This window comes from Sphingomonas sp. J344, assembly GCF_024700005.1.
Taxonomy (GTDB): Bacteria; Pseudomonadota; Alphaproteobacteria; order Sphingomonadales; family Sphingomonadaceae; genus Sphingomonas.
Window position 1 is genome coordinate 2,380,506 of record NZ_JAJONB010000001.1, and the last position, 54,030, is coordinate 2,434,535.

Consider the following 54,030-nt stretch of genomic DNA (forward strand, 5'->3'; position numbering starts at 1 on the left):
AGCGCATCCTCGCCCCGGCTGCGCAGGAACGCGCGATAGCCAAGGCCGGTATAGGACACCGACTCGTCTGCGAACACGATGATCGCGGTGCCGCCGGGCGCTAGCCGCGCCCCGAGATCTGCAAGGCAGGCGTCGAGATCGGCGAAGAAATAGAGGGCATGAATCGCGAGGATCAGGTCGTAGCCGCGATCCAGCGCCGGGTTGTAGAAGCTGTCGTCACTGTCGGGCACGAAGGGCAGGGCATGCGCCGCGCCCAGCGTGATGTTCGGCATCGCCGCGACGCGATCGGCATAGGCGCGGACATAATCCGCGTTCGGATCGACCAGATCAATGGTCGACCCTTCGGGTACCGTGTCGGCGATCAGCGCAAAGGTCTGCCCATCGCCGCATCCGACATCCAGGATGCGGCGCGGCGCGTCCCCGCCCTCGGCGATCAGCCGGCGCAACACCGGCACGAACTGGTCGCGCTGGTCGGTGCCCAGCATCGCCACCCGCTCCAGCGGATCGCGCTTCAGCAGGCGGGCAAAGGCGTTGTAGTACTGGTCATGCGTGTCGAGCCCGCGAAACTCGTTGGCGACGATCAGTCGCGCATCGCGGAACTGGTCGTGCATCGCGGCGCAGTCGTCGGCGGTGATCGGCTGCGGCATGGCGGCTCCGGTGCGAGAGATTGTGCAACCTAGTTGCGTTTCCGTTACGAAATCAACCTCGCCCATGGCTTGTCGCACGCGCGCCGCACCGCCATCTCCGCTCCACCCGATGCAGGAGATGCCGATGACCGCCACGCGCACCGAAACCGACTCGATCGGCGCGATCGAGGTGCCCGCCACTGCCTATTGGGGCGCGCAGACTCAGCGGAGCATCGAGAATTTCCCCTTCGGCCCGACCGAACGGATGCCGATCGGGATCATCCACGCGCTCGCGCTGGTGAAGCAGGCGGCGGCGCGCGTGAACCGCAACCACGGCCTCGACGCGACGCTGGCCGACGCGATCGAGGCGGCAGCGGCGGAGGTCGCGGCGGGGCAGCATGACGACCAGTTCCCGCTCGTCATCTGGCAGACCGGCAGCGGCACCCAGACCAACATGAACGTCAATGAGGTGATTGCGGGCCGCGCCAACGAACTTCTGACCGGCGCGCGCGGCGGCAAGTCGCCGGTGCATCCCAACGACCACGTCAATATGAGCCAGTCGTCCAACGACAGTTTTCCGACCGCGCTGCATGTCGCGACATTGCTCGCGTTGCGGCGAATGTGTTGGTCGTCCGATAAGCTTTACGGCGCGCTGAACGCGGCTGCGGATGAATGGATCAACATCGTGAAGATCGGCCGGACGCATCTTCAAGATGCTACCCCGCTAACGCTGGGCCAAGAGTTTTCTGGATACTGTCAGCAGTTGCGCGACAATCTTCAACGAATTCATTCGGTCTATCCACGGCTGTCCCGCTTGGCGCAGGGTGGGACCGCAGTTGGCACGGGTCTCAATGCTCCGCCCAGCTTCGGCGAGGATTTTGCGACAGAGATTTCGGCGCTTCTGGATTGGCAATTCGATACGGCTCCGAACAAGTTCGAGGCGCTGGCATCGAACGATACACTCGTGGAAGTATCCGGCTCTCTGAACACGCTGGCCGTCTCGCTGACCAAGATCGCCAACGACATCCGCCTGCTCGGCTCCGGCCCGCGCTCCGGCCTTGGCGAACTCGAGCTTCCCGCCAACGAGCCGGGCAGCTCGATCATGCCGGGCAAGGTCAACCCGACGCAGTGCGAGATGCTGACGATGGTCGCGGGGCAGGTGATCGGCAACCACATGGCGGTGACCGTCGGGGGCATGCAGGGCCATCTCGAACTCAACGTGTTCAAGCCGCTGATCGGCGCGGCGGTGCTGCGCTCGATCCATTTGCTCAGTGTCGGAATGGAAAGCTTCGCCGAACGCTGCGTCGAGGGGCTGGTCGCCAACGAAGGCCGCATCGCCGAACTGGTGGAGCGTTCGCTGATGCTCGTCACCGCGCTCGCGCCCGAGATCGGCTATGACAATGCGGCGAAGATCGCGAAGACCGCGCACGAACAGGGGACGACGCTGCGGGAGGCGGGGCTCGCGCTCGGGCTGATCGACGCCGACACCTTCGACCGGCTGGTTCGTCCCGAATCGATGGTCTGATCGGAACCGGATCGCGCTTCGTGCTTTTCCTCCCCCAGCGGAGTTTTTGGTTAATGGACGCATCGATCATCGGCGCCGCGCTCGGCGGAATCGCGGTCGCATTTGGCGGCGCGGCGGCATGGACCGGCCTGCGCGGCATCGGCGAGGTGTTCGACCTTGCCACGGGTAACAAGGAGTTCGGCGCATGATCGGCGATCTGGTCGCGGGCTATATCGGCAAGCGCATCGATGAGAGTGATGGCGAGGGCGGGGCCCTCGGCACGCTCGCGGGTGTTGCCGCCTGGCGCGTCGGCAAGACGGTGGTCCCCGCCGCTGTCGTGCTCGGCGCTGCGGCGCTGGGTGCTCGGTACCTGCGCAGGCGCTGGCAGGCACGCGCGGCATGATCCGCACCATCTTCGCCATGTTGCTCGGTCGCGCGATCGACCGCCGCGACGGACGTGGCGGGATGAAGGGCGCGATCATCGGCGCGATGGGCCAGCGCGCGCTCACCCGTATGGGGCCGTTCGGCTGGGTGATTGGCGGCCTGATCCTGCTCTGGTCGCTGCTGACCGGGCGCAAGCGGCGCTATTAACCCCGTCCCACGCTTGACGAGAGCGCTCCCTCCGCGCCAATGGCGCGCATGGCGCATCGCGAATCCAAATTTGAGTTCGACCGCAGGGGCGTTCTCTTTGTCCTGTCCTCCCCTTCGGGCGCGGGCAAGTCGACGATCGCGCGCAAGCTGCTCGAACGCGAACCCGGCATGGGCGTCTCGGTCTCCGCGACCACCCGCCCGATGCGCGAGGGCGAGGAAGACGGGCGCGAATATCATTTCCTCAGCACCGACGAATTCAAGGCCCGCGCCGCGCGGCACGAATTCCTCGAATGGGCGCATGTCTTCAACTATCGCTACGGCACGCCGCGCGAACCGGTGAAGCGCATGCTCGCCGCCGGACAGGACGTGCTGTTCGACGTCGACTGGCAGGGCGCCCAGCAGCTGTTCCAGCTAGAAGGCGGCGACGTCGTCCGCATCTTCATCGTCCCGCCCTCGCTGACCGAACTCGAAAAGCGCCTCCGCACCCGCGCGACCGACAGCGAGGATGTGATCCAGTATCGTATGAAGCGCGCCGAGCGCGAGCTCTCCCACTGGGACGGCTACGACTATGTCGTGGTCAACGACGATCTCGATGCGTGCTTCGAAAAGGTCCACACGATCCTGAAGGCCGAGCGCGAAAAGCGCTCGCGCAAACCCGGCCTGATCGGCTTCATCCGCGAGCGCGCCGAGGAGGCGATCGAGATGGGTCTCGCCACCCGCTGATTTTCTGCTTCTTCCCGCGTTCCCATGCGTTAGGCTGGGCGAAACATGGGGAGAGCCGAAATGCCGAGAGTGTTGCTGGGCGGCCTGCTGGGCGGGTTTGCGATGTGGATCGTCGGATTCATCTTCTGGGGCACCCCGCTGTCGATGCTGGCGACCAGCAATGCCGGCGATTCGGCGAGCGTCGCGGTGCAGGCCGCGCTCGCCCAGCATCTCGGCCCCAACGGTACCGGTGCCTATCCGATCCCCTGGCCCGGTACCCCGCTCGGTACGCAAGCCTATGGCGAGGGGCCGACCGCGCTGGTGCTGTTCAACACCAACGGCTTCGCGCTGCCCGATACCGCGGCGCTGATCGGCGGACTGGTGCTCGGCATCGTCTGTGCGCTGCTGCTCGCCTTCGCGCTTGCCCGGCTGACCATCGGCATGAGCTTCACCGGACGGGTGACCGCGGTCGGCCTGTTCGCACTCGCCTTCACTACCTACAGCCAGTTGGGGCAGCCGATCTTCAACCACGCGCCCTGGGGCTATTTCATCTATCTGTGGATCAGCGAAATCGCGGGATGGCTCGCCGCAGGGGCGGTGATCGCCTGGGCCTTGCCGCGCCCCTCCGTCGCCCCTGCTGCCGGGTGACACTCGTCTGGGCGCGGGCTATGGTTCGGATATGGCGCGATCGATCCTGATCCTGGGCGGCGGCACGGCCGGTTGGCTGACCGCCGCCTATCTGGCGCGCGCGCTGGGGAGCGAGGCGAGCGGAGGCCCGCGCATCACCCTGCTCAGATCCCCCGATATCGGGATTATCGGCGTGGGCGAGGGGACGTTTCCCACCATCCGCAACACGTTGCGCTATCTCGGCATCGACGAGGGCGATTTCATCCGCGCCACCGGGGCGACGTTCAAACAGGGCATCCGCTTCGACGACTGGGTCGAAACCCCGCGCCCGGGCGAGCGGCGCTCCTTCCTCCACCCGTTCGAAGCGCCGTTCCACGCCGATGACGCCGATCTGGTCGGCTGGTGGCTGCTGCAGGACCCGGCGACCCGCGCCCCGTTCGCACAGGCGGTGACAATCCAGAACCGGGTGGCGGAGGCGAACCGCGCGCCCAAGCGCCCCGACGAGGGCGATTATGCCGGGCCGCTCAACTATGCCTATCATTTCGATGCGGCGAGCTTCGCCGGCGTCCTCGCCGACCGCGCCCGGGCGCTGGGCGTGCGGCATCTTCAGGGAACGCTCACCGCCGCGCCGCTGGACGACCAGGGGCATATCGCGCGGGTCGATACCGCCGAACACGGCACACTGACCGCCGATCTCTATGTCGATTGCAGCGGCTTTCGCGCCGAACTGATCGGCGAGGCGCTCGGATCTCCGCTGCGCTCGGTCCGCGACCAGCTGTTCACCGACCGCGCGCTGGCCTGCAAGCGGCCCTATGCCCGCCCCGACGCCCCGCTCGCCAGCACCACCATCGCGGCGGCGCATGAGGGCGGCTGGATCTGGGACATCGGTCTTGCCCATGCCCATGGAGTCGGCTGCGTCTATTCGAGCGCGCACATGGATGACGACCGCGCCGAGGCGATCCTGCGCGGCTATCTCGGCGTCGGCGACGGCGACCTGTCCGTGCGCCACATCGAATTCGAGGCGGGGTATCGCGAACGGCAATGGGTCGGCAACACCGTCGCGGTCGGGCTGGCGGCCGGATTTCTCGAACCGCTCGAGGCGACAGGGGTGGTGATGATCGAGGCGGCGGTGGCGATGATCGCCGAGCTGTTTCCCCACACCGGCCCGATCGACGCCCCCGCGCGGCGCTTCAACGAACTGATGGCCGCGCGCTACGCCAATATCGTCAATTTCCTGAAGCTGCATTACTGCCTCAGCCGCCGTGACGAACCCTTCTGGCGCGACAATGGCGACGCGGCGAGCATCCCGGACCGGCTGCGCGACCTGCTCGACCAGTGGCGCTACCGCCCGCCCAGCCGCTACGACTTCACCCTCGATGTCGAAAGCTTCGCCTTCTTCAACTATCAGTACATCCTCTACGGGATGGAGTTCCGCACCGACCTGACCGGCGTCTCCCCAGACCGCGCGGCGCTGCGTGAGGCTGAGCGGCTCTCGGCGCGCATCCGCGGCTTTGGCGAGCGCGCCAGCGCCGACCTGCCCTCGCACCGCGCGCTGATCGAACGCATCAACGCCATCGCCCCCGCAACCGCCGCCTGACCGGAGTCAGGCGACGGGGCCGGGGGGGCATCTCAGGCGAGGCGCGCTGCGATCGGCTGGGTCGGCGCTGCGCCATCCTCGCCGCTGATCGCATCCAGCTCGCCGCTCTCGCGAGCCTTTTTGCCATAGACCAGTTCGAACAGCGGCCCGGCCATCATCGTCGTGACGATCGCCATCAGCACCATCATCGAAAACAGCGTCGGCCCGATCACGCCCTTCTGCAGGCCGATATTGATGATGATCAGCTCCATGAGGCCACGCGAGTTCATCAGCGCGCCGATGCCCAATGCGGTGCGATTGTCCTCGCCCGACAGCCGTGCGGCGGCCCAACACGCGCCGAACTTGGCCAGGATCGACACGGCCAGGATGCCGAGCGCAATGGCGAACAAGGGCAGGCTGTTGACCATGTCCATCCGGGTATTGAGGCCCGAATAGGTGAAGAACATCGGCAGCAGCATCACCACCGCCAGCGGCTCGACCTTGCGCTTGAGTTCCGCGACGAACAGCCCGCGGGGCATGAACGCGCCGAGCAGGAAACCGCCGAACACGGCATGGATGCCGATCGCGTCCATCAGGAATGCCGATGCGCAGAACAGGATCAGCGTGATCGCCAGAACGGTGTTGCTCATCTCGCCCCGCGCCTCGACCGCGCGGCCCAGCGGCGCGAGCAGGCGCTTGCCGAAGACGATCATGAACGCCGCATAGGCGACGCCGCCGACGATCGCGACGACCGCAATGCCCGGCCCGCCGCCGAACGTCGCCAGCACGATCGCCAGCACGCACCACGACACCGCATCGTCGAACGCGCCAGCGGTCAGCGACAGCGTGCCGAGTGAGGTCTTGGCCAGCCCGCGCTCGTTGATTATCCGCGCCAGCATCGGGAATGCGGTCAGCGCGATGCACGCGCCCATGAACAATGTCGCGTTCCACTGACTGATCCCCTCGGCGAACAGCCCGGGGACGGTCAGCAGCAACGGCGTGATCAGCACGGCAAAGGCGAACGGCGTGGCGATGCCCGCCACCGATACGGTGACCGCGCTCTTCGCCTTGGTCTTGAAATGGTCGAGGTGCAGCGTGCAGCCGACTAGGAACATGTACAGGCCGACGCCGAACTGCGCGCCGACATACAGGACGTTCTTGGTCTCCTTGGGGAAGATCGCAGCCTGCATTTCCGGGAAGAACAGCCCGAACAGCGACGGGCCGAGCACCACGCCCGCGATCATTTCGCCCACCACCTGCGGCTGGCCCAGGAACTTCTGCCCCAGCCAGCCGACCACGCGCGCGGCAAGAATGATGATCGCGAGCTGCAGGAAGAAATGGATGCTGTAGTCGGTCGGGGTAAAGCTCGCCGCGGCGTTCACCGCCGGGCCATGCGCCCCCATGATGTCGCCCAGCGCACGCAGGCTGTCGTCGATCAAATCCTGAAACAAATGGCCTCTCCCCCCCATTGCCCGATCCGGTGTTGCGGTCGGCGATTGGAGGCAGGGGAACCGGAAATGCCGCCGGGTGCAAGCGCGCGCGACAACGTTGGCAGCATGTTCGCTGTCGATTTCTTGGTGGATTGCCCAAGCTGTTGCAGTGGTGCTACAAGATAGGTACATGCCTACATGGTATCGCTACCATAATAGGTATGTAGGTGCGAAAAATGGGGCGATTATGCGGGTAGTGACGAGCCGCGAATTCAATCAGGACGTCAGCAGGGCGAAGCGATTCGCGCGCGACGCTCCGGTGTTCGTCACCGATCGCGGGCGTCCGACCCACGTCCTGCTCAGCATCGACGCCTATCGCCAGTTGAGCGGCGAGCATCAGTCGATCGTCGACCTGCTCGCGGCCCCGGAGGGGGCGGTTTTCGACGCCGGGCCGACGCCCGATCGCTGGGATCGGCGGGGAGGGCGTTAGGCTGATGTTCCTGCTCGACACCGAAATTGTCGTCGCCCTGCGCGACGCACGCGGCACGCATGGCGATCCGGCGCTGGTCGCCTGGGCGCATGGCGTCCCGCACCAGCGCATGTTCCTCTCCGCCGCCAGCCTGGTCGATCTGGAGCGTGCCGCGTCCGATGCCGCCCGTGCGGGTCGCGATCTTGGCGCGGCATGGCGCGGCTGGATCGACGGGCAGCTGCTCCCCGCCTTTGCCGGGCGGACCCTTCCGATCGACGCGGCGGTCGCGCAGCGGCGCGGGCAGCTGCCCTATGCCGACCTGCATGACGGTCTGCTCGCCGCGACCGCGATCGAACATAATCTGACGCTGGCAACCTCGCGCACCGCCGCGTTCAAACAGGGCAAGGTCAAGCTGCTCGACCCCCGCGCTCACGCCGATGCGCCCGAGCCCGAAGACTGGCGCGAAGCCGCCCGCGCCGGATCGGCATGGCTCAAGACGTTTTTCGTGCGGGCTTAGCCTTCTTGCCCTCTCCCCTTGATAGGGGAGAGGGTTACCGCAGCTTGGCAGCTTGCTGCCTAGCGGAGGTTGGGAGAGGGGTAGATCGGCCCGCAGCGCCGAGCGCCCACGCTAAACCAACCCCAGAAACCGCACCGCAGCCGCATATTCCGCCCGTCGCGCATCGCGCGCCTTGCGGGCCAGCTCGTCCTCGCCCCAATGCTCGACCTGCCAATCCTCGTCGAGATTGGCGGCGGACCAGATATCCTCGGCATCCGCAGCGCGCTCGATCAGCGCCAGCGCCGCGACCAGCGACCCGGTGATCGTCACCACCGGAGACAGCCCCGCCAGCTCGAACGCCGACCGCGCCGCCACCGCCGCGCCCAGCGCCGCCACCGCCTCGGCGGGCTGCGCGACATGGACGATCCCCGTGGTCGGGATCAGCACCGCGCCATGGCGCAGCCGCGCCCAGTCGAGCAGCGGGTCCCAGCTCGCCGCCTGCCGAAGTTGCAGCTCCAGGGGATGCTCGGCGCGGTAGCAGAGCAGGTCGCTCTCGCCATATTTGGCAAGGCCAGCAGCGAAGGCCGCCGGGTCGGGCGCGATCCGGTCGATCGCGGCATTGGACAGACCGGTCAGCGGCATTGCGCGCGGATCGATCGTCTCGCCAACCCCGCGCCACTCCTCCGCCACCGCCTCGGCCAGCGCGGGGGTCGGCAGCGTCAGCGGTGCGCGGCCCGGCGTGCGCACCGGCTTGCCGTCGAGATGGACGTCATGCCCGCCCTGCGCCGCGACCAGCGCGACGTCCTTCCAGAACCGTCGCATGATCCTATTCCGTCGGCGGGGTGCGCCAGCGTCGGGCGAGCGCGCGCGGCACCACGGCGATGCAATACAGGCCGGAGATCAGGATCGCCGCGCCCAGGATGCGCAGCCACATCGCGTCGGCCTTGCCCATGATGACCAGCCCGAACACCGCGCCGGCGACCGCGATCATCTGCGCGAATACCATCGCGAAATAGCGCCCGCGCGCAGGATCCTCGGTCATAATGCCTCCAGCAGCGCCGGCAGTTCGCGCGCGTGCGTCGTCACGTGATGCGCCCCGGCGGCGTGCAATTCATGCGCCTCGTGATAGCCCCACGCAACCCCGACCGCGTGCGTCCCCGCATTGACCGCCATCGCGATGTCATAGCTGGTGTCGCCGATCATCGCGGTGCGCAGCGGGTCGCCGCCCGCCTCGGCAATCGCGGCGTGCAGCATCGCCGGATGTGGCTTGGACGGATGCCGGTCGGCGGTCTGCAGCGTGACGAAGCGGTCGCCCAGTCCATGATGTTCCAGGATCAGCGCCAGCCCGCGATCCGACTTGCCGGTCGCCACGCCCAGCAGCCATCCGGCATCGCTCAGCGCCTCGATTGCTTCGGCGACGCCATCGAACAGTGGTTCCGGGTCGAGTGCCGCGTCGATCCGCATCGCATGGAAGGCGCGCTTGTACGCTTCCGCCATCGCGACGTGCAGCGCCCCGTCGCCATCGGGCAACAGCTGCGCGATCGCCGGGACGAGGCTGAGGCCAACGATCCGCCGGATATCTTCGCGCGTCGGCGGATCGAGCCGGTGCGCGACGAAGCACGCCTCCATCGCGCGGCAGATATTGGCCTGCGAATCGACCAGAGTGCCGTCGCAGTCGAACACGGCGAGCCGGATCATGGTTTCTTCGTCGGCTTCCGCGCGGGCTTCTTGGCCGCCTTCTTGTCGTCCTTCTTGCCCGGCTTGGCCTTTTTCACCGTCGTCTCGCGGCGTCCCTGCCGCTCACCACGACGCTCTTTTCGCACCGTCTTGGCATGCGCCTTGGCCCAGGCTTTTTCCTGCTCCTTGGTCGGCGGTGCCTTTTCGTCGGGCGGCAGATTGTCGCCATCCTCGAGGTTGAAGCCGAGCTGGACGAGTGTCTCCGCGAAATGCGTCGGCAGGTCGGCCGTCACATCCAGCTTGCCGCCATCGGGATGGTCGATGCGGATGCGCCGCGAATGGAGGTGCATTTTCCGCGAAATGCTGCCCGACAGGAACGCCTCGGCCATGCCATATTTGCCGTCGCCGACAATCGGGTGGCCGATCGCCGCCATGTGCACGCGCAGCTGGTGGGTGCGCCCGGTATGCGGCTGCAGCTCGACCCAGGCGGCGCGGTTCCCCGCACGGTCGATCACGCGATAGCGGGTCCGCGCGGGCTGGCCTTCCTTTTCGTCCACCTGCATCTTTTCGCCACCGGTCCCGGGCTGCTTGCCGATCGGGAGTTCGATGAACCCGTCCTCGATGCTCGGCACGCCGACGACGACCGCCCAATAGGTCTTGCGCGCCGTCCGCCCGGAGAAGCTCTTCGAGAAATAGGCCGCCGCGCGCGCCGTCCGCGCCAGCACCAGCGCACCCGACGTATCCTTGTCGAGCCGGTGCACCAGCTTGGGCCGCGTATCGAGGTCGAAATACAGCGCGTCGAGCAATTGATCGACATGATCGTGCGTCTTGGTCCCCCCTGCGTCGCGAGGCCGGGCGGCTTGTTGATCACCATCGCCTGCGCATCGCGATGGATCACCATCGACTCGGCGAACTCCATCTGCTCGGGCGACAGTTGGGGACGCGCCTTTTTGGGCTTGGCCGCCACCGCTGCCGCTTGCGCTGCGTCGGCCGGGGGCACACGGATCACCTGTCCCGCCTGGACGCGATCGCCGGGAGTCGCGCGCGCGCCATCGACGCGCAGCTGCCCCGTCCGCGCCCAGCGCGACACGATGTTGAAGCTGGTGTCGGGCAGATGCCGCTTGAACCAGCGATCCAGCCGGATGCCGTCATCGTCAAGCGCGACGGTGAACTGGCGGACATTCCCCTCGGCGCTCATGCCGCCACCATCCGGCTGACCTGCAGCCCCGCGAACAACGCGCCGATCGACAGCACGACCGAGGCGAGAATGTAGAACAATGCGGTCGCAAACTCGCCGCGCTGGAGCATCGACGCGGTCTCGAGCGAAAAGGCGGAAAAGGTCGTGAAACCGCCGAGCACCCCGACGCCGAGCAGGTAGCGCAACGCCTCACCCCCGCTCGCCCGCGACGCGAGCCACGCGGCGAGCAGCCCCATCGCGAACCCGCCGACGACATTGACCGCCAGCGTACCGACCGGGAACCCCGGCCCCCAAATGCCAAGCGCCGCGCGCCCGACCAGATGCCGTGCGCCAGCGCCGACTGCGCCGCCCAGCATGACAAGAAACAGATGATGCATCGCGCCGCCCTAGCGCGGAAACCGCGCGGGGTCGATTCCCGCGCTATCCGCGCGGCGGCACCGTCCAGTAATAGATCGTCCGGCCGTCGACCTCGGCTTCCTTCTCCGGCTCCCAATCGCCCATGCGAAAGGCGTGGCTGACGATCCGCGTCCCCGGCTTCAGCTCTGCGAGCAGCTTCGGACGGAGCTTCTCGTTCAGCGTGTCGAGCAGGTACAGTGTCACGACGGTCGCGTCGCTGAAGTCGCTGGTGAACAGGTCGGCCTGTTTGAACGTCACCTCGCCAGTGACGCCCGCAGCCTTGGCATTGGCGTTCGCCTCAGTAATCCGCTGCGGGTCGATGTCGATTCCGACGGCACGCACCTGCTTGCGCTTCGCCGCAGCGATCGGGATGCGCCCGTCGCCCGAGCCGAGATCATAGAGTATGTCACCGTCGCGCAAATCGACCATGTCCAGCATTGCCTCGACCACTGCAGGCGGGGTGGGGACATAGATCACGTCGGGGGTCTGGCTCGCGGCGACGGACGGCGGCGTCGCAGGCGGCGCAATCGCACTTCCGGCGACCAGACTGGCGGCGGCGAGGATCAACAGCTTCATGGCTCAATCTCCGCTTCGGGGGTGAAGACCAACAGCAACAACGCGCCGACAACCAGCACGGCGACGCCGGCAAGTGCGCCCCACCCGGTATAGGCGAGGCTCGACCATAGCAGATACGCGGTGGTCGCGCAGAAGATCCCGGGCAGAACGGGATAGAGCGGTACCCGGAACGGACGGGGCGTATCGGGCTCGGTCCGGCGCAGCACGAACAGCGACAATCCGGCGAGCAGCAGGAATAGCCAGAACACCGGCGCAGTATATTCGACCGCGACCCGAAACCCGTCGCGCGCAAATCCGCCCAACGCGACCAGCAACAGCGCCACCGCCCCCTGTGCTACCAGCGCGTTGCCCGGTGTGTCGCGGCGCGCATCCCATTGTCCCAGCCACCCCAGTGGCGCGATACGGCGCCCGAGCGCGCACGCGGTGCGCCCACCGGTGATTGCGGTCGCATTGGCACTGGTCAGCGCCGCCACCGCCACCGCCGCGCTGATCGCCGCCGCGCCAGCGGGGCCGAATGCGCGGCGCATCACCTCCGCCGCGACCGCGTCGTTCCCGGCCATGCCCGCCATTCCTAGCCCGTTGAGCAAGGCCAGATTGACCAGCACATAGAGCGCGGTGACCAAAGCCAGCGCCGCGCACAGGATAGCCGCGATCCGCTTCGGCGGGTCCTTCATCTCGGCCGAGACATAAACCGCCTCGCTCCATCCGCCATAAGACAGCAGCACGAACACCATCACCAGGCCCAGCGCGCCGCCGCCCGGTGCTGCCGGAACTGCGTCGGGCGGCGCGAGCGAGAAGCCCGCGATGATTATCGCGACCAGCCCGACCACCTCGGCCAGCGTCAGCCAGCGCTGCGCCTGCGTTCCCCAGCGCACCCCCAGCCAGTTGATCGCGCTCACCGCGATGACCGCAATGCCTGCCCAAATCGCCGGGCCGAATGCGCCGAGCGGCAGCAATATCTGCAAATAATCACCGACGATGAACGACAGCAGCGCCAGCGACCCGGTTTGGATCACCGCCAGCCGCGCCCAGGCGTAGAGAAAGGCAATCCGCTGCCCGAACGCGCGCCCGATGAAATGATAATCGCCGCCCATATGCGGCCATGCCGCCGCCATCTCGGCATAGCAGAGCGCGCCGACAATGGAGAGCAGCCCTCCCGCGATCCAGGCCAGGATCATCGTGGTCGCGTCGCCCGCAACCCCCGCGACCAATGCCGGCGTGCGGAAGATACCGGCACCGATGACGATTCCCACGGTCAGCGCGAATACATCGACGGCGCGCAGCGTGCGGCGGGGAGATGAGGCGGTCGTCACTTGGCCGGCATCTGGTCAGGTCTCCGCAGGGCACGGGCGCGATTGCGACTGCAACTCGCTGGCCGCAATGCCGTTCCTTATGCGATCAGCTTGACCAATGCTTCAAGATACGCCGCGAACGCCTTGCGCCCGGCCGGCGTCATGCGCGCACGGGTCAGCGGCTTGCGCCCCGAAAAACTCTTGTCGATCGCGATATAGCCCGCCTCCTCCAGCTTGCGCAGATGCACGGAAAGATTGCCCTGCGTCGCCTGAAGCAGTGTCTTCAGTTCGTTGAAATCCGCGACCTCGGCATCGGCCAGATAGGCCATGATCCCCAGCCGCATGCGGCCGTGGATCACGTCGTCGATCTGCCCGATGTCGAAATCCTTCATCGCGGTCAGCTACTGGCCGCGCTGCGCATCAGGATCCAGCCCGGCAGCGCCATCAGCAGCAGTAACGCCACGCCGATCAGCGGCAGGAACAGGTCGATCCGCTCCAGCGCCAGCGCGCCGAGAAAGGCGGTGATGAACCATCCCGCCGAAATCAGCGCCAGCCAGGTGCGGCGACGGATCGCAAAGGCGATGTACCACGCCGCGCCTTGCAGCACCGCGACCATCAGCGGATGGAACAGCCATACCCCCATGTCCTGACGGTGCCAGGCGAGATAGCCGAAGATCGCCGCAGTGGTCAGCGTCGCGAGGCCAGTGCTGCCGAACCCCGCATTGAGCGCACGCATCGCCATGCCCTGCGGTGCGATCGATCCGTTGCGCCGCACGATCCACACGATCAGCGCGATGAAAATCAGTGATGGCAGGAACCCGGCGGTCAGGTGGACGATGGCAGGCGCGGGCCAAGCGCTGATCATCAGCGCCCATTGCGCGATGCATTGCAGGCCATAGCACAGGCCCCCGGCGAGCAGCGCCTCTCCGGCAGAGCTCTGCACCTTGCCGCCCTCGCTCACCAGCGCGCGGACAAAGGCGAGGTCGTCGCGCATGCTCTGGGACGGATCGGTCATGCGGTCTGCACCTCCATCGATTGGGACCGGGCGGCGCGGGGATAGGCGCGACCGTTGAGCCAGCGACCCAGAAAGCTGCGCCGCACCAGAATGTGATAGCTGGCGAACAGGATAAGGGAAGCGCCCGCGATCACCATGGCGAACTTGACCAGTGCCGGAGCGGCGACCGGATAGACCAGCACCTGCAATGCCGCGACCACAGGCAGATGGACCAGATAGATCCAGTAGGAGGAGTCGGCGACATAGCGGACCCAGGGCCGCTCCGCGTCGAGGAAGCGCAGCGCCGCGCCGAGCAGGCCAAGCGTCCAGCACCAGGAGGCGATCATATAGGCGGCGGCGAGCGCTGGGCGGCTGGCAGGGGCGAAGAAGGTGGCCCCGGAAATCTGGATCAGCAGTCCGCCCGTGATCACTACCGCACCGATCATGTGCAGCGGCCAGCGGGCGGCGATGCTGTCGAGCAGGACGGGCTGACGCTGCAGCATCCATCCGGTGAAGAAGGCGGTGGCATAGGCGGCGCGCGCGCCGGCATTGGGGATCAGGCCGAGATCGGGGGTCGGAATGCCCATCACCGGCGCCCAGCCGGGGTGCCCCGCCAGCACCAGAAAGCCCGGCACTGCAAGCAGCACCGACGCTGCGCCATAGCGGATCGCACCCGCCAGCAGCGGATCGGCAATCCGCGCCGCGATCCGCCCTTGCCGGTCGATCATCTGCGCGATGCCGCGCAGCGCCAGAGCGGCGAGGTAGAGCCAGATCAGCAGATAGAGAAACCACAAATGGGTCAGCGGAAAGGTCGCAGCGGTCACCGGCGGGGGCGGCGGCTGATCGGTCGGCAGCGTGCCGCCGTTCATCACCGCTGCACCCCACACGAACGTCGCGATGATCGCTGCCAGCAAGATCGGCCAGAAGGCGAAGAGCGGTGCAACGATCCGCTTGGCGCGGTCACCGATGAACCCGCCCGTGCCGCGCCGTTCAAGCAGCATCCGCCCGAAAAAGCCTGCGATGACGAAGAACAAGGTCATCCGGAACAGGTGCGCCACGATGGCGAAATTGCCGATCAGCGGGTCCGCCGCGTCGCGCACCACCCAGAATTGTTGGCCGGGCAGGAAGCTGAGGCTCGCATGAAACGCCACCCCCAGCAAAAGCGCGCCGCCGCGCACGGCATCCAGCGCGTGCAGCCGGACGGGCGGGGTACCGGAATCATCCATCGCAAGCCTCCTCGGAGAATCAAACTCGCGCATTGGATACACGAAAACAAGTTTATAATACAAACTTATTTGCAGGACGTGATTCCGGGTGCGGCACGCATCGCTTGCAATGTTGGATTTCCTCTGCTTGCCTCCTGAAATGGCTATTTTCCCTCCGGTTCACGCATGCGCTCGCCGCTCCGCGCACGTCCCCGTACACGGGGCCAAAAATGTAAGGTTCGCTGTCCGCGGCCTGTTCGCCGGGGCTGCCTTCGCCGCCGCGCTGGTTGCCGCGCCGGCGATCGCGGGACCGCAGGATGACTTCCGCGCCCTGCTCGCCGAACATTTCGACTGGGTGCTCAGGGAGAATCCCGGCTTTGCCCGCTCGGTCGGTGTCGACATCGATCCGATCGCGGTCGGCGATGTCAGCCTCGCCGCCGAAGACCGTCGCGCTGCGGCGGAAGCGGTGTTCCTCAAGCGCCTCGACGCCATCCCCGATGCCGGCCTCACTCCGATCCAGCGCACCGACAAGGCGATCCTGCGCCGCTTGCTGTCGGAGAGCATCGAAGCGAACAGCTTCGGCCAGCGGACGATCCTGTTCACCAGCTACTCCAACCCCTGGCAGGGCGCGGCGGGACAGGGGGAGCGGACCGCCTTTCGGCGCAAGGCCGACTATGGCCATTATCTCGACCGGCTCGATCAGTTTCCCAAGACCAACGACACGCTGATCGCGATCACTGCAAAGGCGGTGAAGGGCGGCTATGTCCAGCCGTGCGTCAGCCTGGTCGGGTTCGAACAGACGATCACCGGCGTGATCCAGCAGGACCCGACCAAATCGCGTTTCTATGCGCCGTTCAATCGCAAGAAGCCGGTCGATGCGACCGACGCCGAATGGGCCGCGCTGCAGGCTCGGGCGAGGAAGACCGTCACCGAAGTGATCAACCCGGCCTATGCCAAGGCGGCGGCGTTCTATCGCACCAGTTACGAGCCCAAATGCGCCAGGGCGGTCGGCGTGTCGACGCAGCCCGACGGCGCACGTTACTATGCCTTCCGCATCCGTCAGCTGACCACGACCGACTTTAGCGCCGAACAGATCCACAAGATCGGCCTGGACGAGGTCGCGCGCATCCGCGCCGAAATGGTCGAAGTGGCCAAGAAGGCGGGCTTCGCGACGCGCGAGGCGTTTGTCCAGGAGCTGCGCACCAACCCCAAATATTACGCCAAGACGCCCGAGGAGCTGATGGCCGCCGCTGCCGTCCATTCCAAGGAGATTGACGGGAAGATGCCGGGCTTTTTCAACCGCATGGCGCGCCTGCCCTATGGCCTCAAGCGCATCCCGGCGGAGACGGCGGAGGGGACGACCACCGCCTATTACGGCCCGGGCAATCCTGAGCTGGGGCTGGCCGGCCATTACTATGTCAATACCTCGAAGCTCGACCAGCGCCCGCTCTACGAGCTGCCCGCGCTGACCGCGCATGAGGCGGTGCCGGGGCACCACCACCAGATCGCGCTGCAGCAGGAGTTGGAGACGTCGAAATTCCGCCGCTACCTCGCCAATTTCACCGCCTTTACCGAGGGGTGGGGGCTCTATTCCGAGCGGATCGGGATCGAGATGGGCATTTACGACACCCCCGAAAAGGAAATGGGGCGGCTGTCCTACGAGATGTGGCGCGCCTGCCGTCTGGTCGTCGACACCGGCATCCATGCCAAGGGCTGGACCAAGGAACAGGCGGTCCAGTTCATGCTCGACAACACCGCGCTGTCGGCGGCGAATATCGATGCCGAGGTGAACCGCTATATCAGCTGGCCGGGGCAGGCGCTGGGCTACAAGCTGGGCGAGATCAAGATCCGCGAGCTGCGCGCCCGGGCGGAAAAGGCGCTGGGGGTCGAGTTCGACCTGAAGCGCTTCCACGATGCGGTGCTCGAACAGGGCGCCGTCCCGCTCGACGTTCTCGACGCCCAGATCGACGCGTTCATCGCGGCGGAGAAGGCGCGGGTGAAGAAGGCGGGGTGAGGAACCGGCAAACGCTTCCTTAACCCTGGCCTGTCATCACCTTGGCCCAAATCCCGCAGCTTTTTTGCGGGGATGCGGAGCGTGATGATGAGCCGTCGGGCGAACGCGATTGCCACCCTGTTGCTGCCATTGGCGCTCGCCGCCTGTGGTGGCGGAGAGGCGGGCAATGTCGATGCGCTGGACGATTCGATCGGCGGCAATTCGACCGATCCGGCGCTGATGGGCGCGCTACAGGACCAGATCATGGTCGATCCGCAGCTCGCCCAGCAATCGAACAAGGACGCGATCCGCCCGCCGGGCCAGCCCTATTCGGCGCCGATCCCGTCGGACACCGTCGCCGCAGCCAAAGCCGCGATGCCGGCCGAGGGCGAGCTGCTCAAGGCCCCGGCCCCTGTCGAGGGCAAGTGCGATGCCTGCGACGCCCAGGACAAGTCGGTGACCCTCGCCGGTCTCGCCGCCGGGCAAAAGGACCGCCGCACCGCCGACTGCGCGGCGAAACTGAGCTACTCCGCCGGCTGGGCCGCCCGCCTCCCCGCCGACATGCCGCTCCACCCCCAGGCCCGCGTAACCGAAGCGGCCGGGGCAGAAGGCGGTCAGTGCGGCCTGCGCGTCGTCAGTTTCTCGACCCCCCAGCCGCTCCAGACGATGATCGACTGGTACTATACCCGCGCCGTCCGCGGTGGCTATTCGGCCGAGCATCAGTTGAAGGACGGCCAGCATGTGCTGGGCGGCACCCGGGCGCGGGACGATTCGGCCTATGTCGTATTCCTGTCGGCGCGCGGCGATGGCGGGACCGAGATCGACCTGATCGCGAACCGGGGCAATTAGGCCGCCTCCAGCAGCCTTCCGGCCTGCGCCCTTGCCTCGTCCGTAACCTGCGCCCCCGACAGCATCCGCGCAATCTCCTCCCGCCGTTCGTCCTCGCTGAGCTGCCGCACGCCGGTGCGGGTGACGGTGCCGTCATGGCTTTTCGCGATCAGCAGGTGCGCCGCGCCGCGCGCCGCGACCTGCGGGCTGTGGGTGACGACCAGCAATTGTGCACCGGCCGAGAGCCGCGCCAGCCGTTCGCCGATCGCGCTCGCCACCGCACCGCCGACGCCGCGGTCGATTTCGTCGAAGATCAGCGTGCGTGCGCCGCCTTCCTCCGCCAGCGCGACCTTGAGCGCGAGGATGAAGCGCGACAGCTCGCCGCCCGACGCGATCTTGATCAGCGGCGCGAAGGGCGCGCCGGGGTTGGTCGACACCTCGAACTCCACCCGGTCCCGGCCGGCGGCGGACCATTGGTCGCGGGGCAACGGCTCGACGGTGGTGCGGAAACGGGCGGCGTCGAGCTTGAGCGGGCCCAGTTCCGCAGCGACCGCCGCGTCGAGCCGCGCGGCAGCAGCGGTGCGGGTCGCCGAGAGCGCCTCGGCCTCCGCGACATAGGCTGTTTCTGCCGTCGCGAGATCGGCGGTGAGGCGGGCGATCAGCCCTTCGCCGCCCTCGATCCGCTCGAGCCGTTCGGCCAGCGTCCGGGTGAGGTCGGCGAGGTCGTCGGGCTGGACCCGGTGCTTGCGGGCGAGGCCGCGCAGTTCGAACAGCCGCGCCTCGTCGGCTTCCAGCGCGGCCGGGTCGAAGGCGAGCGCTTCGGCGGCGGTGTCGATCCCGTCCTGCGTCGCGCTCCCCTCGTTCAATGCTCGGTCGAGCGCGGCGAGCGCTTCGGTGAGCGCGGGGTGATCCTCGGCGATGCGCTCGAGGATGCGTGCCGCCTGACGCAGCCGGGTGAGCGCGCCGTCGGATCCGTCGATCAGGTCGGCGATGGCCTGAAGCTCGCCCGCGATCTTTTCGCCGCGCTGCATCGTCGCACGGCGTTCGGCGAGCACGGCTTCTTCGCCCGGTTCGGGGTCCAGCTTGGTCAGTTCGGCGACCGCGTGTTCGAGCCATTCGCGGTCGCGCGCAGCGTTTTCCTGTTCAGCATGCGCGGCGGCGAGCGCGTCCTCGGCATCGCGCAGCGCGCGATGTGCTGCCGCGACGGCAGCCGTATCGGCTCGCCCGAAGATGTCGAGCAGCGCGCGGTGGCCGCGCGGGTTGAGCAGACCGCGATCATCATGCTGGCCGTGAATCTCGACAAGCAACGCGCCAAGGTCGCGCAGCAATCCGGCGGAGGCGGGCTGGTCGTTGACATAGGCGCGGCTGCCGCCGTCCGCCTTGACCAGCCGGCGGATCGTCAGCGGTTCGGACGGGTCATGGTCGAGCCCGCTTTCGCCGAGCAGTGCGGCGATCGGCGCGGGGTCGGCGGGTTCGAAGCTGGCGGTGACCACCGCCTGCGCCGCCCCCTGCCGCACCAGCCCGCTATCGGCGCGCGCGCCTAAAGCGAGGCCGAGCGAATCGAGCAGGATCGACTTGCCGGCGCCGGTTTCGCCAGTGAGCACGCCAAGGCCGGCACCGAAATCCAGGTCGAGCGCCTCGATCAGCACCACATCGCGAATTGAAAGCGCGGTCAACATGCGCCTGCATTACCCCTTTTTGTTCCGCCTTGGGAGGGGCGTTTCATCAGGGGCGCTTCGGCTTTCAGTTGGTCTCGTCAGTCGCGGGCTTCGGCGTTGGCGTTTCGTCGCGCGCCGGGGGCGCCGCAGGCGTCACCAGCGCGGGAACCGGGACCGGCTCGCCATGCTTCTGCACCAGCTCATAAGCGCGCTCATACCATTCGGTACCCGGATAGTTGGCACCCAGAACGGCTGCGGCTTTCTTCGCCTCGTCCTTCACGCCGAGTGCCAGATAGCTCTCGGTCAGGCGCATCAGCGCTTCGGGGGTGTGGGTCGTGGTCTGATACTGGTCGATCACCGTGCGAAAGCGGATGACAGATGCGAGCCATTGCCCTTTTGTCTGATAATAGCGCCCGACTTCCATCTCCTTGCCCGCGAGATGGTCGCGGACAAGGTCGATCTTGAGGCGCGCGTCGGCGGCGTAGCGGGTATTGGGATAGCGGCGGTTGAGCTCACCCAGCGCGTCGAGCGCCTGCTGGGTGATCTTCTGGTCGCGGGTCACGTCGCTGACCTGCTCATAATAGCTGAGTGCGATCAGATAATAGGCATAGGGCGCGTCGCGGTTGCCGGGATGGACCGCGAGGAAGCGCTGCGCCGACTGGATCGACTGGGTGTAGTTCTTGTCGAGATAATAAGCGAAGGCACCCATCAGCTGGGCGCGGCGCGCCCAGACCGAATAGGGGTGCTGGCGCTCCACCTCGTCGAACAGCGCGGCGGCGAGCTTGTACTGGCCGCGATCGAGCCGGTCCTTTGCCGTGGTGTACAGCGTGCCCACGTCGCGCGCGACATATGGGAGGTCGGCACGCTTGCCGGCACCGCTGGCGCAGCCAGCGAGGGGAAGGGCCAAGGCGACTGCGGCAAGTGCCAGCGAGCGGGTGGAAAGCATACGCATCGCGCCGGTTCTTAGCCGAGCCTTGCGGCCTCGCGAAATGTTTTTTGGGGGTGCTTGCGGTGAAGCGGATCGACGCGCAGAATCCGGGCGTTGATGCAAGACCCTATCGCGCATCAACGGAGGACCGATGCCCGTCCAATTGCTGGCCATGCACCGTGTCGAAAAGCCCTGGGGGCGGCATCGCCTCTGGCCCGGCTTTGACGACCCCGCGCCGGATGGCGAGCCCGTCGGTGAAATCTGGTTCCAGGAACCGGGCGATGCCACGCCCGATTTGCTGATCAAATATCTGTTCACCAGCGAGAAGCTGTCGGTGCAGGTCCATCCCGACGACGCGGCGGCGCAAGCGCGGGGATTGCCGCGCGGCAAGGACGAATGCTGGCTGATCCTCGATGCCGAGCCCGAATCGACGATCGCGATCGGGCCGCGCGCGCGCGTGGATGCGGATACGTTGCGGTCGGCGGCGCGGGACGGGTCGATCGTCGACCTGCTCGACTGGAAACCGGTGCGTGCCGGGGACTTCATCTATGCAGCCGCCGGGACGGTCCATGCGATTGGCGCGGGAATCACGCTGATCGAGGTGCAGCAGAACAGCGATACAACATATCGCCTCTATGACTATGGCCGCCCGCGCGAACTGCATCTGGAGGACGGGGTCGACGTTGCGGTGCTGGAGCCATGGGTTCCGCACACCGGGCCGGGCGTGGTCGAGCATGGCCGGACGATCCTGGTCGAGGGGCCCAAATTCGTGCTGGAGCGCTGGATCGGCGGGGATCGCATGATTCGACTGCCGCATGACGCGGTCGGCTGGCTGATCCCCGTGCAGGGCAGGGGCGCTGCGGACGGTCTTGCATGGCAGGCGGGCGATTGCCTGAGCATCTCCGGTAGCGTGGTCGTGACCGCGTCGCCCGATGCCGACCTGCTCTTCGCCTATCCCGGCGATACCCGCATCTGAAGCTGGCCGGGACATGAACGCAGGGTAGTTTGTCGTTCACGCAACCTCCCGATGCATCGGGCCGTTTATGCGGCATTCCAAGATGCAGGAGAGTTTCCATGCGTACCCCCCCTTATCGCCGCGATGATGGCATCGGTCGTACTCGCGCCGGTCCCCGCGTTCGCCCAGCAGACACCGCGTGAAGCCAACCGCGAATATCGCGAAGAGGTTCGCGACGCGCAGCGCGACTATCGCCGTGACATGCGTCGCGCCGACACGCCCGCCGAGCGCCGTGCTGCGCAGCGCGAATATCAGCGCGAGTTGCGCGACGCGCGTCAGGACCTCCGTGCCGACCGCCGCGACTGGCGCCAATATCGCAACTATGACTGGAACCGCCCGGCGCGCGGCCAGCGGGCGTATTATGCCGACGACTATTATCGGGACGGTCGCTATTATCAGGAGCGTCGCCTGAGCCGACAAGACCGCATCTATCGCGGGCGCGACGGGCGTTATTATTGCCGCCGTAGCGACGGTACGACCGGCCTGATCGTCGGTGGGATCGCCGGTGGCTTCCTTGGCAACGCGCTGTCCAACGGGCGGTCGACCGTGCTGGGCACGCTACTCGGTGCGGCTGGCGGCGCGGCGCTAGGCGCGTCGATCGACCGCGGCAATGTGCGCTGCCGCTAACGCCGATGATGGAACGCCCCGGCTCTCACAGCCGGGGCGTTTCCGTCGATTCAGATGAGGCCGCCGGTCAGGAACAGGCGCAGCCCGCTGATCACCAGCACCACGATGTTGAGGTTCCGGCCTGCGGTGCCGCTCGACAGCAGACCAAATACCAGCCCGACAACCGCGATCGGAAAAGCGATCCAGTTGACCAGCGGCAGCAGCGGGATGGGCAGGATGCCGATCAGCGCGATGAGGAGCGCGACGGCACCGGTGACGAGGGAAAGAAGGTTCAGCATGACGTCAAGATGACTCCTTGAAGGTGTTTTGGCAAGATAGAACACTTCACCCGTTAACGATTATGAACGGACCTGTCGCAGGTGCGACACGCCGCGACACAATAACGACATTCCCGCCAAATCGCTGAGACACCTGTTCACCATAAAGGGGACAGCCGCCGATGCGGCGACGAATTTGAAGAGGAGAAAGTCGATGAAGAAGATTGCACTGATCGTTGCCGGTCTTGGCATCGCCGCCGCCACCGTTCCCGCCGCTACTGCGCAGGCCGGGTGGCAGAATATCAACCAGCGTCAGGCGCAGCTCGATCGCCGGATCGATCAGGGCGTTCGCAACGGCCAGCTGACCCGTGGCGAGGCGGCTCGTCTGCGCGCCGAGTTCCGCGGCATTGCCGATCTCGAGATTCGCTATCGCCGCTCGGCTCCAGGCCTGACGATGGCCGAACGCGCCGATCTCGACCGCCGCTTCGACGCACTGTCGCGCAAGATTCGCGCTGAGCGACACGATGACCAGGGTGCTGGCAACTGGTGGAACATCAACCAGCGCCAGGCGATCCTCGATCGCCGGATCGACCAGGGCGTGCGCAACGGCCAGCTCACCCGTGCCGAGGCCATGCGCCTGCGCGCCGAGTTCCGGGGCATCGTCGCCCTTGAGGCACGGTATCGCCAGAGCCGTCCGGGCCTGACGGTGGCCGAGCGGGCCGACCTCGACCGGCGCTTCGACGTGCTGGCGCGCAAGATCCGGTGGGAACGTCGCGACTGGCAAAACCGCCGCTAAGCGCCGACGTTACCTGCTGGCAATGACGGCCTCCGCACCCCGGTGCGGGGGCCGTTTTGGTTTAGCGGATCGGCTTGCCGCTGTCCTTCCATCGATCGAGCACCTGCGAGTCGGCAGGCTCGGCATAGCGGGGCAGCGGGTCGCCGCTTTCGGCCTCGTCGCGACGCGGGGCAGGGCGTTCGATCTTCGGCATCGGCACGGCGGGCGTGGGGCGGAGCAAAGGGTTGCCGGGCCGCTGCACCGCGCCGACGGTCGCGACCGGAGTTGCGACCGGGCTGGGCTTGGCCGTCGGAGTAGCGGACATCGCCGCGACCTGCATCTTCGGTCCAGGCATGGGCTCACCGCCGCGATAGCTCCGGGTGAACGCCGCGCCGGTGCCCCAATAGCCCTTCCAGCGATGGAAGAAATGCGCGCCGAACACGCCGGTCATCACCAAGCTCTTGTTCCAGCTGGGGGTGACGGCGTGGGTATGATAATGGGTCGCCATGCCGACCGGCGCGAACACCCCGCCCGCCAGTGCCGCCGATGCAACCCGTGCGGCGCGGTCCCAATGGGCACGCGACGGCTTGCGCGCCATCGAGCCGTCACAGGCGAAGCTGAACTGGCATCCCGGCTTTTCCGAGCCCTGAAAGACGACGCCGCAGATCGTGCCGGGGAAGGTCGGGTGGCGGGCGCGGTTGAGGATCACCTGCGCCACCGCGCGCTGGCCGTCATCGGGTTCGGTCGCGGCCTCGTAATAGATTGCGGTGGTCAGGCATTGCAGCGCGCGCGCCTTGTCCTGCGCCGATCCGCGCAGCTCGAACGGCGGGGCGGGGCGGATGGTCGGATCGACCGCCGCGCCTTCGGGCACCGGCGTGTCGGGCAGCTCGACCGTGCCGGTTGCGCCCTGGGTGGGGGCACCGATCGCGTCGTCATCGGCCAGCTGGTAGAAGGCGGCGCCGGGGAAATGATCGTCCGCCTCGTATCCGGTCGGCTCCGGCCCGGCGCGCTGCGCGCCCTGCTCCGACGCGTGCAGCGCAGTCAGCCCGGCATGTGCGGAAAAGCCGGCTCCGATCAGCGACGCGATCAGCGCCGCCGCAAGGCCCCTCAGCTGTATCCGTGTCATCCGCCGCAGCATATTCGTCCCGCCGGGAGAGAATCCCGAGCCTGCCATATAGAGCTACGAAGGTTTAATTTCTGCTGCCGTTTTGGACGCGTCCCGGGGTGAAACGATTGATAGTTAAGCTAATATTAGGGATTCGAGTGTCGGGTCAGGTGAAGCCGCATTCGTAATAGTCTCCCCAAATCGGGCGACACCAAAGCAAGTCTCCGCCGAACAGCTTGGTCACGCGATCAGCTGCACGGAATTTGCCCGTGACCGGATCAAAGCCATCAGCCTGCATCATCTCGCCGGTAGGGTCGTAGATCAGCGCCGACCAATTATCGAGAAACCCCTCTGGAAAGAAGGCCACCCGGACCGGTGGTCCGGGGTCGATCCAATAGGACACTCCGCGAAATTCGCCCCGACCATCGGCGGTTGGGGTGGCCCCTTCCTTTGCAATAATCTCCTCGAACCGCTGACCGTACATCGTGATCTGTGCGATGAGGCCGATCCGGCCGCCAGCCTGTCCCAACGGAGGAAAGAGGCAAATCGCCGTCAGAAGCAGCGAAGGCGGTATCAGTATCGTCGCGAGTCGCCGTGTCAGGGTCACACCCAGCGGCTTCGCATGCCATGCGGCGATGGACCATCGGACGGTAACTGCGATCGCTGCCAGATAGAGGCCGGCCAAGCCAACCAGTATCGGCAGGATGAGATAAAATTCCAGCCAAGCGCGCAGGAGGCCGAAGCCGAAAGGGACCGCCGCGAGCAAGCTATACCACTTCAGCCAGCGCTTCGCCTGTCCGACGCCTTCACCCGTCATTGCCTTCCCCTCAGCGTGTCCATCGGCGGAGGTGGGCTAGGCGGTCGGTAAGGTCATGAGACAAATCTGAGCATTTGATGGGGCACCCGAAACCATGTGGTAGCCAGCGCCCCGCCAATCGCTACTTCAACGTCGCGCTGTCGAGGTTGAGCGCGCTGGCCGGGATCACCTCCAGATGCGGGTAGCTCTTGCGCAGCTCGTCCACGAACGCGTTTGCGTCGCCGACCACGACGATGCTGGCGTTGCTCGGGTCGAGCACCTTCTTGGCCGCTGCCTGCACCGCTGCCGGATCGACGCCCTGGATCGACGGGATATACTTTTGCAGCGTGTCGAGGGGGACGCCGTCGGCGACATAGTCGGCGAGCGCGCCGGCGATGCCGTCGGTGCGTTCGATCCGGCGGCCGAAGCTGCCGACCAGCACCGCCTTGCGCGATTCGAGCTCGGCGGCGGGGGACCGGGGCCGCGCCCAGCCTGGTCATTTCCTCGGCGATCAGCTTGACCACTTCGGGGGCCGACGGGTTCTTGGTCTGGGTCGAGGCGGTGACGATGCCCGGCGCGCGGCGTGCGTCTACGCTGCTGCCCGCGCCATAGGCCAGACCGCGCTTGATGCGGATTTCACGATTGAGGCGCGAGGTGAAGCCGACGCCGAGTGTGGCGTTGGCGACCTGTGCCGCGTAGAAGTCGCGGTCGCTGCGCGCGATGCCGGCACGCGCGATAACCACGCCGGCCTGACCAGCTTCGGGCAGGTCGACGACAATCACGCGCGGGGCAAGCGCTGGCTGGGCCGCGCTTGCCTGAATTGTCAGTGCGCCGCGTTGCCAGTCGCCGAACAGTTTCTGCGCGAGCGTGGTTGCATCCTTGCTGCCAATGTCGCCGACGATGACCAGCGCCGAATGGTTCGGACGCCAGGAATTGCCATAGGCGGACACGACATCCTGTCGCGTGATCCGCGGCAGCGAGGTCGGGCTGCCCGACAGCATGTTGCCATAGGCGCGGTCGCCGAACACAGCGCGGCTGGCGACGATGCCCGACAGTGCGGCGGGATTCTCTAGCTGGACGGTGACGCCGTCGACTGTCTGCTTGCGCGCGCGGTCGATCTCATCCTGCGCGAAGGCAGGGTTGCGCGCGACATCGGCGAGCACGGTGAGCGCGGGTTCGACCTGATCGGCCTTGACCGTTACGGTCGCAAAGGCGGCATCCCAGTCGGCCCCGGCGCTGATCGATCCGCCGAGCGATCTGATCTGCTGTGCAATCTGTTCGGCTGAGCGCGTTGCTGTTCCCTTGGTCAGCAGCGATGCTGCCAGCGCGGCCGTACCTGCCTTGCCCGCAGGATCCTTGGCGCCGCCCGCCGGGGAAACGACAGTCGCAGTGACGATCGGCAGGTCGCGCTTTTCGACCACGATCACGCGCATCCCGTTGGCGAGTTTCGTTTCGACCGCGTTGGGGATGGTGGGGGCGACGGGCGCGCCGGGGGCGGGGACAGCAACCCGTTCCGCCTCGCTCGCCGCAGTGTGGATGACAATGTCCTTTGGCGCGACCAGGGGTGCGACCTTCACCGTGTCAGCGACTGCAACCGTGTCGCCCTTGGCTCCCTGCGCCATGGCGTCGGGGAGATAGATGAGCGCCGCGGACTGATTGTCGCCCAGATACTTGCGCGCGACGCGCTGGACGTCGGCGGCGGTCACCTTGGCGATGTCGGCGAGCTGGCGGTCGCTGTGGCGCGGGTCGCGGTCGATGATGATCGACGCGGCGAGGGTCGACGCCTTGCCCTCCGCCGTCTCGCGGCTCTTGAGCGCGCTGGTCAGGATCTCGTTCTTCGCCTCGGCAAGTTCGGCGGCGCTGACCGGCGTGTCGCGCAGTTCGGCGATCTCGCGCCGCATCGCCTGTTCGCCATCCTCGGCCGACTTCCCGCCGGCCAGGATCGCGTACATCGCATAGGCGCCGGTCGACTGGCGCGAATCGAGGAAGGTGTCGGCCTGCGCCACCAGCTGATCGCGATAGACGAGGTTGCGATAGAGCCGCGAATTCTCGCCCCCGGACAATATCCCGTCGAGCACGGTCAGCGCGGGCAGATCGGGATCGTTGTCCGGCGGCAGCTGATAGCTGAGCAGCACCGCAGGCAGCGGAGTGTTGGGCTCATAAACCGTCTTGCGCACCGCCGTGGTGCGCGGCGGTTCGGCGACGGTCACGCGCGGGATCGGGCGATCGGGCTTCGCGATCGGCGCGAAATATTTGTCTACCCATTTGGCCAGCTGGGCGGGGTCGAAATTGCCGGCGACGACCAGCACGGCATTGTCAGGCCGGTAATAGGTAGCGTGAAAGGCGCGAATATCGTCGATATTCGCCGCGTCCAGATCCTCGATGCTGCCGATGCCGGGACGGGCATAGGGGTGCACGGTGTAGGAGATGTTGGGGAAATAGACGTAGAACAGCTTGCCATAGGGCTGGGCCAGCACGCGGCTGCGCAGCTCTTCCTTCACGACATCGCGTTCGGAGGCGAAGACCTTCTCGTCAACGACCAACGTGGCCATCCGGTCGGCCTCGGCAAACAGCAGCCGCTCGAGATGGTTGGCAGGGACGACCTCGAAATAATTGGTGTAGTCCGACGCGGTCGATGCGTTGTTATAGCCGCCGACATCCTCGGTCAGCCGGTCCATCTGTTCGTCGACTAGGTTTCTGGTACCCTTGAACATGAGGTGCTCGAACATGTGCGCGAAGCCCGACTTGCCCGCGGGATCGTCCTTGCTGCCGACATCGTACCAGACCTGCACCGACACGTTGGCGGTGCTGGTATCGCGGATCGCATAGACTTTGAGGCCGTTGGGCAGCGTCCGTTCGGTGAAGTCGAGCGGGGCGACGGCGATCTGCTGTTGCTGCTGCTGTGCGGCGGGTGCGGCCTGCTGGGCCTGTGCGGCGAAGGGGAGCAGGGCGGCGCTCAGGTACAGCGCGGTGCGGGTCAGGCGCATCTTGTCGGTCTCCGGTCGGGAGGGAGGGTCAGTCTTTCTTGCGGCTGCGCGCGGCGTAAATCACGGCGGCGGCGAGTGCGGCGGAACCGATGCCGATGCCGATCTGCGCCAGCGGCCATTTCTTCGCATCGCCGGGCTTGGGCGTGCCTTCCGCCCGCTCGGCGATCTCGCGCGCCTGACGTGCGGCGGCGGTGATTTCGTTTGCAATCTCTTCAGCGGCGTCGGTCTTGTCGGTCACTGGATACTCCTCTGTGTCACAGGAGTAGGACAGGGACGGGGCGGGTGCAATCAGTCGCGCCTGCCATAATATTGCGCGCGAAACGCATTGGCGAAGGCGGTGAGTCGCCCCTTGGCGATCGCGGCGCGCAGATCGGCCATCAGCGACTGATAGAAATGGAGGTTGTGCTCGGTCATCAGCATCGCCCCCAATATCTCCCCCGCGCGGACGAGGTGGTGGAGATAGGCGCGGCTCCAGGTCGCGCAGACCGGGCAGGCGCAGTGCGGGTCGACCGGCCCCTGATCTTCGGCGAATTTGGCGTTGCGAATGTTGATCGGACCGTTTGCGGTGAATGCCTGGCCGGTGCGGCCCGAGCGGGTGGGGAGAACGCAATCGAACATGTCGATCCCGCGCTCGACCGCGCCGACAATGTCGTCCGGCTTGCCGACGCCCATCAGATAGCGTGGCTTGGTCGCGTCGAGCTGGCCGGGGGCATAGTCGAGGCAGCCGAACATCGCCTCCTGCCCCTCACCCACCGCGAGGCCGCCGACCGCATAGCCATCGAAGCCGATGTCGAGCAGCGCGTCGGCGCTGGCCTTGCGCATCCCTTCATCGAGTGCACCCTGCTGGATGCCGAAAATCGCGTTGTTTGCGGCATGGTCGCCGCCCGCGTCGAACGCGTCGCGCGAGCGCTTTGCCCAGCGCATCGAGCGTTCCATTGCCGCCGCCTGAACCTCACGCGTCGAGGTGGTCGGGACCAGTTCGTCGAATGCCATCACGATGTTCGACCCGAGCAGCCGCTGGATCTCGATCGAGCGTTCGGGGCTGAGCATGTGGCGCGTGCCGTCGAGGTGCGACTTGAAGACGATCCCCTCTTCGCTGCGCTTGGTGAGGTCGGACAGGCTCATCACCTGATAGCCGCCGCTGTCGGTCAGGATCGGGCGATCCCAGCCCATGAATTTGTGCAGCCCGCCGAGGCGGTCGACCCGCTCGGCAGTGGGACGCAGCATGAGGTGATAGGTATTGCCTAGGATGATATCCGCGCCGGACGCGCGCACATCCTGGGGCTTCATCGCCTTGACTGTGGCGGCGGTGCCGACCGGCATGAAGGCGGGGGTGCGGATTTCGCCGCGCTGCATCGCGATCGTGCCGGTACGCGCCTTGCCGTCGGTGGCGTGGATGGTGAAGGTGAAACGGGACATGACTGTCCGATGCGATGTCGAGGGGTGAATGGCAATGGCTGATCACGGCGGAAACCTGTTCGCGCCGTTGCCCGACGCGCGGGCGGGGGAGGTGTTCACCCCGCTGCTGGAGCGCGGTGAGGTGCGGATCGAGCGAATCGTGTCGCATGGGCAGGCGACGCCGCCCGACGCGCCGTTCGTGCAGGATGCCGACGAATGGGTGGTGGTGCTTCGCGGCGCTGCGGGCTTGCGGATCGAGGGACAAACCGAGGTGGCGCTGGCACCCGGCGATCATGTCTTCATCCCGGGCGGCGCGCGGCACTGGGTGACGCGGACAGATCCCGACGCCCCGACCCTATGGCTGGCGGTCCATCTCGGCTGAGGCAGCGACATAGGTCACGACATCGCCCGGCGTCGCGAAGGCGAGGTCGGGGTTGAGGTGGGCGAACGCCTCGGGCTCGGCATAACCCCACAGCACAGCGGCGGCGCGGATGCCGACCTCTCGCGCCGCGTCGATGTCGCGCGTTTCGTCGCCGAGCGACATGATCTGCGCCGCAGGAACGCCGCTCTGGCGCAGAATCTTGCGGAACTTGGGCGCCTTGCCGAACAGCGACGCGCCGCACGCCCACCAGCTGAATCGCGCCGCGTTTTCGGGGCCGAGGACGGCGCGGGCATTCGCCTCGCTGTTGGAGGTGACGAGCGCGAGGGGGATGCCCATCGCCTCGATCGCGACGAGCATCTCGGTCACGCCGGCGAACAGATGTACCTTGTCGGTGTTGCGCCCGAACAGCTTGCGGACGTAGCGCGAGATGAAGGGCAGTTTCCAGCGCGGAATGCGCAGATGGCTGATGACGTCGCGCGACGTCATCTTGCGCAGCGGCTCGATCTCGTCGGGGTGCACGCGCCGGAAATTGTAGCGATCCGACAGATGGTCGATGATCGACAGGAACCAGCCGCCGCTGTCGGACAGCGTGCCGTCGAAGTCGAAGATGACCAGCCGCAGCGGCTGTGCCGGGTCAGCCATGCCCGGCTCCGTGGCCGCCATGTAGGCGGCACGGGTCGCCATCGCCGATCTCGATCTGGAGCGTCGCGTGGTTGATTCCGAAATCATGCGCCAGTCGGTGCTGGGCATCGTGGAGAAACGCGTCGCCTGGATGGCCGCCGGGCATCTGGAGATGCGCGGTCAGAGCCACCTGGGTCGTGCTCATCGGCCAGATATGAAGATCGTGGACCCGCGCCACGCCGGGCAGTGTGGCGAGACTTTCCTCGACCTTTTCGGCGTCGATCCCCGGGGGGACGGCGTGCAGCGCCATCACCACCGAATCGCGCAGCAACCCCCAAGTGCTCCACAGGATTACGACGACGATCAGCAGGCTGAGCGCGGGGTCGATCCAGTTCGCGCCGGTGAACAGGATCAACGCGCCGCCGACCACCACGGCGGCGGAGACTGCGGCATCGGCGGCCATGTGGAGATAGGCACCGCGGATGTTGAGGTCGTCCTTGCTGCCGCGCATGAACAGCAGGGCGGTCGCGGTATTGATGACGATGCCGATCCCGGCGACGATCATCACCGTCGCGCCTGGCACGGGCGAAGGATCGCCGAAGCGCCGCACCGCCTCCAGCGCAATCGCGCCGACCGCGAACAGCAGCAACACCGCATTGGCGAGCGCGCCGAGAATGGTCGAACTGCTCAACCCATAAGTGAAGCGGCGCGACGCGGGGCGCTTGGCGAGCGATGCTCCACCCCAGGCGATCAGCAGCCCAACGACGTCGGACAGATTGTGCCCGGCATCGGCGAGCAGCGCCATCGATCCGGTCGCGATCCCCGCCAGCCCCTCGACCAGCACGAAGCCGAGATTGAGAACGGTGCCGATCGCGAAGGCGCGACCGAAGTCCTTCGGCGCGTGGCTATGGCCGTGGCCTGAATGATTATGCCCGGCGGGGCCGTGGTGATGGTGAGAGCCGTGCATCGCGCTGACCTTAGCCGCAGTGCGGCAGGAGATGCTAGGACATCAGTTCAGCGATTGCGCTGCCGGCGATTGGGCTGCTCGGCAGGGCGCTGGCCCGGCTGGGGCAGGGCGCGCACCGTGAGCAATTCGCTGCGGCGCAGCGACCCGTCCTTGTCGGCATCGAAGCGGGTGAAGAAAAGATCGAACCGCGTCTGGAGCTCGGTCAGGGTGATGCGGTTGTCGCCATCGGCATCGACTTCGAACGGGCTGGGCAGGGCGTTGCGATTGCCCAGCCACCGCTCCGACCAGTCGCCAAAGGCGATATAGCCGAGTGCGGGCTGGTCCTTGGCGCTGAGCTCGAAGCTACGGCGCACCCCGGTGTCGAACTCCGCGCGGGTGACGATGCCGTCCTGGTCGGCGTCGAACGCGGCGATGGCCATCGCGACCGGCTCGGCGATCATCAGCGGGATCGGCGTCGCCATTCCCGGCTGGGGCGGTGGTGCGGCGGGCGTCGTCTGGGTCGCGGCGAGGATCAGGGCGAGGGCAGGGATCATGCGCGGTCCTCCGGCAACAACAGGCTGGCGTCGCCATAGCTGTAGAAACGATAGCCTGATGCAATGGCATGCGCATAGGCGGCCTGCATCCGGTCCAGCCCCATCAGTGCCGATACCAGCATGAACAGGGTCGATCGCGGCAGGTGGAAATTGGTGACAAGGCCGTCGATGCCCCGGAAGCGGTAGCCCGGGGTGATGAAGATCGCGGTGTCGTCTTCGAACGGGCGAATGGTGCCGCTGTCGTCGGTCGCGCTTTCGATCAGGCGCAGGCTGGTGGTGCCGACGGCGATCACCCGGCCGCCAGCGGCGCGGACGGCGTTGAGCCGGTCGGCCGTGGCGGCGTCGATGCGGCCCCATTCGGCGTGCATCCTGTGGTCGGCGGTGTCGTCGGTCTTGACCGGCAGGAAGGTCCCCGCGCCGACATGGAGGGTCAGCGTGGTATGGCCGATCCCGGCGGTGTCGAGTGCGGCCATCAGGCCAGGCGTGAAGTGCAGCGCCGCGGTCGGTGCGGCGACGGCGCCGGGTTCACTGGCGAACATCGTCTGGTAATCGTCGGCGTCGCGGGCGTCGGTCGGGCGCTTCGCGGCAATATAGGGCGGGAGCGGCATGCGACCGGCGCGCTCCAGCAGCAGCTCGACCGGCTCGTTCCCGGGGAAGAACAGGGTGAAGCTGCCATCGTCGTGCCGCGCTTCGGCGGTCGCGGTGACGGCGTTGCCGAAGTCGATGCTGTCGCCGACCTTCAGGCGCTTGGCATTGCGGATGAACGCGATCCAGTGGCGCGGCCCTTCGCGCTTGTGCAGCGTCGCGCCGATTTTCGCCGCGCCCCGCGTCCCTTCGAGCTGGGCGGGGATGACGCGGGTGTCGTTGAACACCAGCATGTCGCCGGCGCGGAGCAGGTCGGGGAGGTCGGTGACGACCCGGTCTTCGGTGCGATCTCCGTCGAGCAGCAGCAGTTGCGCCGAATCGCGGGGGCTCGCCGGACGGAGTGCGATCCGTTCGGCGGGCAGGTCGAAATCGAACAGGTCGACGTTCATCGCGATACTGAATTCCTCCCCGTCGCCGGGGAGGAATGGACATCACTGGCCCGGACCTGCGGGGAGTGCCGCCGGGGCCTCGACCGGGGCAGGGGCAGCGGGGGTGAAGGGCGGGGGATTGTCGGCGGCGATGTAGGCGCGGACGACGCGGGCGGGGTTCGCCGGCGGCTCGCCGCGCGGGATCGCGTCGACCCACTGCATGCCGTCGAGCACGCGACCGAACACGGTGTATTTCTGGTCGAGCTGAAGGCGCGGGACCAGCATGATGAAGAACTGGCTGTTCGCGCTATTCTCATCCTCCGCGCGCGCCGCGGCGACCGCGCCGCGCACATGGGGGAGGTAGTTGAACTCCTTGGGCAGGTCGGGCAGGTCGCTGCCGCCGGTGCCGTCGCCCTTGGGATCGCCGCCCTGCGCCATGAAGCCGTCGATCACGCGGTGGAAGATCAGGCCGTCATAGAATTTGCGGCGGGTCAGCTCCTTGATCCGCTCGACCGCCTTGGGCGCGACATCGGGACGCAGCCAGATGGTGACGCGGCCACCGGTCGACAGGTCGAGAATCCACAGATTCTCCTTGTCGGTCGTGGCGGGTGGGACAGCACGGCCGGGCGGGGGCGGGACATGCTGGGCGGTAGCTGGCATCGCGAACAGCGAGCCAAGCAGGGCAACACACAAGGCAACAAGACGCATCGATATCCCCACCGGATTTCAGAAAACTGGAGCGGCTTAGAGCAAATCGCCGCTTGCGGCAAAGTGAATGCGGTGCACCCCGCCGCCAAGGATTGAACCGCCCCGAAAGCTGACAAAGTTACGCGAAACGCGCTTCATTCTGTCAGCTTTGGCCCATGGATGCCCGGCGTCCGACCATCGTGATTCGAGGCTATGCCGGTTGGGGGTTTGTAGGAAAGCGGTTTTTGCGGGTCGTCCTGATCCTCCCCTCGGCGCTGGGGCGAAGCGTGACGGAGAGGGTGGATGCATAACGGTCGAGAGGACGCAGCCGTCCTCCCCTCCGTCGCCTTCGGCGCCACCTCCCCCTGGCGGGGGAGGATTTAGAAGTGTCAGCTGCCCTTGCGGCCGATCCTCTCGACGCGCGCGACCACTTCGTCGCGAACCGTCGGCGGCACGAACTTGCGGATCTCGCCACCGAACAGGGCGATTTCCTTGACCAGCCGCGACGCGATCGGCTGGAGCGAGACATCGGCCATCAGGAAGACGGTTTCGATCCCCGCGTTGAGCTGCTGGTTCATGCCCGCCATCTGATATTCGTACTCGAAATCGGCGACGGCGCGCAGGCCGCGCACGATCATGCTCGCGCCCTCACGCTCGGCAAAGTCCATCAGCAGCGAATCGAAGCTGACCACATGGATTTCGCCGTCGAGATCCGCGACCTCGCGCCGGACCATTTCCATCCGCTCCTCGACCGTGAACATCGGGTTTTTCGACGGGTTGGTGGTGACGCCGATGACGAGCCGGTCGACCAGCTTCGCGCCGCGCCGGATGATGTCCATATGGCCGAGCGTGATCGGATCGAAGGTGCCGGGATAGACGCCGGTGCGGGTGGTCATAACGCTACCTCGTCATGCCAGCGAAAGCTGGCATCTTGTGCCGCAGGCGCGGCGCTTGTGGCGGAAGACCCCAGCTTTCGCTGGGGTGACGGTTAGGGAGTTACTCACCGATCCCGCTCGAGCACGAAACGGGCGATGGCGCGGAGGAGGTCGGCTTCGGGGCCGTAGCTGTGGAGGTGTTCGATCGCCTGGTCGACCAGCATGCGCGCCTGTTCGCGGGCGCGGTCGATGCCGAGCAGCGAGAGGAAGGTTTCCTTGCCCGCCGCTTCGTCCTTGCGCAGCTGCTTGCCGACCGCGTCCTGATCGCCCTCGACGTCGAGGATGTCGTCGGCGATCTGGAAGGCGAGGCCGATGTCGCGGGCATAGCCGCGCAGGCCGGTGCGGCCTTCGGGTGGCAAGCGACCGAGGATCGCCCCCGCCTCGACCGAACAGGCGATCAGCGCGCCGGTCTTGAGCGCCTGGCAGCGGGTGACGGTGGCGAGGTCGAAGCTGGTGGTTTCGGCGACCAGATCCATCATCTGTCCGCCCGCCATGCCCGATGGGCCGGACGCCTGCGCCAGATCGGCGATCAGCTCGGCGCGGACGAACGGATCGGGATGGGTGGCGGGATCGGCGAGGATTTCGAACGCGAGTGCGTGGAGGCAATCGCCGGCGAGGATCGCGGTCGCCTCATCAAACGCACGATGCACCGTCGGCTTGCCGCGGCGCAGATCGTCATCGTCCATCGCGGGCAGATCGTCATGGATCAGCGAATAGACATGGATCGCCTCGATCGCGGTGGCAACGCGCGCGGTACAGCGGCGGTCGACCGCGAACAGCTGCGCCGTCGCGAAGGTGAGCAGCGGTCGCAGCCGCTTGCCGCCGCCGATCGCGGCGTGGCGCATCGCTTCATAGAGCTTGGCGCGCGGGTCGGCGGGAACGGCGAGGAGATGGTCGAACTGACGGTCGATCTCTGCCGCGACGTCACGCAGTGCTGCGTCGAGGGTCTGGCTGGCGTCCGCCACCATCGCGCTCAACCCGCCGCGAACGGGGTGGTGCCGGTGACGTTGCCGTTGGCGTCGGCCCGCACCTGTTCGATCCGCGCCTGGGCCGCGTCGAGCCGGGCCTGACACTGGCGGCGCAGCGCGTCGCCGCGTTCGTACAGGGTGATCGCCTGATCGAGCGGCACGTCGCCGGTTTCGAGCTGGCCGACGATCCGCTCGAGCTCGCGAAGGGCGTCCTCGAAGGACAGGGCGGCGATGTCGGGCTGGTCGGTCATGCTGACGCTATGCGATGGCGGCGGAACCAATTCAACCTCCCGCGATTGGCGTTGCGACTGTAGAATGGGTCGAGCCTCCTGATCCTCCCCCGCAAGGGGGGAGGTGGCACGCGTAGCGTGACGGAGGGGAGGAAGCGGAGCGGCATGAGGTTGGGGACATTGCCATCCTCCCCCTCCGTCGCCTTCGGCGCCACCTCCCCCTGGCGGGGGAGGATTAATGATCTCGAGGAGCGCGCATGTTTACCAGCATCAATCCGGCGACGGGCGAGAAGGGCGAGAGCTTCGAAGAACTGGACGGCGATGGCGTCGAGGCGGCGCTGGTGCGGGCGGATGCGGCGTTTGCGTCGTGGCGGGTGAGTCCGGTGGAGCAGCGGACCGCATTGCTGAGTGCGATTGCGGACCGGTTCGAGGCGGGGAAGGACCATCTCGCCGAAACCGCGACGCGGGAGATGGGCAAAACGCTGGCGTCGGCGGTTGCCGAGGTGGAAAAGTGCGTCGCGGGGTTCCGCTACTATGCCGAGCATGGGGCGGATTTTCTGAAGGGCGAGGAAGTCGCACTGCCGACCGGGCGGGCGGTGACGCACTGGCTGCCGCTCGGGCCGATCCTCGCGATCATGCCGTGGAATTTTCCATACTGGCAGGTGGTGCGCTGGCTGGCGCCGACGATCCTGGCGGGGAATGTCGGGTTGTTGAAGCATGCGTCGCTGACCCAGGGGTGCGCGGCGCTGATCCAGCAGATGGTCCAGGCGGCTGGCGCGCCGGACGGGCTGTTCCAGAATTTGGCCGTGAAGTCGGACAAGGTGTCGCGGATCATCGCCGACAAGCGCGTGGTCGCGGTGACGCTGACCGGGAGCGAGGGGGCGGGGGCCAAGGTCGCCGAAGCCGCCGGGCGCGCGCTCAAGAAGGTGGTGCTGGAGCTGGGCGGGTCGGACCCGTTCGTCGTCATGCCCTCGGCTGATCTGGACGCGGCGGTGAAGACCGCGGTGAAGGCGCGGATCCAGAATGCCGGGCAAAGCTGTATCTGTGCCAAGCGGATGATCGTGCATGCTGACGTTTATGATGCGTTCGCCGAGAAGTTCGTCGCGGCGATGGATGCGGTGAAGATCGGCGATCCGATGGAGGACGGGGTCGAGATGGGGCCGCTGTCGAGCGTGGAGCAGCGCGACACGGTGCTGGAGCAGCTGGAGCGGGCGGTCGCGGCGGGCGCGGTGCGGCATGGCGGCGAGAAGATCGAGCGGGACGGCGCGTGGATGCGGGCGGGCGTGCTGACCGAGGTCGATCAGGAGGCGGAGTTTGCGAAGGAGGAGATTTTCGGGCCGGTCGCGATGTTGTTCCGCGCGGAGTCGCTGGACGACGCGATCCGGCTGGCGAACGATGTGCCCTATGGGCTGGGGTCGAGCGTGTGGAGCAACGATGCCGACGAGCAGGCGCGGCTGGTGCGCGATATCGCGGCGGGAATGACCGCGGTGAACCAGATGCTGGCGTCGGTGCCGGGTGCGCCGTTCGGCGGGGTCAAGCTGTCCGGCCATGGCCGCGAGCTGGGGCCGTGGGGGCTGCATGAGTTTATGAATTTGAAGGCTGAGATGCGGGCTTCTTAGCCCCTCCCCTGAAGGGGAGGGGCTAAGAAGAGCGCTCAGGACATCTGCATGGTTCATGCTATCAGGGCCGCATGAACGACAACCGAGAACCGCGCAGAAACTGGCGGATGCAATGGCTCGGCAGCATCCAAGAATTTGCTGACGGCGAGGCGCAGCACCGACGGTGGCTCGACCGAACGAACACTAACCCGCATTATTCATTCGTCGAGTATATGTGCTGCTATTTTGACAACCTCTGTTTGTCAGACAGGGGCTACGACTGGGCCGTCAAAGAGAATCTGATCAGCCTTATGGAGGCTGCGGCAGTGGCTGAGTTCCACCAGATCGTCGACGCCTATCACAGTCCGACTAACGATTATGACCATGACGCTATTCTGGCAGACCCCGCTTGGGCTGAAGTGGTCGAGGCTGCCAAGCGTGCGCAGGCCGCACTCCTCTGCCTAATCGGCGACGTGGACGAACAAAGGTCGCTCACGGAAGCTTAGTTAGCAGCTCATTGACCTACTCAAGAAGAAGACCCTCCCCAACCCCTCCCGCGAAGGCGGGAGGGGCTTAAGAAGAAGGGGGAGAGCCTAAGAAGCCGCCGCCTCCGCTGCAATCTCCAGCAGCAGATCCTTGCGGCTCAACTTCCCGATCATCGTCTTGGGCAGCTTCTCGCGCACCACCACCGCATCCACGCGCTCGTGCTTGCCGACCTGGGGGTTGAGCCATGCACGCAACGCCTCGCCGGTTACCGGGTCGGCATCCTCGTTCAGCGCGACATAGGCGCGGGGGACTTCGCCCATGCGGGGGTCGGGCATGCCGACGACCAGCGCCTCCTTGATCGCGGGGTGGCGGTAGAGGACTTCCTCGACATGTTTCGGGAAGACCTTAAACCCGCCGACCGAGATCATGTCCTTGAGCCGGTCGACGATGCGGATGAAGCCGTCCTCGTCGATCTGGCCGACATCGCCGGTGCGCAGCCAGCGCGTGCCGGCGGCGTCGTGGCAGAAGGTGGTGTCGTCGGTCTCCGGGCGGTCCCAATATCCGGCCATGATCTGGGGGCCGGCGAGGACGATCTCGCCCGGTTCACCCGGAGGCGCGTCACGTGAGGGGTCTTCCTTGTCCACCAGACGCACGCGGGTGGCGACGATCGGCTGGCCGATGGTGCCGGACTTGCCTTCGCCGCGATAGGGGTTGGCGGAGACGACGCCCGAGCTTTCGGACAGGCCATAGCCCTCGATCAGCGTGGCGCCGGTTTCGGCCTCGAACCGTTTCTTGAGCTCGGCGGGCAGGGGGCGCCGCCGGAGATGCAGTAGAGCAGGCTCGACCAGTCGGTCGATTTGGAATGCGGGTGGTCGATCAGCGCCTGGAACATCGTCGGCACGCCGGGGAGCGCGGTCGGCTTGGTTCGGTTGATCGCGGCGAGTGCCTGGGCCGCGTCGAAGCGGGGGAGCATCACGATCTCGCCGCCGGTCAGCACGGTGCGGTTGAGGACGCAGGTGTTGGCGAAGACGTGGAAGAAGGGGAGGACGCCGAGCACCTTGTCATGGCTGGTGCCGAGATCGGGGTCGAGCCGGGCGACCTGACGGGCATTGGCGGACAGGTTCTGATGGGTCAGCATCGCGCCCTTGGGCACGCCGGTGGTGCCGCCGGTGTACTGGATCAGCGCGAGATGGGTTTGCGGATCGATCGGTGCCGCGACGCACGCGCCGTCATTGGCGATCAGTTGCGAAAAGGCGGTGATGCGCGGGTCGTTGGGCTTGGCCGCGACCTCCTTGCCCTTGAACAGGCGGTAGAGGATCGACTTGGTTGCGGGGAGCGCGCCCGCGACCGAACCGACGACGAGGCGTTCGAGGCCGCTCTTGTCGAGCACCTTGAGCGCGGTCGGGAGCAGGGCGGTGGCGCTGAGCGTAAACAGCAGGCGGGTGCCGCTGTCGGCGACCTGCGCAGCCAGTTCATCGACGCTGTAGAGCGGCGAGAAATTGACCACCGTCGCGCCGAGCTTGAGGATGCCGTAATAGGCCGCGACGTAATGGGGCACGTTGGGCAGGAACAGGCCGATGCGGTCGCCCGGGCCATAGCCCAGCGCCTTGAGGCCGCAAGCGACGCGGTTGGCGCCGTCGAGCGTTTCGGCAAAGCTGTAGTGACGACCGAGAAAGTCGAGCAGCGGCGCATTGCCCTTGCGCCGCGCCGATTCCTCGAACGCATCGACCATCGAGAGCGGCGGCATCGGCTGGTCCCACGGACCGGGATGACGGTAGTTAGTGCGCCAGGCGTGCTCGGGATCGCTCATTTACACGAGTGTAAGCAAAGCCCGGCGGAAGGCAAGTCAGCGCAGGACGGCGCGTTCGGTCCAGGTGTAGAGAACCGAGACGGCAAGCACGCCGGTATCGACGGCAGCCTGGAACTTGCGCGGCGTCTTGTCGGTGATCTCGTGCGTCAGGATCTCGAACTCGGCGCTGGGGCGCACCGCCGCAGTGGTGACGAGCAGGGCGGCGGCACCGGCGACAATTGCTAGTCTGCGCTTGTTCAACTGGTCCATCATGCCCTCCCGATGGGCGCGCATTAGGAGAAGCAGACGCTGAACGAAAGCTGAATTCGGCGAGGTCAGGCCGCGATCGGCGCGGTCTTGACGCGGTCGCGACCGGCGGCCTTGGCGTCGAACAGCGCACGGTCGGCGGCGCGATAGAGCGACTTCCACTGCCTTTCGTCGGCGATCGGACCCTGGGCGGTGCCGATGCTGGCGGTGACGCGCAGGTCAAAGGGCATCCGCGTCGCGCGCAGCCGGGCAAGCATAGTCTCCGCCTCCACCGGGTGGACGGCGTCGCACAACAGCGCGAATTCCTCGCCCCCGATCCGTGCGGTCAGTCCGTCCTCGGGCGCGAGCGCGCGCAAGGTACGGGCGACCACGCGCAGCACTTCGTCGCCGCCGTCATGGCCGATCGTGTCGTTGACCTGCTTGAACCGGTCGAGGTCGAGGATCAGCAACGTCTGTGGCCCCTTGCGCCCGATGGCATGGCTCAGGAACGAACGACGGTTGAGCAGTCCGGTGAGCGGATCGAGATCGGCAAGGCGGCGTGCGACCGTCTCCGCCGCTACCGCCGCGTCACGCTCGCGGCTGAGCAGGCGGATGCGATAGGCGATGGCGATCGACGACAGCAACGCTTCCGCCGCCATCGAAACCAGCGTCGAATTGTCGAGCCAGAAGCTCCACGGTACCACGCCAAGGCTATTGAGGACGCGCAGGCACCCCGCGACGATCGGTGCCGCCCACGCGATGCCGAACAGCCACAGGAAGTTGGAACGGTTGCGCCAGGCGGACGCCACGACCGCGAGGATCGGGAGGATCATCGCGGCGAACACCCAATTGTAGATGGTGCTGAGCAGCGTCGGCGCGAGCGGCGCGAAGATCGCGAAGCCGATGCCCACCGCCAGCAGTGCGGCCATGCTGATCCGCATGAACATGCGCAGCCGCGGGCCGAAGACATGCTCCTCGAAAAAGGTGCGCGCGAACCACAGCAAGGACGTCGCCGCGAGCGTGAGCAGCAGATAGTTGATCCGCAGTCGCGTCGTGTTGGCAATGTCCGGCATCAGCCAGGCGAGCGCGCCCGACGAGGTGAAGGCATAGCCCATCAGCGTCGCGACCATCACCGCATAGGCGAGCTGGAACCGGTAGCGCAGCGTCGCCCACAAAGCGAGATTATAGGTCAGCAGCGCGATGCACAGTCCGCCGAACGCGGCATAGAGCGCGGCCATGAACAGGTTCGCGCGGCTGCTTTCGGCCTGGGTCGCAATGCGGACATTGCGCACCACGCCGTTCATGTTGCTCGCACCCTCCACCTTCCACAACAGCCGGTCGACGGGCGCGCGCAGGCGGGGATGGGGTATTCGACGATCGCGCCGAGCTGAATGCGTTTGGTGAGGCCGACCGGGTCATCCGACGCGGTTTCGACGCGACCGTCCTTGTAGAGAATGTGCAGCGTGGTCTGGCCCTGCCACAGGCTGAGCATCCGCACGTTGAGCGGACGGCGCGAGCGCGAGCGTTCGCCGACGTGTTCGGAGATGACCCAATAGTCGCCGCTGCCCAGTTGCTTCTGCGGCGTGACGCAGTCGAACCCGGCAAGGTCGCGGGCGATGGTGCGGAAATCGTCGCCGGGCGCGGCGCGGCGGATGCAGGTGGCGAGAGGGCGACCGGTCGTCCCCGCGCTCCAGCCCGGTGGGCGGGCATCCGCAGGGGAGGCGAAGATCGCGGCGAACGCGACTGCCAGTGCGATCAGCGTTGCGATCCCCCGTGTCATGATCCCGGATTAGGCCGCGGAAGGCGAAGAAGTGGTTAACATCAACCGCTTGAATCGCCCGGCACGGCGTCGTTTGCGCACCGCAAGTCCATGCGATGCCTGTCCGATGCCGGGACGGAGGGTGCGTCGTGCTGGTTAACGGCGGGCGCAGGTTGCGCTAGGATAGCGGACAGTGAGGCGTGTGATGACACCGATGCACCTGATGGCCGCACTGGCGGCAGCGATGATCCTGACCGCCCCGGCACGTGCGGGCGACCGGTACGAGACGCAGCGGATCGCGGTTCCGGCGGCGGGGCTGGACCTGTCGACCGATGCGGGGATCGATATTCTCGCCGCGCGGATCGACCATGCGGTCAGACGTATTTGCGGGAGCGACCGGCGGTGCCGCGACGGGGCATGGGAAAGCACCGAATGGCAGGTCGACCGGATGATCCGCAAGGCGCGGGCGTGGCGGCGACTGGCCGAGGAACGCGCGGCGCAGTTGCGGGCGTGCCGGGACCGCTGTTCGCGACCGGCGAGCTGGTACGCGCCGCCGCCGCCGGCGGGGGTGACGGTGATTGTGGTGCGGCACTGAGGGGGTGCTGGGCTGACCATCGGGTCGCGACTCCGTTGCGGACGTACCGCAGGCAGGGCATCTCACCCCAATGAAGCTGCCCTTCATCCTTTCGATGCTCCTGCCGCGCAGGCGCACAACCGAGGACGATGCACGCCAGGCTATGATGGCTTGCGACATTAATCCCGATGAGATCGTTTGGGAGGTTGGCGCTGATGGCTCGTTCGCTATCGGTCGCAAGCACCCCGATGCTGACAACCTTACAGATGCTCGGATTAGCTGCTTGGTCGGCTGGGCGCAGCGCAACCGTATCAAGCTTGGGTTTGTCGGTTGGGAAAGCCGCCCGAACTGACGATTGGGGGAGCGAGAAGGACAAGAAGAAGACCCTCGCGTCATTCCTTCCCAAACGAAAGCCGCCCCGGTTTTCACCGGGGCGGCTTCGTTGTTCGCGTGTGACGCGGGTTACTTCGCCTTGGCCGGAGCGGCCTTCTTGCCGCCGCCCTTCTTCGACCCCTTTGGCGCTGCCGGGGTGATGGCGAAGGTCAGCGCGCCGTCCTTCAGCTTCACCTCGACCTCGCCGCCATGGACGAGCTTGCCGAACAGCAGTTCCTCGGCCAGCGGCTGCTTGATCTTTTCCTGGATCAGCCGACCCATCGGACGAGCGCCGTAGAGCTTGTCGTAGCCGCGCTCGGTGAGCCACGCCTTTGCCTCATCGTCCAGGCTGATATGGACGTTGCGGTCGGCGAGCTGGAGTTCGAGCTGGAGGATGAACTTTTCCACCACGCGCTCGACCACCTTGGTCGGGAGATAGTCGAACGGCACGATCGCATCGAGACGGTTGCGGAATTCGGGGGTGAAGAGCTTCTTCACCGCGTCTTCCTGCACGTCGTCGCGGCTGATTTCACCGAACCCGATCGACTCCCGCGCCATGTCGGACGCGCCGGCATTGGTCGTCATGATCAGGATGACGTTGCGGAAATCGACCGTCTTGCCGTGGTGGTCGGTCAGGCGGCCATTATCCATCACCTGCAACAGGATGTTGAACAGGTCAGGATGCGCCTTCTCCACCTCGTCGAGCAGCAGCACGCAATGCGGGTTCTGGTCGATCGCATCGGTCAGCAGGCCGCCCTGATCGTAACCGACATAGCCCGGAGGCGCGCCGATCAGGCGGCTGACGCTGTGGCGCTCCATATATTCGGACATGTCGAAGCGCTGCAGCGGGATGCCGAGCAGTTCAGCGAGCTGCTTGGTCACCTCGGTCTTGCCGACGCCGGTCGGACCGCTGAACAGATAGTTGCCGATCGGCTTTTCGGGATCGCGCAGGCCGGCGCGGCTGAGCTTGATCGCCGACGACAGCACTTCGATCGCCTTGTCCTGCCCGAACACGACGCGCTTGAGGTCGGTTTCGATGTTCGCCAGCACCTTGGTGTCGTCGCTCGACACGGTCTTTGCCGGGATGCGCGCCATGGTCGCGATGACCTGTTCGATCTCCTTGGGGGTGATCGTCTTCTTGCGCTTGGACGGCGGCACCAGCATCTGCATCGCGCCGACCTCGTCGATCACGTCGATCGCCTTGTCGGGCAGCTTGCGGTCGTTGATGTAGCGGCTCGACAGCTCGACCGCCGACTTGATCGCGTCGGGGGTGTATTTGACCGAGTGATGCTCCTCGAACGCCGAGCGAAGGCCGGCGAGGATCTTGATCGTATCCTCGATCGTCGGTTCGTTGACGTCGATCTTCTGGAACCGGCGCAGCAGCGCACGGTCCTTTTCGAAGTGATTGCGGAATTCCTTGTAGGTGGTCGACCCGATGCAGCGGATCGTGCCGCCCGACAAGGCCGGCTTGAGCAGGTTCGACGCGTCCATCGCGCCGCCGCTGGTGGCGCCCGCGCCGATCACGGTGTGGATTTCATCGATGAACAGCACCGCATGGGGAGCTTTTTCGAGCTCGTTGACGACCTGCTTCAGCCGCTCTTCGAAATCGCCGCGATAGCGGGTGCCGGCCAGCAGCGCGCCCATGTCGAGCGAGTAGATCACGGCTTCCTTGAGCACGTCGGGCACGTCGCCCTCAATGATCTTGCGCGCCAGGCCCTCTGCGATCGCGGTTTTGCCGACGCCGGGATCACCGACATAGAGCGGGTTGTTCTTGCTGCGGCGGCACAGGATCTGGACGGTGCGGTCGACCTCCGGACCGCGGCCGATCAGGGGATCGATCTTGCCGGTCATGGCCTTTTCATTGAGGTTGACGGTGAACTGCTTGAGCGCGCTCTCGCCCTTCTTGCCGTCGCTCTTCTGGCTCTTGTCCTCTTCCGCGCCCTTGGGAGGGGCGGATTCGACCGGGGTCGATCCCTTGCCGACGCCGTGGCTGATGTAGCTGACCGCATCGAGGCGGCTCATATCCTGCTGCTGCAGAAAATAGACGGCGTAGCTCTCACGCTCGCTGAACAACGCGACGAGCACGTTCGCGCCGGTCACCTCGTCGCGGCCGGACGACTGGACGTGCAGGATCGCGCGCTGGACGACGCGCTGGAAACCGCTGGTCGGCGAGGGGTCGGTGGTCTGGTCGACGCGCAGCGCCTGAAGCTCGGTATCGAGATAATGGGCCACGGTGGTCTTGAGCTCGCCCAGATCGACACCGCACGCGCCCATCACCTTGGACGCATGTTCATCATCCACCAGTGCCAGCAGCAGATGCTCCAGCGTCGCATATTCGTGGCGACGCGAGCTGGCGGCTTCGAGCGCGCGGTGAAGGGTCGATTCGAGGGCGGAAGCGAAACTAGGCATTCAGGTCACTCCAGTCGGGCCGAAGGAGGGATACGCGGCCCGTGCGGTCCCTATGTCGGGAGCCTCGCACCGTGCATCAAGCGCCGCACCAGCCCCCAAGAGTCTTATAGCGTGACGCCCGGGGTTTGGTGCTCCACTCATCGTTTGAATAAGGCATCCGCGCTTGCACGATGGTTAACGGCGCGTTGAATAATATTACGGCATCGCGCGATTTCGGCTTCGAGCAGCGCGATGCGCTCCTCCAGCTCAGTCACCGAAAACGGATCGAGGTCCTGGCGCGCGAGCTGGGCGGCGGGATCGTCCTTGCGGCGGGGAAGATCGTCCGAGTCCATGCAGGGCAAGGTCGGACGCGAGTCTGTTGATGTCAAGCGGCACCGGCCCACTCCTCCACGCAGGCTATTAAAGTTGCGTGGCCGGGTGGGGGGAGGGGCCGGTCCCGCTAATGCACAAAGCGCAACTGCGGCCTTGACGTCACGGGGCGCGGCCCCGATTCAGGCGTAGTTCTAGGGGGATATGCATGACCAGCCTGCCCGACCGGATGATCGCGATCGATCCTGCTGCGCCTGGCGGGCCGGAGGTGCTGGTGCCGGTTGAACGCCCCGTGCCGGTACCGCGCGCCGACGAGGTGCTGATCCGCGTCGCCGCCGCCGGGGTCAACCGGCCGGACGTGATCCAGCGGCAGGGCGCCTATCCGCCGCCGCCGGGCGTCACCAGCATTCCCGGGCTGGAGGTCGCGGGCGAGGTGGTCGCGGTGGGCGCGGACCTGCCGGTCGAGATGATCGGCCAGCCGATGTGCGCGCTGATCGCCGGGGGCGGATACGCCGAATATGCCGTCGCGCCGCTCGGCCAGTGCCTGTCGGTGCCGGAGGGGCTTTCGATGGTCGAGGCGGCGGCGATTCCCGAAACCCTGTTCACCGTGTGGACCAATCTGTTCGAACGCGGCTACGCGAGCGAGGGTGATACGGTGCTGGTCCATGGCGGCACCAGCGGGATCGGCACGATGGCGATTTCGCTGTGCAATCTGTTCGGGGTCAGGGTTATCGTGACTGCGGGCAGTGACGACAAGGTCGCGGCTTGCCTGGCCCACGGCGCGGATCATGCGATCAACTACAAGACCGAGGATTTCGTGGCGCAGGTCAAGGATCTGACCGAGGGGCGCGGGGTCAATGTCGTGCTCGACATGGTCGGCGGCGACTATGTCGCGCGCAACATGAAGTGCATGGCCGATGACGGGCGCCATGTATCGATCGCGGTGCAGGGCGGCGCGATGGCCACCGTGCCGGTGTTCGAGATCATGCGCCGCCGCCTGACGCTGACCGGATCGACGCTGCGTGCGCGCGATACCGCGTTCAAGACGCTGGTTGCCGACGAACTGTCGCGCGCGGTGTGGCCGTTCGTTGCCGAGGGGCGGCTGAGGCCGGTGATCGACCGCACCTACCCGCTCGCCGAAGCCGCCGAGGCGCATCGGCGGATGGAGAACGGGGCGCATATCGGGAAGATCGTGCTGACCGTCTGAGCGCAGCCGGAAATGGTGGCGGGGCTGTTACCAACCCCCTAGACTGGCGAACGGATCGGGGGTTTCGACGTGTTCGCCTTTCTGTCAGCGCCGGAGAATATCGTCTTCGTTTCGGCGCTCGTCCTGATGCTGCTGCTCGGGTTCGTGCAGGCGTTGGGGCTGGCCGGAGACGCCGATATCGACGCGCCCGACTGGCTCGACTGGCTGGGGTTCGGGCGGGTGCCGTTGCTGGTCGTCATCGTGTTGCTGCTGGCGAGTTTCGGACTGATCGGGCTGATCGGGCAGCAACTGGCGCGCGACCTGTTCGGCGTCCTCCTGCCCGGCTGGATCGCGGTGCCGGGTGCCGTGGTGCTGGCGCTGCCCATGACCGGGCTGTCGGCGCGGCTGCTCGGGCCGATCCTGCCGCAGGACCATACGACTGCGATCGATGTGGACGATCTGGTCGGGAGCCAGGCGCAGATTCTGACAGGGCGCGCCACCACCGGATCGCCGGCGCGCGCGCGGGTCGAGGACTGGCACGGCCAGGCGCACTACCTGATGGTCGAGCCCGACAATGCGGGACAGGTTTTCGAAGAAGGCGAGCGCGTGCTGCTGGTGCGGCGCGAGGGCGATGTCTTTCGTGCGATCGCATATGGCGATCATCATCTGCCGAGACTGGGGGTTTAGTGCATGCAGGAAGTAGCCACGGCGGGCGGGTCGATCCTCCCCTATCTGATCTATGCGGGCGGCGGGCTGCTGACGCTGTTGATCATCGGGTTGGTGATCGCGCGGCTGTACAAGCGCGCGTCGAAGGAGATCGGCTTCGTCCGTACCGGCTTTGGCGGCGAGAAGGTGGTGATCAACGGCGGCGCGCTGGTGCTGCCGGTGTTCCATGAGACGATGCCGGTCAACATGAACACCGTGCGGCTCGCGGTCGAGCGCAAGAATGCCGATGCGCTGATCACGCTCGACCGGCTGCGGATCGACGTGAAGGCGGAATTCTATGTTCGCGTGAAGCCCGACAGCCAGTCGATCGCCACTGCGGCGCAGACGCTGGGCATGCGGACGATGAACCCCGACGCGCTGAAAGAGCTGGTCGAGGGCAAGTTCGTCGATGCGTTGCGCTCGGTCGCGGCGGGGATGACGATGAACCAGCTGCACGAGCAGCGCGCCGAATTCGTCCAGAAGGTGCAGCAGGTCTCGTCCGCCGATCTGGCGATGAACGGGCTCGAGCTGGAATCGGTCTCGCTGACCGGGCTCGACCAGACCAGCATCGAGCATTTCAACGCCAACAATGCGTTCGACGCCGAGGGTCTGACCAAGCTGACCGAGCAGATCGAGCTGCGCAAAAAGGCGCGCAACGACATCGAGCAGGATACCCGCGTCCAGATCGAGACCAAAAACCTCGAGGCCGAGCGCCAGTCCTTCCTGATCGGGCGCGACACCGAATTCGCGCGGCTGGAGCAGGAGCGCGAGATCGAACTGAAGCGCGCGGCGCAGGCGTCCGAAGTGGCGCAGGAGCAGGCGCTGCGCACCCGCGAGGCGGATCAGGCGCGGATCGAGGCGAAGAAGCAGATCGACAGCTCGCAGATCGAGGCCGACCGCGCGGTCAAGGAAGCGCAGATCGCCCAGACCCAGGCGCTGGAACTGGCGCGGCAGGAACAGCAGATCGCGGTGCAGAACAAGAGCCGCGAGGAAAGCCAGTCGCGAGCCGAGGCCGACAAGGCGCGCGCGGCGGCAGTGGTCGCCGAGGAACAGGTCGCGACCGCGCGCGAGGCCGAGATCGCCGAGCGTACCAAGCGGATCGAACTGATCGACGCGGCGCGTGAGGCGGAGCGTGCGGCGATCGGCGTCAAGGTCGAGGCGGAGGCGGAGAAGCAGGCGGCGGCGGACCGCGCCGAGGCGGCGCGGCTGGTTGCGGAGGGTGAGGCCGAAGCGGCGAAGCTGCGCGCCGAGGCGGACCGGGTGCGGTTCGAGGTCGAGGCGGCGGGCCAGCGTGCGATCAACGAGGCTGCGAACCTGTTGTCGTCCGACCAGATCTCGCTCCAGACCAAGCTAGCGCTGCTCAAGGTGCTGCCCGAGGTGATCCGCGAGGCGGCCAAGCCGATGGAAGCGATCGACAGCATCAAGATCGTCCAGGTCGACGGGCTCACGTCGGGCGGTACTGGCGGTGCGGGCGCGGCGAGCGGCGGCGGGGACGGGAACCTTGCCGATTCGGCGGTCGCCGCGGCGCTGCGCTATCGTGCGCAGGCACCGATGCTCGACGGGCTGATGAAGGAGCTGGGCTTTGATGGCGGCTCGCTCGACGGGCTGGTCAAGGGTGCGGCGGCGGCGGGGAATGTCGCGCTGGGCGAGGGAACGAAATCGGGGGGAACGGACGATGACGCCGATCCTGCATGAATATGCCCCGTCGGGGAATTGCTACAAGATCCGCCTGGCCGCCGCGCTGACCGGCACCGCGATCGAGCGGCGCAGCTATGACATCATTGCGGGGGAGACGCGGACGCCGGCGTTCCTCGCCAACGTCAACGCCAATGGGCATCCCCGTGCTGCAGCTGGGCGAGCGGTTCCTGCCCGAGAGCAATGCCGCGACCTTCTACCTTGCCGACGGGACAGCGCTGGTGCCGAGCGACCCGTTCGATCGCGCGGACATGCTGCGCTGGATGTTCTGGGAACAGTATAATCACGAGCCGAACATCGCGACGGTGCGGTTCTGGATGGGCTGGGTCGGGGAAGGGATCTCGACGACCTTCAGCGCGCGCTGTTGCCGGGCAAGCGTGCGGCGGGCGTCGCCGCGCTCAAGCTGATGGACGAGCATCTGGCGTCACGCGCGTGGTTCGTGGGCGATGCACCGAGCGTCGCCGATATCTGCCTCTATGCATATACGCATGTCGCCGAGGAGGGCGGGTTCGTCCTGGAGCCGTTCCCTGCGGTGCGTGCGTGGATCGCGCGGGTCGAAGGGTTGAAGGGGTATATCCCGATCACCGCATGACAGATCGGTGACGCACACACGATTCGAGCTGTAACATTCCATCGCCATAGGCGGGCCGGGCAAGGGCATTGCACGGGGCGCGCACATGGCCACGATCACACGACTTCCGTTCGATACGCATGTCGCGGACTTCGCCGACTTTACCGGTACCGATCCGGTGATTCCGGAAAAGACCGTCACCGAGCGCCGCAGCTATCGGACGATCTGGATCAGCGACATCCATCTCGGCACCGCGCGGCTGCAACGCCGAGATGCTGATCGACTTTCTGGATCATGTCGACAGCGACACCATCTACCTGGTCGGCGACATCATCGACGGGTGGCAGCTGAAGAAGAAATTTTACTGGCCCGCGGCGCATAACGACATCGTGTGGCGCATCCTGAAGCGCGCCAAGCGCGGCGCCCGGGTGATCTACATCCCCGGCAACCATGACGAGATTTTCCGCCAGTTCAGTGGGCTGAGCTTTGGCGGCGTCGAGATCAAGCGCCAGGCGATCCACCAGACCGCCGATGGTCGCCGACTGCTGGTGCTGCATGGCGACGAGTTCGACGCAATCACGCTGAGCCACCGCTGGCTCGCGCATGTCGGCGACGCCGCCTATACGGCGGTGATGGCGCTCAACCGCTGGTGCAACAAATACCGGCGCTGGCGCGGCCTGCCCTATTGGTCGCTGAGCAAGCACGCCAAGCAGAAGGTGAAGAACGCGGTCGAGTTCATCTGCGGCTTCGAGGAGATCGTCGCCAAGGAAGCCGCCGCGCGCGGTGTCGATGGCGTGATTGCTGGGCATATCCACACGGCCGAGATGCGGACGATTGACGGCATCGAATATTATAATGACGGCGATTGGGTGGAGGGTTGCACCGCTCTGGTCGAACATTACGATGGCCGGATGGAAATTCTCCATTGGGCCGACGAGATCGCAGCGCGTGACCTCGGCTCGGAGAGGGTCGAGGAGCGCGCAGCGGCTTGAGCGACGAGGAAATGCGGATCGCGATCGTGACCGACGCCTGGGAGCCACAGGTGAACGGTGTCGTCCGGACGCTGCAGTCGGTGAAGCGGGTGCTGGAGGCGCAGGGACATCAGGTGCGGGTGATTTCCCCCGACCTCTTCTACTCGGTGCCGTGCCCGACCTATCCCGAAATCCGGTTGGCGATGGTGCGCAGCCGGACGATCGGCGACCTGCTCGACGAATTTTCGCCACATGCGGTGCATCTGGCGACAGAGGGGCCGGTGTGTGTCGCCGCGCGCCGCTGGTGCCTGCGGCATGATTTCCCGTTCACCACCGCCTATCACACGCAATTCCCCGACTATGTCGAGGCGCGATCGGGCGTGCCGGCGGAGTGGGTGTGGCGCTATATCCGCTGGTTCCATGCGCCCGCCCAGTCGATTCTCGCATCGACTGCGTCGATCCGGCAAGCGCTGGTCGACCATGGCCTGACTCAAATTCGGCACTGGGGGCGGGGCGTCGACCTTGCCAATTTCCACCCGGGGGTGACGAAGCACCCGGCGATGGCGGACCTGCCGGGGCCTGTGCAGCTTTATGTCGGACGGGTCGCCGTCGAGAAGAATCTGGAGGCGTTTCTCGCCTCAGGCCATCCGGGGACCAAGGTGGTGGTCGGCGATGGCCCGGCGCGCGCGGCGCTGGCGGCGAAATATCCCGATGCGAAATTCCTTGGCCCGATGTTCGGCGAGGAACTGGCGCAGGCCTATCGCGCGGCGGATGTGTTCGTGTTCCCGAGCAAGACCGACACGTTCGGACTGGTGATGATCGAGGCGCTGGCGTGCGGGACGCCGGTGGCGGGCTATCCGGTGACCGGACCGGTGGATATCCTGACGCCGGAGACGGGGGCGATGGCGGATGATCTGGATGTGGCGATCGGCGAAGCGCTGACCCGCGATCGCGATGCGTGCGCTGCCTATGGCCGCAGCTTCACCTGGGAGGCAAGCGCGGCGCAGTTTTTGGGCGCTTTGGTGCCGATCATCGAGGAAGCGCGCGCGGCTTGAAGACATTTTTCTTCTAACCCCTCCCGCAAGCGGGAGGGGCTAAAGATACGCTGCGGGACTCAAAACCCACAGCCGCATTGACCGCATATAAAGATATCTTTATATCTCTATGCCCATGAACACGGCACTCGAATCCTTCCGCGCGCTCGCGGATTCGACGCGGTTGCGCATCCTTGCGCTGCTGCGGTTGATGGAGCTGAGCGTCGGCGAACTGGCGCAGGTGCTGGGGCAGAGCCAGCCGCGGGTAAGCCGACATGTGAAGATCCTGTGCGATGCTGGCCTCGCCGAGCGGCGCAAGGAAGGCAGTTGGGTGTTCGTCGCGCTGGGCGAGGCGAAGCGTACCGGACCGATCCTCGCTGCACTCGATGCGTGGCGCAACGAAGGTGAAGATCACTGGGCGATCGCGGACAGCGCGCGGCTGGCCGCGGTGCGCGCCGATCGCGCGGCAGCGGCGGCGGAGTGGTTCGAGGCGAACGCCCGGGAGTGGGATGCGATCCGCTCGCTTCATGTCGCCGAGGAACAGGTCGAGGCGGCGATGGCGACCGCGCTGGATGGCCAGCCGATCGCCAAGCTGATCGACATCGGAACCGGCACCGGGCGGATGCTGGAATTGTTCGCGCCGCGCGCCGAACGCGCGCTGGGCATCGACCGGTCGTCGGAAATGCTGCGGCTTGCGCGCGCGAAGCTGTCGGAACAGGGCATCGCCAATGCCGAGCTGCGTCAGGCGGACCTCTATGCGCTGCCGATGAGCGATGGCGAGGCCGATGCGGCGATCCTGCACCATGTGCTTCACTTCGCGCAGCAGCCGGGCGCAGCGATTGGCGAGGCGGCGCGGGTGCTCAGCGCGGGCGGTCGCCTGCTGATCGTCGATTTCGCGCCGCACGACCGCGAGGAATTGCGCAGCCGCGAGGGGGCATGTGCGCCTCGGCTTTTCGGACGAGCAGATGCTCGGCTGGTTCGCCAAGGCGGGGCTCGCGCCGATCCAGACCCAGACGCTGGAGGGCGGCGCGCTGACCGTGAAATTATGGCTGGGCCGCAAGGCCGGACAGCCGGGGGAACAACTGCCAGTGAATGAGGTGAAGGCAGCATGAGTATCGAACGCGACCCGTCAGCGCCGCCGCTGTTTGCGGATGTGGCCGGGGATATCGAGGTCAGCTTCGAATTCTTCCCGCCCAAGACCGAGGCGATGGAAAAGACCCTGTGGGAGTCGGTCGAGACGCTGGCCCCGCTCGACCCGCGCTTCGTGTCGGTGACCTATGGCGCGGGCGGGACGACGCGCGAGCGGACTCACAACACCGTCGCGCGCATCGCGCGCGAGACCCCGATTCCTGCAGCCGCACACCTCACCTGTGTCGAGGCGACCAAGGACGAGATCGACGCGGTCGCCAATGAATATTGGGCGGCGGGCGTGCGCCATATCGTCGCGCTGCGTGGCGATCCGCCGCGCGCGGGTGAGAAGTACGCGACCCATCCCGGCGGCTATGAGAATGCCGCCGATCTGGTCGCGGGGCTGCGCAAGCTGCACCCGTTCGAGATTTCGGTCGCGGCCTATCCCGAATGCCATCCGGATTCGCCCGATGCGGCGCACGACCTGGATAATCTGAAGCGCAAGATCGATGCGGGCGCGAACCGCGCGATCACGCAATTCTTCTTTGAGGCGGATACCTTCCTGCGCTTTCGCGACGCGGCGGCAGCGGCGGGGATCAATGCCGAGATCGTCCCGGGGATCATGCCGGTGATGAGCTTTGCTGCGGTCCAGAAGATGTCGGCGATGTGCGGCACCGACGTGCCGGCATGGATGGCACGGCTGTTCGACGGGCTGGACGACCGCCCCGCCGCGCGCCAGCTGGTCGCCGCGACGCTGGCGGCGGAATTGTGCCGCAACCTCTATGCGGGCGGCGTGCGGCAGTTCCACTTCTACACGCTCAACCGCGCCGAGCTGAGCTACGCGATCTGCCATTTGCTGGGCGTGCGCCCGCGCGGCGCGGCGGCGAGCGTGGCAGCGTAAAGTTCCCCTCCCGCTTGCGGGAGGGGGTTAGGGAGGGCCTGTCGGAGGCCGGGCCTTCCCGTGATTGAACAGGCCCTTCCCCAGCCCCTCCCGCAAGCGGGAGGGGAGAGAGAAAAGACATGACACCACGCGAAAAACTGCTGGCCGAAGCCGCCAAGCGGATCCTGATCACCGATGGGGCATTCGGGACCGAGATCCAGAACTGGAAGCTGGACGAGGCGGCCTATGCCGGAAA

59 protein-coding genes and 4 pseudogenes (2 of these 63 running past the window's edge) are annotated in these 54,030 nt (G+C 66.4%); 29 read left to right on the forward strand and 34 right to left on the reverse strand.

Annotated elements, in window-relative coordinates; translation table 11 throughout:
* On the reverse strand, nt 1-647 hold the 5' portion of the coding sequence (locus tag LRS12_RS11965; RefSeq protein WP_257844734.1) for a bifunctional 2-polyprenyl-6-hydroxyphenol methylase/3-demethylubiquinol 3-O-methyltransferase UbiG. 340 nt of this gene lie to the left of the window's left edge; the window shows 647 of its 987 coding nt (coding positions 1-647); its start codon is at nt 645-647; the stop codon falls past the left edge of the window.
* A 124-nt stretch (nt 648-771) separates the two neighbouring features.
* Between LRS12_RS11965 and fumC the strand changes: the two genes are divergently transcribed.
* Genes fumC through LRS12_RS12000 form a run of 7 tightly spaced genes read left to right on the forward strand, consistent with a single transcriptional unit; the run spans nt 772 to nt 5,647 of the window.
* Entirely contained in the window at nt 772-2,151 is a 1,380-nt protein-coding gene (gene fumC, locus LRS12_RS11970) for a class II fumarate hydratase (protein ID WP_257844735.1), read from the forward strand.
* Nucleotides 2,152-2,204: 53 nt separating this feature from the next.
* Complete coding sequence (locus LRS12_RS11975) at nt 2,205-2,339, forward strand: hypothetical protein (RefSeq protein ID WP_257844736.1); 135 nt, start codon at nt 2,205-2,207, stop codon at nt 2,337-2,339.
* Complete coding sequence (locus LRS12_RS11980) at nt 2,336-2,533, forward strand: hypothetical protein (protein ID WP_257844737.1); 198 nt, start codon at nt 2,336-2,338, stop codon at nt 2,531-2,533. Before LRS12_RS11975 ends, LRS12_RS11980 begins: the two co-directional genes overlap by 4 nt.
* A complete protein-coding gene (locus LRS12_RS11985) occupies nt 2,530-2,721 on the forward strand; it encodes a hypothetical protein (RefSeq protein ID WP_257844738.1) in 192 nt (63 codons plus the stop codon). Before LRS12_RS11980 ends, LRS12_RS11985 begins: the two co-directional genes overlap by 4 nt.
* Before the next feature lie 48 nt (nt 2,722-2,769).
* Nucleotides 2,770-3,444, forward strand: a complete 675-nt coding sequence (gmk, locus tag LRS12_RS11990; RefSeq protein ID WP_257844739.1) for a guanylate kinase — start codon at nt 2,770-2,772, stop codon at nt 3,442-3,444.
* 60 nt (nt 3,445-3,504) lie between these two features.
* Nucleotides 3,505-4,071: a hypothetical protein gene (locus tag LRS12_RS11995; protein WP_257844740.1), complete on the forward strand. Its 567-nt coding sequence runs from the start codon at nt 3,505-3,507 to the stop codon at nt 4,069-4,071.
* Nucleotides 4,072-4,102: 31 nt separating this feature from the next.
* Entirely contained in the window at nt 4,103-5,647 is a 1,545-nt protein-coding gene (locus tag LRS12_RS12000; protein ID WP_257844741.1) for a tryptophan halogenase family protein, read from the forward strand.
* A 32-nt stretch (nt 5,648-5,679) separates the two neighbouring features.
* Here the strand turns inward: LRS12_RS12000 and LRS12_RS12005 are convergent, their stop codons facing one another.
* A complete protein-coding gene (locus LRS12_RS12005; RefSeq protein ID WP_257845498.1) occupies nt 5,680-7,029 on the reverse strand; it encodes a cation:proton antiporter in 1,350 nt (449 codons plus the stop codon).
* A gap of 274 nt (nt 7,030-7,303) precedes the next feature.
* Between LRS12_RS12005 and LRS12_RS12010 the strand changes: the two genes are divergently transcribed.
* Together LRS12_RS12010 and LRS12_RS12015 are read left to right on the forward strand one after the other, a co-directional pair.
* On the forward strand, nt 7,304-7,546 hold the full coding sequence (locus tag LRS12_RS12010; protein WP_257844742.1) for a type II toxin-antitoxin system Phd/YefM family antitoxin: 243 nt from the start codon (nt 7,304-7,306) through the stop codon (nt 7,544-7,546).
* Nucleotides 7,547-7,550: 4 nt separating this feature from the next.
* Entirely contained in the window at nt 7,551-8,042 is a 492-nt protein-coding gene (locus LRS12_RS12015) for a PIN domain-containing protein (protein WP_257844744.1), read from the forward strand.
* 111 nt (nt 8,043-8,153) lie between these two features.
* Here the strand turns inward: LRS12_RS12015 and LRS12_RS12020 are convergent, their stop codons facing one another.
* From LRS12_RS12020 to LRS12_RS12065, 10 genes and pseudogenes are all read right to left on the reverse strand, one after another.
* Nucleotides 8,154-8,843, reverse strand: a complete 690-nt coding sequence (locus tag LRS12_RS12020) for an ATP12 family chaperone protein (RefSeq protein ID WP_257844745.1) — start codon at nt 8,841-8,843, stop codon at nt 8,154-8,156.
* Nucleotides 8,844-8,847: 4 nt separating this feature from the next.
* Nucleotides 8,848-9,063: a hypothetical protein gene (locus tag LRS12_RS12025; RefSeq protein WP_257844746.1), complete on the reverse strand. Its 216-nt coding sequence runs from the start codon at nt 9,061-9,063 to the stop codon at nt 8,848-8,850.
* Nucleotides 9,060-9,719, reverse strand: coding sequence for an HAD-IA family hydrolase (locus tag LRS12_RS12030; protein ID WP_257844747.1), 660 nt, complete (start codon nt 9,717-9,719; stop codon nt 9,060-9,062). Before LRS12_RS12030 ends, LRS12_RS12025 begins: the two co-directional genes overlap by 4 nt.
* Nucleotides 9,716-10,896 (reverse strand): annotated as a pseudogene (locus LRS12_RS12035) (RluA family pseudouridine synthase). Before LRS12_RS12035 ends, LRS12_RS12030 begins: the two are co-directional and overlap by 4 nt.
* Complete coding sequence (gene crcB, locus LRS12_RS12040) at nt 10,893-11,273, reverse strand: fluoride efflux transporter CrcB (RefSeq protein ID WP_257844748.1); 381 nt, start codon at nt 11,271-11,273, stop codon at nt 10,893-10,895. The pseudogene LRS12_RS12035 and the gene crcB overlap by 4 nt, the downstream one beginning before the upstream one ends.
* Nucleotides 11,274-11,316: 43 nt before the next feature.
* Nucleotides 11,317-11,868 (reverse strand): cyclopropane-fatty-acyl-phospholipid synthase family protein, encoded by a 552-nt coding sequence (locus LRS12_RS12045; RefSeq protein WP_257844749.1) that lies wholly within the window; start codon nt 11,866-11,868, stop codon nt 11,317-11,319.
* Nucleotides 11,865-13,181 carry an APC family permease gene (locus LRS12_RS12050; protein WP_257844750.1) on the reverse strand — a complete coding sequence of 439 codons (1,317 nt, stop codon included), beginning with the start codon at nt 13,179-13,181 and terminating at the stop codon, nt 11,865-11,867. Before LRS12_RS12050 ends, LRS12_RS12045 begins: the two co-directional genes overlap by 4 nt.
* A gap of 77 nt (nt 13,182-13,258) precedes the next feature.
* On the reverse strand, nt 13,259-13,552 hold the full coding sequence (locus LRS12_RS12055; RefSeq protein ID WP_257844751.1) for a transcriptional regulator: 294 nt from the start codon (nt 13,550-13,552) through the stop codon (nt 13,259-13,261).
* A 5-nt stretch (nt 13,553-13,557) separates the two neighbouring features.
* On the reverse strand, nt 13,558-14,175 hold the full coding sequence (locus LRS12_RS12060) for a hypothetical protein (protein ID WP_257844752.1): 618 nt from the start codon (nt 14,173-14,175) through the stop codon (nt 13,558-13,560).
* Entirely contained in the window at nt 14,172-15,380 is a 1,209-nt protein-coding gene (locus LRS12_RS12065; protein WP_257844754.1) for an acyltransferase family protein, read from the reverse strand. The genes LRS12_RS12060 and LRS12_RS12065 overlap by 4 nt, the downstream gene beginning before the upstream one ends.
* A gap of 139 nt (nt 15,381-15,519) precedes the next feature.
* Here LRS12_RS12065 and LRS12_RS12070 point away from each other — a divergent pair, with 139 nt between their 5' ends.
* Together LRS12_RS12070 and LRS12_RS12075 are read left to right on the forward strand one after the other, a co-directional pair.
* Nucleotides 15,520-17,373 (forward strand): DUF885 family protein, encoded by a 1,854-nt coding sequence (locus LRS12_RS12070; RefSeq protein ID WP_257844755.1) that lies wholly within the window; start codon nt 15,520-15,522, stop codon nt 17,371-17,373.
* Between the two features lie 87 nt (nt 17,374-17,460).
* Nucleotides 17,461-18,201: a hypothetical protein gene (locus LRS12_RS12075; RefSeq protein ID WP_257844756.1), complete on the forward strand. Its 741-nt coding sequence runs from the start codon at nt 17,461-17,463 to the stop codon at nt 18,199-18,201.
* Here LRS12_RS12075 and recN read toward each other — a convergent pair.
* Nucleotides 18,198-19,859 (reverse strand): DNA repair protein RecN, encoded by a 1,662-nt coding sequence (gene recN / locus LRS12_RS12080; RefSeq protein ID WP_257844757.1) that lies wholly within the window; start codon nt 19,857-19,859, stop codon nt 18,198-18,200. The genes LRS12_RS12075 and recN overlap by 4 nt on opposite strands.
* 64 nt (nt 19,860-19,923) lie before the next feature.
* Nucleotides 19,924-20,790: an outer membrane protein assembly factor BamD gene (locus LRS12_RS12085; protein WP_257844758.1), complete on the reverse strand. Its 867-nt coding sequence runs from the start codon at nt 20,788-20,790 to the stop codon at nt 19,924-19,926.
* Nucleotides 20,791-20,917: 127 nt separating this feature from the next.
* On the opposite strand from LRS12_RS12085, the gene LRS12_RS12090 reads away from it, so the two are divergent.
* The gene (locus LRS12_RS12090; RefSeq protein WP_257844759.1) at nt 20,918-21,742 is read left to right on the forward strand and encodes a class I mannose-6-phosphate isomerase; all 825 of its coding nucleotides are present in this window, start codon (nt 20,918-20,920) and stop codon (nt 21,740-21,742) included.
* A 126-nt stretch (nt 21,743-21,868) separates the two neighbouring features.
* Nucleotides 21,869-22,408 carry a glycine zipper 2TM domain-containing protein gene (locus LRS12_RS12095; RefSeq protein WP_257844760.1) on the forward strand — a complete coding sequence of 180 codons (540 nt, stop codon included), beginning with the start codon at nt 21,869-21,871 and terminating at the stop codon, nt 22,406-22,408.
* Nucleotides 22,409-22,458: 50 nt separating this feature from the next.
* On the opposite strand, the gene LRS12_RS12100 is transcribed toward LRS12_RS12095, so the two are convergent.
* Nucleotides 22,459-22,686, reverse strand: a complete 228-nt coding sequence (locus LRS12_RS12100) for a hypothetical protein (protein WP_224921392.1) — start codon at nt 22,684-22,686, stop codon at nt 22,459-22,461.
* A 193-nt stretch (nt 22,687-22,879) separates the two neighbouring features.
* Between LRS12_RS12100 and LRS12_RS12105 the strand changes: the two genes are divergently transcribed.
* Nucleotides 22,880-23,461 carry a hypothetical protein gene (locus LRS12_RS12105; RefSeq protein ID WP_257844761.1) on the forward strand — a complete coding sequence of 194 codons (582 nt, stop codon included), beginning with the start codon at nt 22,880-22,882 and terminating at the stop codon, nt 23,459-23,461.
* A gap of 61 nt (nt 23,462-23,522) precedes the next feature.
* Here LRS12_RS12105 and LRS12_RS12110 read toward each other — a convergent pair whose 3' ends face one another.
* From LRS12_RS12110 to tgt, 5 genes are all read right to left on the reverse strand, one after another.
* Entirely contained in the window at nt 23,523-24,566 is a 1,044-nt protein-coding gene (locus tag LRS12_RS12110) for a cell wall hydrolase (protein WP_257844762.1), read from the reverse strand.
* A 145-nt stretch (nt 24,567-24,711) separates the two neighbouring features.
* Nucleotides 24,712-25,362, reverse strand: coding sequence for a hypothetical protein (locus LRS12_RS12115; protein WP_257844763.1), 651 nt, complete (start codon nt 25,360-25,362; stop codon nt 24,712-24,714).
* Between the two features lie 53 nt (nt 25,363-25,415).
* The gene (locus LRS12_RS12120) at nt 25,416-28,328 is read right to left on the reverse strand and encodes a pitrilysin family protein (RefSeq protein WP_257844764.1); all 2,913 of its coding nucleotides are present in this window, start codon (nt 28,326-28,328) and stop codon (nt 25,416-25,418) included.
* Nucleotides 28,329-28,356: 28 nt separating this feature from the next.
* A complete protein-coding gene (locus LRS12_RS12125) occupies nt 28,357-28,566 on the reverse strand; it encodes a hypothetical protein (RefSeq protein WP_257844765.1) in 210 nt (69 codons plus the stop codon).
* 50 nt (nt 28,567-28,616) lie between these two features.
* A complete protein-coding gene (gene tgt, locus LRS12_RS12130; RefSeq protein WP_257844766.1) occupies nt 28,617-29,747 on the reverse strand; it encodes a tRNA guanosine(34) transglycosylase Tgt in 1,131 nt (376 codons plus the stop codon).
* A 34-nt stretch (nt 29,748-29,781) separates the two neighbouring features.
* On the opposite strand from tgt, the gene LRS12_RS12135 reads away from it, so the two are divergent.
* On the forward strand, nt 29,782-30,108 hold the full coding sequence (locus LRS12_RS12135) for a cupin domain-containing protein (protein ID WP_257844767.1): 327 nt from the start codon (nt 29,782-29,784) through the stop codon (nt 30,106-30,108).
* On the opposite strand, the gene LRS12_RS12140 is transcribed toward LRS12_RS12135, so the two are convergent.
* From LRS12_RS12140 to LRS12_RS12175, 8 genes are all read right to left on the reverse strand, one after another.
* Nucleotides 30,082-30,750, reverse strand: a complete 669-nt coding sequence (locus LRS12_RS12140; RefSeq protein WP_257844768.1) for an HAD hydrolase-like protein — start codon at nt 30,748-30,750, stop codon at nt 30,082-30,084. The genes LRS12_RS12135 and LRS12_RS12140 overlap by 27 nt on opposite strands.
* Nucleotides 30,743-31,696 (reverse strand): cation diffusion facilitator family transporter, encoded by a 954-nt coding sequence (locus LRS12_RS12145; RefSeq protein ID WP_257844769.1) that lies wholly within the window; start codon nt 31,694-31,696, stop codon nt 30,743-30,745. The genes LRS12_RS12140 and LRS12_RS12145 overlap by 8 nt, the downstream gene beginning before the upstream one ends.
* A 47-nt stretch (nt 31,697-31,743) precedes the next feature.
* The gene (locus LRS12_RS12150) at nt 31,744-32,229 is read right to left on the reverse strand and encodes an EF-hand domain-containing protein (protein ID WP_257844770.1); all 486 of its coding nucleotides are present in this window, start codon (nt 32,227-32,229) and stop codon (nt 31,744-31,746) included.
* Entirely contained in the window at nt 32,226-33,263 is a 1,038-nt protein-coding gene (queA, locus tag LRS12_RS12155) for a tRNA preQ1(34) S-adenosylmethionine ribosyltransferase-isomerase QueA (RefSeq protein WP_257844771.1), read from the reverse strand. The genes LRS12_RS12150 and queA overlap by 4 nt, the downstream gene beginning before the upstream one ends.
* 42 nt (nt 33,264-33,305) lie before the next feature.
* The gene (locus tag LRS12_RS12160; protein ID WP_374580904.1) at nt 33,306-33,950 is read right to left on the reverse strand and encodes a peptidylprolyl isomerase; all 645 of its coding nucleotides are present in this window, start codon (nt 33,948-33,950) and stop codon (nt 33,306-33,308) included.
* A gap of 368 nt (nt 33,951-34,318) precedes the next feature.
* The gene (gene coaD, locus LRS12_RS12165) at nt 34,319-34,825 is read right to left on the reverse strand and encodes a pantetheine-phosphate adenylyltransferase (protein WP_257844773.1); all 507 of its coding nucleotides are present in this window, start codon (nt 34,823-34,825) and stop codon (nt 34,319-34,321) included.
* A 104-nt stretch (nt 34,826-34,929) separates the two neighbouring features.
* Nucleotides 34,930-35,832, reverse strand: coding sequence for a polyprenyl synthetase family protein (locus LRS12_RS12170; RefSeq protein WP_257845499.1), 903 nt, complete (start codon nt 35,830-35,832; stop codon nt 34,930-34,932).
* A 5-nt stretch (nt 35,833-35,837) separates the two neighbouring features.
* Entirely contained in the window at nt 35,838-36,083 is a 246-nt protein-coding gene (locus LRS12_RS12175; protein ID WP_257844774.1) for an exodeoxyribonuclease VII small subunit, read from the reverse strand.
* 236 nt (nt 36,084-36,319) lie between these two features.
* Here LRS12_RS12175 and LRS12_RS12180 point away from each other — a divergent pair, with 236 nt between their 5' ends.
* Nucleotides 36,320-37,681 (forward strand): NAD-dependent succinate-semialdehyde dehydrogenase, encoded by a 1,362-nt coding sequence (locus tag LRS12_RS12180; protein ID WP_257844775.1) that lies wholly within the window; start codon nt 36,320-36,322, stop codon nt 37,679-37,681.
* A 71-nt stretch (nt 37,682-37,752) separates the two neighbouring features.
* On the forward strand, nt 37,753-38,166 hold the full coding sequence (locus LRS12_RS12185; RefSeq protein ID WP_257844776.1) for a hypothetical protein: 414 nt from the start codon (nt 37,753-37,755) through the stop codon (nt 38,164-38,166).
* Between the two features lie 87 nt (nt 38,167-38,253).
* On the opposite strand, the pseudogene LRS12_RS12190 reads toward LRS12_RS12185, so the two are convergent.
* The 4 genes and pseudogenes from LRS12_RS12190 to LRS12_RS12205 form a co-directional block, all read right to left on the reverse strand.
* Nucleotides 38,254-39,956: pseudogene (locus LRS12_RS12190) on the reverse strand (AMP-binding protein).
* Between the two features lie 36 nt (nt 39,957-39,992).
* Nucleotides 39,993-40,205, reverse strand: coding sequence for a hypothetical protein (locus tag LRS12_RS12195; protein WP_257844777.1), 213 nt, complete (start codon nt 40,203-40,205; stop codon nt 39,993-39,995).
* Between the two features lie 65 nt (nt 40,206-40,270).
* On the reverse strand, nt 40,271-41,485 hold the full coding sequence (locus tag LRS12_RS12200; RefSeq protein ID WP_257844778.1) for a diguanylate cyclase: 1,215 nt from the start codon (nt 41,483-41,485) through the stop codon (nt 40,271-40,273).
* A complete protein-coding gene (locus LRS12_RS12205; RefSeq protein ID WP_257844779.1) occupies nt 41,482-41,961 on the reverse strand; it encodes a hypothetical protein in 480 nt (159 codons plus the stop codon). The genes LRS12_RS12200 and LRS12_RS12205 overlap by 4 nt, the downstream gene beginning before the upstream one ends.
* A gap of 184 nt (nt 41,962-42,145) precedes the next feature.
* On the opposite strand from LRS12_RS12205, the gene LRS12_RS12210 reads away from it, so the two are divergent.
* Both LRS12_RS12210 and LRS12_RS12215 read left to right on the forward strand, forming a co-directional pair.
* Nucleotides 42,146-42,535 carry a UrcA family protein gene (locus LRS12_RS12210; RefSeq protein WP_257844780.1) on the forward strand — a complete coding sequence of 130 codons (390 nt, stop codon included), beginning with the start codon at nt 42,146-42,148 and terminating at the stop codon, nt 42,533-42,535.
* A 70-nt stretch (nt 42,536-42,605) separates the two neighbouring features.
* Nucleotides 42,606-42,866, forward strand: coding sequence for a hypothetical protein (locus tag LRS12_RS12215; RefSeq protein WP_257844781.1), 261 nt, complete (start codon nt 42,606-42,608; stop codon nt 42,864-42,866).
* A 110-nt stretch (nt 42,867-42,976) separates the two neighbouring features.
* Here LRS12_RS12215 and clpA read toward each other — a convergent pair whose 3' ends face one another.
* Together clpA and LRS12_RS12225 are read right to left on the reverse strand one after the other, a co-directional pair.
* Complete coding sequence (gene clpA, locus LRS12_RS12220; protein WP_257844782.1) at nt 42,977-45,295, reverse strand: ATP-dependent Clp protease ATP-binding subunit ClpA; 2,319 nt, start codon at nt 45,293-45,295, stop codon at nt 42,977-42,979.
* 137 nt (nt 45,296-45,432) lie between these two features.
* Complete coding sequence (locus LRS12_RS12225) at nt 45,433-45,627, reverse strand: DUF1192 domain-containing protein (RefSeq protein WP_257844783.1); 195 nt, start codon at nt 45,625-45,627, stop codon at nt 45,433-45,435.
* A gap of 185 nt (nt 45,628-45,812) precedes the next feature.
* Between LRS12_RS12225 and LRS12_RS12230 the strand changes: the two genes are divergently transcribed.
* From LRS12_RS12230 to LRS12_RS12270, 10 genes and pseudogenes are all read left to right on the forward strand, one after another.
* Entirely contained in the window at nt 45,813-46,811 is a 999-nt protein-coding gene (locus LRS12_RS12230) for an NAD(P)H-quinone oxidoreductase (protein WP_257844784.1), read from the forward strand.
* 69 nt (nt 46,812-46,880) lie between these two features.
* A complete protein-coding gene (locus tag LRS12_RS12235; RefSeq protein ID WP_257844785.1) occupies nt 46,881-47,477 on the forward strand; it encodes a YqiJ family protein in 597 nt (198 codons plus the stop codon).
* A 3-nt stretch (nt 47,478-47,480) separates the two neighbouring features.
* On the forward strand, nt 47,481-49,190 hold the full coding sequence (locus LRS12_RS12240; RefSeq protein ID WP_257844786.1) for a flotillin family protein: 1,710 nt from the start codon (nt 47,481-47,483) through the stop codon (nt 49,188-49,190).
* Between the two features lie 134 nt (nt 49,191-49,324).
* On the forward strand, nt 49,325-49,597 hold the full coding sequence (locus LRS12_RS20025) for a hypothetical protein (protein ID WP_308223012.1): 273 nt from the start codon (nt 49,325-49,327) through the stop codon (nt 49,595-49,597).
* A complete protein-coding gene (locus LRS12_RS20030; protein ID WP_308223013.1) occupies nt 49,555-49,782 on the forward strand; it encodes a glutathione S-transferase C-terminal domain-containing protein in 228 nt (75 codons plus the stop codon). Before LRS12_RS20025 ends, LRS12_RS20030 begins: the two co-directional genes overlap by 43 nt.
* 85 nt (nt 49,783-49,867) lie before the next feature.
* Nucleotides 49,868-50,753: pseudogene (locus LRS12_RS12250) on the forward strand (UDP-2,3-diacylglucosamine diphosphatase).
* Between the two features lie 11 nt (nt 50,754-50,764).
* A complete protein-coding gene (locus tag LRS12_RS12255) occupies nt 50,765-51,787 on the forward strand; it encodes a glycosyltransferase family 1 protein (protein WP_257845500.1) in 1,023 nt (340 codons plus the stop codon).
* 115 nt (nt 51,788-51,902) lie between these two features.
* A pseudogene (locus LRS12_RS12260) lies at nt 51,903-52,878 on the forward strand (ArsR/SmtB family transcription factor).
* The gene (gene metF / locus LRS12_RS12265; RefSeq protein ID WP_257844787.1) at nt 52,875-53,795 is read left to right on the forward strand and encodes a methylenetetrahydrofolate reductase; all 921 of its coding nucleotides are present in this window, start codon (nt 52,875-52,877) and stop codon (nt 53,793-53,795) included. Before LRS12_RS12260 ends, metF begins: the two are co-directional and overlap by 4 nt.
* 119 nt (nt 53,796-53,914) lie before the next feature.
* Nucleotides 53,915-54,030, forward strand: the 5' end (the start) of a protein-coding gene (locus LRS12_RS12270) for a homocysteine S-methyltransferase family protein (protein WP_257844788.1). The gene runs 931 nt beyond the window's last position; only the first 116 of its 1,047 coding nucleotides appear in the window; its start codon is at nt 53,915-53,917; its stop codon lies beyond the right edge, outside the window.

What these genes read in the sequence shown, in the direction of transcription:
- fumC (WP_257844735.1), top strand. Translation starts at nt 772, where the DNA reads ATGACCGCCACGCGCACCGAAACCGACTCGATCGGCGCGATCGAGGTG.
- LRS12_RS11975 (WP_257844736.1), top strand. Translation starts at nt 2,205, where the DNA reads ATGGACGCATCGATCATCGGCGCCGCGCTCGGCGGAATCGCGGTCGCA.
- LRS12_RS11980 (WP_257844737.1), top strand. Translation starts at nt 2,336, where the DNA reads ATGATCGGCGATCTGGTCGCGGGCTATATCGGCAAGCGCATCGATGAG.
- LRS12_RS11985 (WP_257844738.1), top strand. Translation starts at nt 2,530, where the DNA reads ATGATCCGCACCATCTTCGCCATGTTGCTCGGTCGCGCGATCGACCGC.
- gmk (WP_257844739.1), top strand. Translation starts at nt 2,770, where the DNA reads ATGGCGCATCGCGAATCCAAATTTGAGTTCGACCGCAGGGGCGTTCTC.
- LRS12_RS11995 (WP_257844740.1), top strand. Translation starts at nt 3,505, where the DNA reads ATGCCGAGAGTGTTGCTGGGCGGCCTGCTGGGCGGGTTTGCGATGTGG.
- LRS12_RS12000 (WP_257844741.1), top strand. Translation starts at nt 4,103, where the DNA reads ATGGCGCGATCGATCCTGATCCTGGGCGGCGGCACGGCCGGTTGGCTG.
- LRS12_RS12005 (WP_257845498.1), bottom strand. Translation starts at nt 7,029, where the DNA reads ATGGGGGCGCATGGCCCGGCGGTGAACGCCGCGGCGAGCTTTACCCCG.
- LRS12_RS12010 (WP_257844742.1), top strand. Translation starts at nt 7,304, where the DNA reads ATGCGGGTAGTGACGAGCCGCGAATTCAATCAGGACGTCAGCAGGGCG.
- LRS12_RS12015 (WP_257844744.1), top strand. Translation starts at nt 7,551, where the DNA reads ATGTTCCTGCTCGACACCGAAATTGTCGTCGCCCTGCGCGACGCACGC.
- LRS12_RS12020 (WP_257844745.1), bottom strand. Translation starts at nt 8,843, where the DNA reads ATGCGACGGTTCTGGAAGGACGTCGCGCTGGTCGCGGCGCAGGGCGGG.
- LRS12_RS12025 (WP_257844746.1), bottom strand. Translation starts at nt 9,063, where the DNA reads ATGACCGAGGATCCTGCGCGCGGGCGCTATTTCGCGATGGTATTCGCG.
- LRS12_RS12030 (WP_257844747.1), bottom strand. Translation starts at nt 9,719, where the DNA reads ATGATCCGGCTCGCCGTGTTCGACTGCGACGGCACTCTGGTCGATTCG.
- crcB (WP_257844748.1), bottom strand. Translation starts at nt 11,273, where the DNA reads ATGCATCATCTGTTTCTTGTCATGCTGGGCGGCGCAGTCGGCGCTGGC.
- LRS12_RS12045 (WP_257844749.1), bottom strand. Translation starts at nt 11,868, where the DNA reads ATGAAGCTGTTGATCCTCGCCGCCGCCAGTCTGGTCGCCGGAAGTGCG.
- LRS12_RS12055 (WP_257844751.1), bottom strand. Translation starts at nt 13,552, where the DNA reads ATGAAGGATTTCGACATCGGGCAGATCGACGACGTGATCCACGGCCGC.
- LRS12_RS12060 (WP_257844752.1), bottom strand. Translation starts at nt 14,175, where the DNA reads ATGACCGATCCGTCCCAGAGCATGCGCGACGACCTCGCCTTTGTCCGC.
- LRS12_RS12065 (WP_257844754.1), bottom strand. Translation starts at nt 15,380, where the DNA reads ATGGATGATTCCGGTACCCCGCCCGTCCGGCTGCACGCGCTGGATGCC.
- LRS12_RS12070 (WP_257844755.1), top strand. Translation starts at nt 15,520, where the DNA reads ATGGCTATTTTCCCTCCGGTTCACGCATGCGCTCGCCGCTCCGCGCAC.
- LRS12_RS12075 (WP_257844756.1), top strand. Translation starts at nt 17,461, where the DNA reads ATGAGCCGTCGGGCGAACGCGATTGCCACCCTGTTGCTGCCATTGGCG.
- recN (WP_257844757.1), bottom strand. Translation starts at nt 19,859, where the DNA reads ATGTTGACCGCGCTTTCAATTCGCGATGTGGTGCTGATCGAGGCGCTC.
- LRS12_RS12085 (WP_257844758.1), bottom strand. Translation starts at nt 20,790, where the DNA reads ATGCGTATGCTTTCCACCCGCTCGCTGGCACTTGCCGCAGTCGCCTTG.
- LRS12_RS12090 (WP_257844759.1), top strand. Translation starts at nt 20,918, where the DNA reads ATGCCCGTCCAATTGCTGGCCATGCACCGTGTCGAAAAGCCCTGGGGG.
- LRS12_RS12095 (WP_257844760.1), top strand. Translation starts at nt 21,869, where the DNA reads ATGGCATCGGTCGTACTCGCGCCGGTCCCCGCGTTCGCCCAGCAGACA.
- LRS12_RS12100 (WP_224921392.1), bottom strand. Translation starts at nt 22,686, where the DNA reads ATGCTGAACCTTCTTTCCCTCGTCACCGGTGCCGTCGCGCTCCTCATC.
- LRS12_RS12105 (WP_257844761.1), top strand. Translation starts at nt 22,880, where the DNA reads ATGAAGAAGATTGCACTGATCGTTGCCGGTCTTGGCATCGCCGCCGCC.
- LRS12_RS12110 (WP_257844762.1), bottom strand. Translation starts at nt 24,566, where the DNA reads ATGACACGGATACAGCTGAGGGGCCTTGCGGCGGCGCTGATCGCGTCG.
- LRS12_RS12115 (WP_257844763.1), bottom strand. Translation starts at nt 25,362, where the DNA reads ATGACGGGTGAAGGCGTCGGACAGGCGAAGCGCTGGCTGAAGTGGTAT.
- LRS12_RS12120 (WP_257844764.1), bottom strand. Translation starts at nt 28,328, where the DNA reads ATGCGCCTGACCCGCACCGCGCTGTACCTGAGCGCCGCCCTGCTCCCC.
- tgt (WP_257844766.1), bottom strand. Translation starts at nt 29,747, where the DNA reads ATGTCCCGTTTCACCTTCACCATCCACGCCACCGACGGCAAGGCGCGT.
- LRS12_RS12135 (WP_257844767.1), top strand. Translation starts at nt 29,782, where the DNA reads ATGGCTGATCACGGCGGAAACCTGTTCGCGCCGTTGCCCGACGCGCGG.
- LRS12_RS12140 (WP_257844768.1), bottom strand. Translation starts at nt 30,750, where the DNA reads ATGGCTGACCCGGCACAGCCGCTGCGGCTGGTCATCTTCGACTTCGAC.
- LRS12_RS12145 (WP_257844769.1), bottom strand. Translation starts at nt 31,696, where the DNA reads ATGCACGGCTCTCACCATCACCACGGCCCCGCCGGGCATAATCATTCA.
- LRS12_RS12150 (WP_257844770.1), bottom strand. Translation starts at nt 32,229, where the DNA reads ATGATCCCTGCCCTCGCCCTGATCCTCGCCGCGACCCAGACGACGCCC.
- queA (WP_257844771.1), bottom strand. Translation starts at nt 33,263, where the DNA reads ATGAACGTCGACCTGTTCGATTTCGACCTGCCCGCCGAACGGATCGCA.
- LRS12_RS12160 (WP_374580904.1), bottom strand. Translation starts at nt 33,950, where the DNA reads ATGCGTCTTGTTGCCTTGTGTGTTGCCCTGCTTGGCTCGCTGTTCGCG.
- coaD (WP_257844773.1), bottom strand. Translation starts at nt 34,825, where the DNA reads ATGACCACCCGCACCGGCGTCTATCCCGGCACCTTCGATCCGATCACG.
- LRS12_RS12170 (WP_257845499.1), bottom strand. Translation starts at nt 35,832, where the DNA reads ATGGTGGCGGACGCCAGCCAGACCCTCGACGCAGCACTGCGTGACGTC.
- LRS12_RS12175 (WP_257844774.1), bottom strand. Translation starts at nt 36,083, where the DNA reads ATGACCGACCAGCCCGACATCGCCGCCCTGTCCTTCGAGGACGCCCTT.
- LRS12_RS12180 (WP_257844775.1), top strand. Translation starts at nt 36,320, where the DNA reads ATGTTTACCAGCATCAATCCGGCGACGGGCGAGAAGGGCGAGAGCTTC.
- LRS12_RS12185 (WP_257844776.1), top strand. Translation starts at nt 37,753, where the DNA reads ATGAACGACAACCGAGAACCGCGCAGAAACTGGCGGATGCAATGGCTC.
- LRS12_RS12195 (WP_257844777.1), bottom strand. Translation starts at nt 40,205, where the DNA reads ATGGACCAGTTGAACAAGCGCAGACTAGCAATTGTCGCCGGTGCCGCC.
- LRS12_RS12200 (WP_257844778.1), bottom strand. Translation starts at nt 41,485, where the DNA reads ATGAACGGCGTGGTGCGCAATGTCCGCATTGCGACCCAGGCCGAAAGC.
- LRS12_RS12205 (WP_257844779.1), bottom strand. Translation starts at nt 41,961, where the DNA reads ATGACACGGGGGATCGCAACGCTGATCGCACTGGCAGTCGCGTTCGCC.
- LRS12_RS12210 (WP_257844780.1), top strand. Translation starts at nt 42,146, where the DNA reads ATGACACCGATGCACCTGATGGCCGCACTGGCGGCAGCGATGATCCTG.
- LRS12_RS12215 (WP_257844781.1), top strand. Translation starts at nt 42,606, where the DNA reads ATGAAGCTGCCCTTCATCCTTTCGATGCTCCTGCCGCGCAGGCGCACA.
- clpA (WP_257844782.1), bottom strand. Translation starts at nt 45,295, where the DNA reads ATGCCTAGTTTCGCTTCCGCCCTCGAATCGACCCTTCACCGCGCGCTC.
- LRS12_RS12225 (WP_257844783.1), bottom strand. Translation starts at nt 45,627, where the DNA reads ATGGACTCGGACGATCTTCCCCGCCGCAAGGACGATCCCGCCGCCCAG.
- LRS12_RS12230 (WP_257844784.1), top strand. Translation starts at nt 45,813, where the DNA reads ATGACCAGCCTGCCCGACCGGATGATCGCGATCGATCCTGCTGCGCCT.
- LRS12_RS12240 (WP_257844786.1), top strand. Translation starts at nt 47,481, where the DNA reads ATGCAGGAAGTAGCCACGGCGGGCGGGTCGATCCTCCCCTATCTGATC.
- LRS12_RS20025 (WP_308223012.1), top strand. Translation starts at nt 49,325, where the DNA reads ATGGGCATCCCCGTGCTGCAGCTGGGCGAGCGGTTCCTGCCCGAGAGC.
- LRS12_RS12255 (WP_257845500.1), top strand. Translation starts at nt 50,765, where the DNA reads ATGCGGATCGCGATCGTGACCGACGCCTGGGAGCCACAGGTGAACGGT.
- metF (WP_257844787.1), top strand. Translation starts at nt 52,875, where the DNA reads ATGAGTATCGAACGCGACCCGTCAGCGCCGCCGCTGTTTGCGGATGTG.